A 57,671-nucleotide genomic window follows, 5' to 3' on the forward strand; every position below is an offset into this window, starting at 1 on the left:
GACCCCCACCACCCCCCCCCCCCACAACCCCCCCACAACCACCCCCCCCCACCACAAAACCCCAACCAAACCCACCAACGCCCACAACCCCACCCCCCAAAACCACCCCACCCCGAAAACCCCCCACACACCACACCCACCGCCCGCCCGATACGCACCATCATCGTCGACACCGACCCCGCAGACCGCGACTACCGAGCCGTCGACCACGCCGCCGACCTGGCCCGCTCGAGCGGTGCCCGCCTCCTCATCACCTGCGTACACCACCCACTCGACCCCCACACCCTCACCAACGACCTCGACCACATCCACCCCGACGAATACCAACTGCGCGGCACCACCCCCACCGACACCATCCTGCGCACCGCCACAGACCACGCCCGCGCCCACGGCGCACCCCACATCGAAACCCACCTCCTCCCCGAACCAGCCCAACACTCACTCCTACAACTAGCCACCACCCAACACGCCGACCTCATCGTCGTCACCCAACCCACACCACACACATGGGCCGACCGCGCCACCAGCCACATCCTCGACACCCCCGCCATCAAACTCGCCCGCCACACCCCCTGCGACATCCTCATCATCCCCACCACCCGATAACGCACCCGCAACATCCACCACGGCAAACAACGCCAAAAACTTGACGCAAGACAAAATATGGATCCCATACCAGCGGGATCTACCCGATTCACAGCTGGTAATCAGCTTCGATGACCAACCGTCCTACAGGAAATTGCAGGTCATCCCCGTTCCCATGTTCACAGTGCCCCGCCGAAGGCGCGAACCTGCGACAGCCGTCATGCTCGCGCTTCAGCTCTGAGGATCGGTATGGCGTTCGAGACGGGCGGTGATGGCGTTGCGGTTCCGCCCGAATTCACGAATGAGTTCTTCGAGACTTGCCCCTTCGCTGGCACGCTGGGCAAGTCGGGCATCCTCTTCGTCGGTCCACCGCTTGTGTGAATTGGGGTGGACCCGGCGAAGTTCGTCGAACGTGTATTTCGGCATAGGCTTGGCCTGGTTTCGTGTCGAGGCTGGAGAAGGACCAAGGCCGCGGTGAAACATCCGCCACCTAACCGAGTTCGTGGTGTGCCCGAGCAGGCGACCGATGTCCTCGGGCGACTTCCCTTCAGCCACAAACGTATCCAGCTCCAGTTCCTCACGCTCGGTCCACACCTCCGGCAGGCGGCGTTTGGAGGGCCTGACACCAGTCGCGCCAGTGGGTCCTGACCCGTCCGGTGCCTCAGTCATCTGTTGCAGCTTCGAAAGGACGGCGCAGCAGTCCGCCAACGCACTGTGCGCACCGCTGGAAACGTGGAGTCGATACTCGCCGGCGGTTCGAGATTCGCCGAGCCATCGTGCATAGAGGGGCAGTACGTCCTCATACTTCCCATCATCCGTACCGAATGCCTCCCGCAGTCCGAGACGGGCAGCTTCAGCCGACAGGCGATCCCCGAACCGAGCGCTACTGTCCCAGAACACCACGCGCGATTCCGCGAGTAGTTCGACAAGACGGTCGCAGAGATCGCCGAACACGGCCACCTCCACACCGGCGACCATGTCCTCGGTGATACCGCACTCGGCCGACGTCCGAGAATCGATCGGTACACCATCGGGATACACGAGAGTGTCGAGAACAACTTCACCGTCCGTACGCACAGCGGCAACCTCAAGGATCCGCCCCTCTGCCCCAACACATTTCAAAGCCAAGACCACCGTCTGCGGATCATGCAGAATCTCAGCCGCCCACTGTGCCAGTGACTTCCGCCCACCATGGTCTGCAGGCACCATATCGTCGGCCGGAACGTCGGCGCTCTGCTCGTCCACAGCTGTCGCTGCGCTGGCGTCGAACAGAGGGACGAGTAGGTACGCGTCCGGCCTCCGGGGATCGTTAGGACGTTCGCCCCGCTGCCGAAGCTGTTGGCGGGTAAGCAATATCGGCGGAACTGCGCCGAGGTGATAGGTCGGTACGTCACCCATAGCACGGGTATACCGGAAAAGGCCGACACATCGAGCCGGGCCCGGGATGTTGCACGGGTGCCACGCGGAGCCAGCATGTCACCGGACCCCTCGTTGGCAGACGATCTCCCCCGCCCGTCCCGACCGGATAGCCCCACAGGGCGCGGCTGCGAAATTGCCGGTTCCAGCTCCATACCGACACCGGCCCACCCATCACAACGGCCACGATCGGCTCCATGCGACGAATTTTGCGGAGGACTGTCCAAATTCCGGACCGGCGCAGGAGTCCTAATACGTCCCATATCCACCCAAACACAGCGGTTCGATTTCCAGTTCGCATTCGCCGACCACACCGTTGACCGGCCGAATGACAGGGACGAAAAACCTTCTCGCACAAGGTGCTTGACCTAGCGAACACATGGAGCGTCAATAACCGACCGTACTAGTACGGTCCACGTCCCACCGCATCACAACGAAAGTAGGCAAACAATGCAAGGGATCAAACTCGATTCCGCCGGCACTCCTTGGGAGATGCTGCCGCTGCTATTGCCAATACCACGGGCGGCTGTTCTGCTCGGCATCAGCCGATCCGCCGCCTACCGGCTCGCCGAATCCCACGAGTTGCCGGTGAAGCGAATGGGCGGCCGCGTCTACGTCGTGACCGCGCGGCTGCGGGCACTCCTGGAAGACGAATCATCCGAGCAGGCCGCCGCATGAAACAGGGCCACGTCCGCAAACGCGGGAAAACCTGGTATTACCAGTTCCGGCTGCCGGAGAAGAAGCCCAACGGCAAACCCGACTACGACTCCAAAGGCGGGTTCGCCACCGAGAAGGAAGCCTGGGCCGCTTGCCGCGACGCCATGAAAGCGGTCGAGCAGAACAAGCACGTCAAACGCTCGAAAGTGACCGTCCGCACCTACCTTGTCGACCAGTGGCTGCCCGCGATCAAGATGACCGTCGACGCCACCACCTACGACAACTGGAAAGAACTGATCACCGCCTATGTCGTGCCCCGACTCGGCGATGGTGACCTGCAGAAGCTGACCGCACCGATGCTGGTGACCTTCTACACCGACCTGCTGACCAACGGACGCATCAAGCCCGACAACAACATTCGCATGTACGAGTACTGGGCGAAGACAACCCGCAACGGCCAGCGACCGACACCACGGGAAATCACCACCGCCTGCGGTGTCACCATCCACGCCGCCCGCGCGGCCGTCCGACGCTACAAGTCCGGACGGATACCGACACCGAAACCACCTGGGCTGCAACCCAAAACCGTCCGCAACATCCACATCGCCCTCCACCGGGCACTCGTCGACGCCGTCAACATCTGGAAATACCTCGTCGACAACCCCGCCGACCACGCGAAACCACCCCGCGTCGCCCAATCACGGCGGCCGGTCTGGACACCCGAACAAGCCACCCGGTTCATCAACAGCGTCCGCTTCGACCGGTTCTACGCCCTGTTCCGCCTCGAGCTGACCACCGGCCTACGTCGGGCAGAGATCTGCGGCGCCCACTGGCCCTCTCTCGATCTCGACGCCGGAGCGCTGTCGGTACACAAGGGACGTGTCGTCGTCGCCGGTCACGCACAAGACGCCGAGGTCAAAACCGAGGACTCCGCCCGCTGGATCGCCCTCGACACCGAAACAGTCCAAGCACTGCGGGCCTGGAAAGCGATCCAAGACGCCGAACGCGCGCTCTACGGCGACGACTACCGCGACACCGATTTCGTCTTCACCTACGAAGACGGCCGCCCCGCCCACCCCGACTCGATCCGGGAACGATTCAAACGCCTGGCCGCCCGCGCCGGACTACCCGAAATCCGCTTCTACGACCTACGCCACACCTACATCACCGGAGCCCTCATCGCCGGAATCAACCCCAAGGTCGTCAGCCAACGCGTGGGCCACACCGACGTGGCATTCACCATGAAAACCTACCAACACGTCCTGCCCGGCATGGACGAAGACGCCGCCACGATCGCGGCCGCGCACCTACTGGGCGGGACACCACGGACACCACAACACAGCTGACACTTAGTTTGGCTAATGATGCCAAACGTGATGCCAAACCGAACGAAAAACGGCCCCGGAACCATGGTTCCGGGGCCGTTTCCCCTAGTAGCGGGGACAGGATTTGAACCTGCGACCTCTGGGTTATGAGCCCAGCGAGCTACCGAGCTGCTCCACCCCGCGTCGGTGAACACAACATTACACACGAGTCGACAGGCGTAGCAAATCCTGTGGTCAGAGCGGTTTTCGAGAAGCGCAGACGCGATTTCGGCGCCGACCGCCGCGACCTCCATGAGCGGGTTCCACATCGCGGAATACGGTCGGCGACCCGGCCCTCACGGATCACGGGGGGACCATCGACCCGCCGAACAACGCGGGATCGCCACACGGATACGCCGAATCATTCGAACCGGCGACTCGATGCGGAAGCATCGCTTCACCCCGAATGACGGAGAACGTCTTGGGAAACGCGCGCGTTTCCAAAGAGCAGCCCGAAAAAACGTGACCCAGCCCACTATTTGCGCGTGATTCATCGCACATAACGACGACATAACGAACGACCGGAATGTCCGACCACTGCATAGCCAACCTGCATCAACGCTGGAATCCGGTTATTCGCTTCATGCAATTGCGTCTGTTATCAAGACGTGATCTGTCGAGATCTCTTCGTTATGGTCGAACGCGGCCCGGAGCGAACCCGTGATGGGCATCCAGACCCGAACCGTTGCACACCGGCAACCCTGCCCCGCGGTTCGGGGATCCCCGACCTCCTGGGGGCAGGGACGCGGCGGACCATCGCCGAGCCGGCGGGCGCAGGGAGGGACACCACCATGAACAAGAACCGGAAGATCAGCAGTCGCGCCCTCGGCTTCGCCGCCGTCGCCGGCGCCCTTGTTGCCGTCCCGTTCGCAGCTTCCACCACTGCTTCGGCTGCGCCCGCCCACGACTGGGACGGTGTCGCACAGTGCGAGAGCGGCGGCAACTGGAATATCAACACCGGCAACGGCTACTACGGCGGCCTGCAGTTCACGCAGTCCACCTGGAGCGCCAACGGTGGCAGCGGCTCGCCGCAGAACGCGAGCAAGGAAGAGCAGATCCGCGTCGCGGAGAACGTGCTGCAGACCCAGGGCTCCGGCGCCTGGCCGGTGTGCGGCCAGTACCTGCGCTACGCGCCCGCCGAGGAGACCCGGCCGGCCCCGCAGCCCGAGCCGACCGCTCCGGTCCAGCTGCCTAACGATCGCCAGGACCTGATCAACAAGGCCACCGACGCCGGCAAGCAGGCCGCGCAGCAGTTCGGTGTGGGCGAGCAGTTCCGGCAGATCCTCGACCAGAACAGCGGTCTGATCGACTCTCTCGGCCGCTGAGCCCGAGCGCGGTAGTACCGCGCACGCTTCTCATGCATTCGGCGCCGCCATCCGTGCGATGGCGGCGCCGAATGCCGTTTGTGGGGCAGGCCCGTCGTCGAGGCCGCCCGGCCAGGCACGGGCGCAGAACGCGAACGGCGCCCCGGGTGATCCCGGGGCGCCGTTGTCGTCGATCACCGGCCGGCCGTTAACCGCCGGCCTTGTTGTAATCGTCGATGGCCTTCTGGAGCCCTTCCAGCGCCTTGCCCAGCTGGCCGAGGTCACCCGACTTCTGGGCGTCCTCGACCCCCTTCAGGGCGTCGTTGAGCTCCTTCACCGCCGCGTCCTTCCCGGCCGACCCGGTGGTCGGCGGCGGCGCTGTCGTGGACGGCGGTGGCGTGTTCTGATTCGACGGCGGTGGTGAGGTACTGCCCTGCTGGCCGGGCGGGTTGATCGCCGCCTGCCCCGGCTGCTGGGTGGTCGCGGCGCCCAGCCCGTCTTGCACGTCGTTGAGCGCATCACCCAGCGTGGACTGGTAGCCGACCTTGTCCCCATAGGAGGCGAGCACCTTCACCAGCTGTGGGAAGGACGCCGTGGTCGGTCCACTGTTGCGTTCCAGGTACCACGGTTCGACGTAGAGGATGCCGCCTTCGCCGATCGGCAGGGTGAGCAGGTTGCCGTATTTGATCTTGTTGGTGTTACCACCGGTCAGCAATGTCCGATCGTTCGAGACGCGGGCATCGGTGGTCATCGACGTCTGGACCTGTTGCGGCCCCGGCGTCTGCGAATCCGTCGGCAACTTGAGCACCGTGAACTTGCCGTAGTTCTCCGGATCGGAGGCGACCTGGATGTACGCCGCGAGGAACTGGCGTTTGAAGCCGACCATCGCACTGGTCAGATTGAACTGCGGCCGACCGGTTTTCGGATCACCGATGAGCACGTAGTACGGCGGCTGATGGGCGTTGGTCGGGGTGTCGGAGGTCGGATCGTTGGGCACCGACCAGAACGCGTTGTTGGTGAAGAACTCGCGCGGATCGTTGACGTGGTAGCGCGCCAGCATCTCGCGTTGCACCTTGAACAGATCCTCCGGATACCGGAAGTGGGCACGCAGCTCCGGCGAGATCTCGCTCTGCGGCTTCACCGAGTTCGGGAACACCCCGCGCCACGCGTTGAGCACCGGATCGGTGGGATCCACGTCGTAGAGGTTGACCGTGCCGTCGTAGGCGTCGACCGTGGCCTTGACGGAGTTGCGGATGTAGCTGACTTCCTTGCGCGGCAGCGTGCGACCGGTGTTCTGATCGATGCTGTCCTCGGTGACTCCCTCCAGCGAGGTCCGCTGCGCGTACGGGAAGTTGTCGAGCGTGGTGTAGGCGTCGACGATCCAGAGGATGCGTCCGTTCACCACGGCTGGGTACATATCGCCGTCGGTGGTCAGCCACGGCGCCACCTGCTGTACGCGGCTGCGCGGATCACGGTTGTAGATGATCTTCGAATCCGAGCCGATGGCGCCGGAGAACAGGATGTTGCGTTCGGCGTACTTGGCGGCGAAGGCGAGCCGGTTGAACCAGTTGCCGATCGGGACACCGCCCTGGCCGGTGTAGGTGTACTGCTCGGTGCCGGTGTCGTATTCGCGCGGCGGCTGGTTGTTCCCGCCCACGATGGCGTAGTCGGCATCCGATTTCGAGATCATCTCGCCGTAGTAGATGCGCGGCTGATCGACCGGGATGGCCTGCCTGTCCTTCGGTGTGAACAGATCGCTGACCGTCGACTTGTCGCCGACGTTGAAGACCGGATATCCGTACCCGCCGCTGGAGCTGCTGGTGCCGGCGCCGGTGGCGGCCTGCTGCGTCTCCTTGGGCGGGGCCACGTTCACCCGGTTGGCCGGAGAGGCGACGAAGCCGTCACCGTGGGTGTAGACGGTGTGCTTGTTGATCCAGTCGGTCTGGTTACCCGACAGGTTCTGCGGCACCAGTTCGCGAGCCGCGACGATGTAGTCCTGCTTCTCGCCGTTGATGGTGTAGCGGTCGATGTCCAGCGGGTCCGGGAAGCCGTAGAAGTTCTGCAGCTGCTGGCGCTGGATGAAGGTCTGGGTCAGCAGATTCGGATCCAGCAGCCGGATGTTGCCGATGGTCTGCTGATCGGCCGGAATCGAACCCGGGTCCTTCGTCTGCGAACCCTTGTAGTCGACGTAGGAGACCTTGTCGTCGGTGAGCCCGTAGGCCTGCCGCGTCGCCGTGATGTTGCGTTCGATGTACGTCGCTTCCTTGGTCGCGGCGTTCGGGCGTACCTCGAACTGCTCGACCACCAGCGGCCACACCGCGCCGACCAGGATCGACGACAGCAACAGCAGGGCGGCCGCCATCGCGGGCACGCGCAAATCGCGCAGCACCACGCCGGCGAAGAACGCGACGGCGCAGATGATCGCGATCGACATCAGGATCAGCTTGGCCGGCAGGACGGCGTTGATATCGGTGTAGGAACCGCCGGTGAAGGTGGGTTCCTTGCGGGTGCTCGACAGCAGCGAATACCGGTCGAACCAGTAGGCGACCGCCTTCAGCACCACGAACGTGCCCGCGATCAGCGCCAGCTGGATGCGCGCCGGGCGGGTCAGCGTGCCCTCCCGCCCGGACAGCCGCAGCCCGCCGAAGATGTAGTGGGTGACGAGGTTGGCGAAGAACGCGATCACCACCGCCACGAACAGCCAGTTCAGCAGCAGCTTGTAGAACGGCAGATCGAAGGCGTAGAAACCGACGTCGATGTTGAACTGCGGATCCTTGATCCCGAACGAGCCGCCGTGCAGGAACAGCTGCACCGTGACCCAGCTCGACTGTGCGACCAACCCCGATAGTAGGCCGACCAGGACCGGGATGCCGATCCCGAACAGCCGCAACCGGCCCATCACGGTGGTGCGGTAGCGGGCGATCGGATCGCTGGGACCGGACACCGGGACGAAGACCGGGCGCGTTCGATAGGCGGCCAGCAACGCCAGCCAGACCAGGGCCCCGACCACGATCGCGACGATGAGGAACAACAGGAGCCGGGTGACGAGCACCGTGGTGAACACCTGGCGGAAGCCGACCTCGCCGAACCACAACCAGTTGGTGTACGCGTCGGTCAACCGGGGGCCGACCAGCAGTAACGCCGCAATCACGAGCGCGGTGATCAGCAATATCCGGCTGCGGCGAGACAGCGAAGGTAAGCCTGTCGGGGGGCGCATGCCCACGATGCCACTCTCCCAGGTCCGGCGGCGTACCGAAGCGATTGTCGCCGATACACCGCAGTCCGATGATGCGTATGGTCCCTGCGGACCGTCTCTCGCGCCCCACTCTACGTAAAACGGGTCGGCTTGGATCGGGATGGCTCCGGTATGCCGTGGCGGGGACGCGGGCGCTCGCGCTGGACGTACAGTGTCGGCCGTGACTGTGGACAATCCCTCCTCCGCCCTGTACCGCTGCATCCGGGACGTGGCCGAGTTCGCCGACACCGAGGGCTGGGATCAGCCGCCGCAGTTGTTCGCGCTGGTGCCGACCGCCGACCTGGTGGCCGCCGAGCCGACGCTCGAGGATCAGCTCGACGACGGGGCCGCGTTGACTCCCATCGCCCAGGAACCGCTTCCGGACGATCTGAGCGGCGATTCGATGGCGCTCGACGAATTCCTCGCCACCACCAGCTGGCCGCCCGCCGTCGAGGGGGTGGTGCTGGTGCAGCAGATCGTGGTGCTGCCGCCGACCGCCGAACGCACGCTCGACGAGGCCATCGCACCGCTGCTGGCCGACCGCGACGCCGCCGACGCCGCCGGCCGCGACGCCGCGCAGACGCATCCCGAACGCCGCGACGCCCGGCTCTACGCGGGCGTGCTCCGCGGCGGAGTCTCGTTGTGCCTGTTGCAGTTACGCCCCGAGGAGGACGAGGCCTTCCCCGAGCTGGATCTGCGCACCGCGCCGAACCTGGCCCCCAACCTGGTCGACGCGCTGCGCCACACGCTCGAGAACGAGCCGGATTAACCGCAGCTGGGGGCCGGGCGTCCGGCGTTGATGTCGTCCAGCGACTGCACCGCGGCGGTCAACGTGTCGACCTTCACGAGCTTCAGGCCCTCCGGGGTGCGCTGGCGGGCCTCGTTGCAATTGTCGGCGGGGACCAGGAAGGTCTCCGCGCCAGCGTCGCGGGCCGCGATCATCTTGTACTGGATACCGCCGATCGGGCCGACCTTGCCCTGCGGATCGATGGTCCCGGTGCCGGCGACGAAGCGTCCGCCGTTGAGTTCACCGGGGCTGAGCTTGTCGACCAGGGCCAGGCTGAACATCAGGCCGGCCGAGGGGCCGCCGATATCGGCGAGGTTGAAATCGACCTGCAGCGGACCGGCCGGCACCTGCTGCGGAGTGACGCCGAGGTAGGCCTTGTTCGAATCGTCCGGGCGCGCACCGAGTTTCACCTCGACCGTCTGTTCGGCGCCGCCGCGGCGGATCACCATCGGGATCGTCGTCCCCGGGGCGGCGCCCTGCACCGCGTCGATCACGTCCTTGGAGGTCGCGATCGGTTTCCCGTTCACGCTCACAAGTTCGTCGCCCTTCTGCAGCACCGCTTTGGCAGGGCCGTCGTCGGCCACCACGCGCACCTGAACCTTGGTCGGATACTTCAGAAAGTTCAGCGCCGCCAGTTCGGCGTTGTCCTCGGACTCCTTGAAATCGGCCTGGTTGGACTTGTCCACCTGGTCGCGGGGAACGCCGGGCGGGTAGACCTCGGCGCGCGGCACCAAGCCGTAGCGGCCGTCCACCCACAAGCCCATCGCCTCGAATATATTCAGCCCGTCGCGAACGGAGACCGTCGTCATGTTCAGGTGTCCCGAGGTCGGATCCACCGCGGCGCCCTGCACCGCGACGACCTGCTTGCCCTCCACCTCGCCGAGGGTATTGAAGGTGGGACCAGGGCCGAGAGCGACGAACGGCACCGTCACCGCACTGCCCACCACACCGAGGACGAGCACGGGCACCAGAGCCGCTATCAAGGTGATGATCCGACGATTCACCCGGCCCACAGTAGCGGCTCCACGATCACCATCCGCGTAGCCTTGGGGGCATGAGCGACGTGCCCTTCGGATTCTCGAACCGCGACGACGATCCCGACCGCGACAAGCGTGACGATCAGGCCGGTTCCGGAGCGAACAACCCCTTCGCCTTCGGCATGGGGTCTTCGGGCGCGGCCGGATTCGATCCCGCGGCCTTCGGGCAGATGCTGACCTCGCTCGGGCAGATGTTCTCCACCATGAGCCAGCCGGGCGGCCAGGCGAGTCCGGTCAACTACGACGTCGCCAAGCGGCTGGCTCGCCAGCAACTCGGATCGACGGTCGCGCCGATCACCGACGGTGCGCAGCGCGCCGTCAGCGATGCCGCGCATCTGGCCGAACTGTGGTTGGACGCGGCGACCACCCTGCCCGCCGGGGCCACCAGGACGGTCGCGTGGTCGCCCAACGATTGGATCGAGCAGACACTGCCGACCTGGAAGCGGCTGTGCGATCCGGTCGCCGAGCAGGTCTCGGGTATGTGGAGTTCGACACTGCCGGAGGAGGCCAAGCAGTTCGCCGGGCCGATGCTCGGCATGCTCGGGCAGATGGGTGGTCTGGCCTTCGGCTCGCAGCTGGGGCAGGCGCTGGGACAGCTCGCCCAGGAGGTGCTGACCTCCACCGATATCGGGCTGCCGCTGGGTCCGGCCGGAACCGCGGCGCTGTTGCCCAGCGCGATCAGCGAATTCAGCAAGGGCCTGGAACGTCCCGAAAGCGAGATCCTGGTCTATCTGGCCGCCCGCGAGGCCGCTCACCAGCGGCTGTTCGCCCATGTGCCGTGGCTGCGGCAGCAGGTGCTGGGCGCGGTCGAGGATTACGCGCGGGGCATCCGCATGGACTTCTCCGCGATCGAGGAGGCCGCGCAGAACATCGATCCGATGTCGCTGACCGATCCGTCGAAACTCGAGGAACTGCTGTCGCAGGGCACCTTCGAACCGCAGACCACCCCGGAGCAGAAGGCCGCGCTGGAGCGGCTGGAAACGCTGCTGGCACTGATCGAGGGCTGGGTTCAGGTCGTGGTGGCCGAGGCGGTCGGCGACCGGCTGCCCGGTGCGGGTGCGCTGGCCGAGACGCTGCGCCGCCGCCGCGCCACCGGCGGTCCGGCCGAGCAGACCTTCGCCACGCTGGTCGGCTTGGAGTTGCGTCCGCGCAAGCTGCGGGAGGCGGCCACGCTGTGGCAGCGGCTGACCACCGACGCGGGAATGTCGGCGCGCGACGCGGTGTGGGCGCATCCGGATCTGCTGCCCAGCTCCGAGGATCTCGACAAGCCGAGCGGCTTCATCGACGGTGTGATCGGCGGCGGCGCCGATGTTTTCGACGATCCGCTGGCGCAGCTGGCCGAGACCGAGGCCCGCGAACGCCGCGAAGGCGCTGCGGCGCAACAGGAGCGGCCGAACGAGAACGCGGCAGGCGACAAGAGCCCGGAAGGCACTGCCGCCCAGGACGATTCCGGTTCGGGCACGAATCCGCCGGACGCCGGTGACGAGCGCGGCGAGAACGAGGATCGCTGACCGGCGGCGTCACCGAGGCCGGTCGGCCCGGCCTCAGCCCAGTCGAGCTTCGGCGGTCGCGTAGCCGAACAGCTTGCGCCCCTTGGACAATGCGTCGACCACGACGGTCACCATCCGGCGGCGCGAACTGAGCCAGCCGACCTGTCCGCCGAACAGGATCGACGCCGGAGCATCGGAGTCGACGGGCAGATAGTGCATCTTGGGCGCGTACTGCACCCGCAGTTTCGTCAGCGCGGTCGGATCGCCGAGCCAGCGACCGAGATATCCCGCGACCAGGCCGAACGTCAGCATGCCGGGCACCGTTCCCGTCGTGGTGCCGCAACGGTGCGGATCGACGACACCGGCGTGCCGCACCACATCGTCGGCCGCGACCGTGACGGTGTCGGCGGGCAGATCCGCGCCCACCGCCAGCGGGCCGAGATCCACGAGAGGGCGCGGCAGCGACGGTTGGATCCGGTCGCGCTGCGGCGTGCGCAGGCGCCGTTGCGCCGAAACCGGTTCGAGATCGTGCGGCCGGCCGGACGTCCCCGTTCGCGCACAGGTTCCGGGCTGGGTGTGCACCAGCAGCGTAGAGGAGCCGCTGGTCACGACCTGGCCGTCGTCGTCGCGCAGCAGGGTGGTCACGGAGACCACGTCGTAGTCGCGGTAGTGGCGGAAGGATTCGAATCCGATTTCACAGCTGATGCGGTCGCCGGCCAGCAGTGGGCGCACGATTTCCAGCGTGCGGTCGGCGTGCACGACGCGCCCGTTGTGGAAGCCCGGCACGAGCGCCTCGAGCGTGCTTTCCTCGGCGCGCATCCATACCGTGGTGGCGAAGGTCGGCGGGGCCACCAGGGCATCGAATCCCCGAGCGGCGGCGGCACGTTCGTCGCAGTGGATGGGGTCGGTGGCGCCTATCGCCCGGGCGTACTCGCGAATCGCGTCCGCCGCGATCGGACGATCGCCGCGGGTCCGAAACCGATGTTCGCCGTGCAGCGATGCCACCGGTGGCACGTCGAGGGATGCGCTGACCATGTTGCTCCTTTAACCGACCCGAATCGACCCGATTGTCGGCCGCCGGTGGCCGGGCGTTAGCACTCTCGGCGCCGGTCTGGAAAATTCACGGCGAGTCGTCGGCGAGTTTTGTGAAACGGTGCGTTCGGAGCGGGGCCGCGACTCGAGTCGAAGCACCCTGTGGACAACGTCGAACCTGTGGATAACCAGGGGTTTTCCACCCGCTGCGAGCAGGGCCGGCGACAATACTGAGGCCCATGACGTTGTCACACGCACGTGGACCGATGTTGCATCCGCGGGTGGCGGTTCTGCGCCGGCCCTCGGGCGCGGTGCAATTGGGATGGGATCCCGAACGCGCGGTACTCCTGCACCCGCCCGCCGTCGAGACCGATGCGGTCGTCGCCTTCGTCCGGCTGCTCGACGGTCTGCACAGCCATCCTCAGCTTCTGTGGGAGGCCGGGCAACTCGGTCTCGGTGGCGTGGCCCTGGAGCTGTTACGCGATATCGACGCGGCCGGACTGCTGGTGTGGCCGCGGGCGCGCCGCACTCGCGTGCGGACCGTGCACGTACACGGCCGCGGGCCCCTGGCGGATTCGCTACACGACGGTATTCGGCGACTGGGCATCACTCCGACGCGTTCGAGCGAGTACCGCGGCGGTACTTCGGATTTCCTACCGTCCACCGATCTGGTGATACTCACAGATGCGCTGGTGCCGGTGCCGGAACTGGTCAGCATGCTGCTGGTGCGCCGGATCCCGCACCTGCAGGTTCGCATCCGCGACGGGCACGGTGTGATCGGGCCGCTGGTGCTGCCCGGCGGTACCAGCTGTCTGCGCTGCGCCGACCTGACCCGCACCGAATTCGACGCCGAATGGCCGCATCTGGCGGCGCAACTGCTCGGCCGGACCGGCTACGCCTCCCCCGCGACCATTGCCGCCACCGCCGCCCTGACGCTGCGCGAGATCGAATCGATCATCGAGGATGCCGCCGACGACCCGCCCCGAACCCTGGACACCACACTGGAATTCGATCCACACACTCGGCGCGTCGCCCGGCGCCGCTGGACCCCGCACGCGGACTGCGCCTGCCGCCGAATCGCAGCCACGGTAACCGAAGCGGCGGCCGACGATCGCGCGGCATCCGTCGCCGGAGGATCGGTATGAGCGCGACGAAGGTGGCCCGCGCCGCAGCTCGGGCGGTGACAGAGTCTCGCCTCAGGGCCGCCGTGGTCTCGATCGCGAGGTGGGCGGGTTCGGTCGGATCAGTGCTCGCTGGTGGCCGAGTCGTTGAAGGACCAGACGGCCGCGGGCCGGCCGGTGGCCTTGGTTCGCATTCGTTCCCCGGTGCGGGTGAGGCCGGGGATCGCGGCCAGGGTGCGGTTGAGGTTGCCGGGGTCGGGACGAGTGCCGGCCAGCGCCGTCGCAAGGGCAACCGCGCGCGTGGCCGGGAAGTGTTCGCCGATCAGGGGACGGGTGAAAGTGAGGTCCTTCCAGAGCATCTCGGCGAGCCGTTCCCGGGCGACCTCGACGATCATGTTGTGGTCGAAGGCCAGCGGCGGGACCGCATCGAACGAAACCCATCGAGCACCGGTGGGTGTTGCGGGGCCCCCGAGTACCGCCCACATCGCGATCGAGAGCGTCGGCCCGCGCGGATCGCGGTGCGGTTCGTCGAACGTGACCAGCTGACCGACGGCGAGAATCGCATCCTCGGGCACGCCCAGTTTGCTGTGTACCGCGCGGCGGGCCGCCGTCACGAGTCGCTCACCGCGGCCGAGCAGCACACCGGGCAGGGCGAGCTCGCCGGCGAACGGCTCCCACTGCCTCGGCGCCACCCCGAAGGTGACGGCCGGGTCGTCGGCGCCGAATCGCAGGGCGAGGACATCGAGCGATACGGCGGATTGCTGCTCCACGGCCAACCATCATGCCGCAGCCGCGACCCGGGCCACGCGATCGGCGCGATCGGGGCCGTGCCCGGTCAGCACCACCGGCGCGCCGAGCCGGCGTTCCAGGAATTCCGGAACGTCCGCCGGCAGCGGAACGAGATCCGGGGTGCTCTGCGCGAGGAGACCTGTCAGCCACCGCTGATGACCCAGATCCCGCCAGGCGCCACAATCGATCCGGTCCCGATATCCGTCCGGGGCGAAATATCCTGCGGCAGCGCGGAAGTCGTCACGACCGGCCACGAGATCCAGGTGGTTGACGGCGAGGGCGTCGACTCCCCCGCACGCCTCCACGGCATAGCGCAGCAGGACCGGATCCAGATGGCCGACGCGAAAGACGCCCTGATACGGACCGGTGGCATTGTGCGGCTCCGGGACCGCCAATGCCGTGTCCTCGGTCGGGAAGGGGCCCGCGCCGTGGCGAGTCTGGTACGCACGTGTCACTCCCACCACCGTGCCCGGTGCGCCGATGCGTGCCAGCATGGCGCGGGCACGGCGGGGCTCCACCGTCGACCAGGTGGTGTAGGGGTGCAGGCCCCGCCATTCGTCGAGCAGCACGCCCTGGGCACCCTCGAAGACCAGCCGGCCCGCGGCGGCGAAGACCGCGAGCTGCTCGCCCGGCACCAGTGCGACCGTCCGCGCGAATTCCGTATACACCTCGACGAGGGCGTCGATCGGCTCCCAGCCGTGCCGCCCGCGCGCCAGCAGCGGCGCGTAGTGCCGCTCCAGAGCGATCAGCTTGCGGCGCAGGACATCCGGGCTCCGGCAGTCCCGGACCCGAGGCGCATCGTGCTCGAGTGCGTAGCGCACGGTCTCCCCGATGCCCATACCGCAGGAACCGTGCCGTGCGGCACCGCGCGCATCCTCGCGGCAGCGGTTGGCGGCTCCGTGGATCGGAGTGGTCAGCAGTGCGCGCTCGTCGACGACGATCGATCCCAGCGGATCCGCGACCTCCAACGCGGCCAACGCTTCGGCCTCGGCCGCCAGGGCGATCGGATCCACCAGCACATGCCGCGACAGCACCGTCGGCACGCCCGACAGCGTGCCCGATCCGAACTGCCGGAAGGTGTGGCGCCGGCCGTCGGCGATCACGGTGTGCGCGGCCTGCGCGCCGCCGTTGAAGCGCACGACGGCCGCCACCTCCAAGCCGGCCTGTGGCGAGCACAGCCAATCCACGGTGGCGCCCTTCCCGGCGTCGCCGAATCCCAGATCGACCACGATCACATGCCGGTCGCCGAACATGATGTGTTCCCTTCGCTTGTCGGATCGGGCTCGCGATCAGAACCGGACGTCGTCGTCGCCCGGGGTCGCCGCCGGCAGTGCGCCCGCACCGCTGGAGCGGACGGGAGTACCGATCGGGGCCAGCGCCTTACCGACGACCTCGGCGGCGTCGGATCCGATATCCCGCAGATCGGCCAGGCCGGCACCCAGATCGACGCGGTCCTCGCCGATCCCGATGGTCAGCGCGATGAGTTCGCACACCGCCGCCGGATCGTCCAACCGCAGCACCCGCTCTCCGAGCACTCCCCGCCAGTGCTCGAGAATCTCCGGGTCGGTGTAGTAATGGGACTGATTCGGCAGGATGTAGTACACATGCCACCGATCGGCCAGCTCGCGGTAGATCGAGGGAACCGAAATGTCCTGTGGCACATCGTCGCCGATCACCCGGCGTACATGCGCCGCCGCGAGTCGCGACTTGTTCAGCTCGTCACCCACGATGAACAGATAGCCCTTGCGTCCGCGCCTGTCCCACGCGTCCGTCGCCGTGTGCCGGGCCATGAAATACGCTGCGAGTTCGTAACTTTCGGATTTCTGTCCGCCACCGCCCCCCTCGAGCAGAATCAGGCGCAGCTGTTCGTCCATCCGATTGTCGGACTCGAACTGCCCGATCTGCAGCGGCACCCGATCACAGTCCGCATCGCCGATTCCGCCGAACAGAATCTGCGGATCCTCCGCATATCCCTTGCGCTGCAACAGCCCGTGCAGGGTGGCCAGCTTCTCCTGCATGATGCGCGGGACCCGCCCCATCGACCCGGTGACGTCGAACAGCACCGCGATCGGCAGCGAGGCCCCGTGCTCGTCGGAATCGCGGGATTCGCGCACCCCGACGCCGAAGGGGTCGAGCAGCGGATGCGCGACCCATTCCGGATAGGGCTTGGCCCGCATGTCGGCGGTATAGCCGAAGTCGTCGAGTCCGCGGGCGGCGCGGAAGGTACGCGCGGCGTCGTAGGCACTGTCGTCCCACTGTCCGTATCCCATGGTGATCACTGTCCTTTCGGTAGTTCGAACGGCCGGAATCGGCGGGCGCCGTACAGCCGGTCGAGCAGGTCGTCGAATTCGTCGAGCAGGGTGCGAGCGTCGGGCCGCAGCCGGGGCGCGGATTGCAGGCAGCCCTCGGCGAAGGCGCGCATCGGTGCGGGCGCGCGGTCGCCGAGCATGGTGAGCAGCAGCCGGTGGGCCAAATACACATCGGTGCGGGGGCAGACCCCGCTGCCCGTTTCGGGCGGATAGTCGATCGAGGCCGGCGTGGCCGTCGGCACCCGCCCGGGCCGGGTCGCGAACGACCAGCCGACCAGCACCACCCCGTGCAGACGGGGATGGATGAGCACGTTCTCCGCGGATACCGCGGTGTGCACCCAGTGCGCGGTCGCGGCACCGGCGAGGCAGCGCAGCAGCCGGCGGTGCATCCAGGCGTAGTCGCGTGGGTCGAGTCCGCGCGGATACGCGGCGCGAACTCGAGCCAGCGTCACGAACCCGTCGGTCAGCGCGTCGAGCACGTTGATCGCGCGCACCTCGCCGGATTCGGTATCGGTGTGGTCGACGGTGTCGATCAGGCGCGGGTAGTACGGCGTCAGCCATTCGTGCTCGCCGGTGAGCGCGGCGATATCCGTCAGCGCGTTTCGCTCGTTCGCCAGCAGCGAATTCGCGGCCTGCCGCCGTGCGATCTTCACCACGGCGGCCGCCGAGTCGGTGCGGTACAGGTCCGCGACGGAACCGGCGGCGTGCAATGCGCCGAGGCGATACCGCCCCCGCATGCCACACATCTCGAAGGTCTGCTCGGCCGCCAGCCAGCTCCGATACAACTCGCCGAGGCGGACGAATGCCGCGGTGGCCCGCTCGGCGTCGGCCGCGGCCACCCGGTCCGGATGCAGCGCGGCGGCCAGCCGCAGATACGTCCGATGCGCGATGCGGCGAGCGGCGGAATCCGTTGTCGCCACGCCGAACAGGTCTTCCGGACGCCGCACCTTCCGGAGGGTCGCCGCGGCTGCTCGCAGTGTCGTCATAGTTTTAGTCTAACCGACTAAAACACTGCCCATAGAGATTCGCACCAACTTTTTGTATGACCAAAACAGGCGACGAACACCCGCCGACCACCACCGATAAGCCGTTTCCCAGGGATTCGCACACGCAGACCACGGCCCCGACCGGCCCGACTGTGACCGATGACACGTCTCGCTCCAGGGGTGGAGTTCACGCAATTCACATGGCACGCGACATGGTGGGTCAGCCATGATGGGGGTGTGTCTGAGATTGTGCGCCGTAGCTCATCCCGCAACGCCAAGTTGGCGAAGATTCCACTAGGTATCGCGGGACGGGCCGCTGTGGGGTTCGGCCGCAAACTCGCCGGCGGCGACAAGGGCGAGATCAATGCCGAGTTGAATCAGAAGGCCGCCGAGCAGATCTTCTCCGTTCTCGGCGAGCTCAAGGGCGGCGCAATGAAATTCGGCCAGGCGCTGTCGGTGATGGAGGCCGCCGTACCCGAGGAGTTCGGCGAGCACTATCGCGAGGCGCTGACCAAGCTGCAGGCCGCCGCGCCGCCGCTGCCGGCCGCCGCGGTGCACCGGGTGCTGGACCAGCAACTGGGCACGGCCTGGCGCAAGCGCTTCCGTTCCTTCGACGACGCCCCTACCGCCTCGGCCAGTATCGGACAGGTACACAAGGCCGAGTGGTCCGACGGCCGCACGGTGGCGGTGAAGGTCCAGTACCCCGGCGCCGACGAGGCGCTGCGCGCTGACCTCAAGACACTCAATCGGATGGCCGGCATGATCGCCGCCGTCGTCCCCGGCGCCGACGTCAAACCCATCCTCGCCGAGATCACCGAGCGCACCGAGGAAGAGCTCGACTACCGCACCGAGGCCGCCAACCAGCGCCGCTTCGCCAAAGCCTTCGACGGGCACCCGAGGTTCCTGGTACCCAAGGTGGTGGCCGGGGCACCGAAGGTGATCGTCACCGAGTGGCTCGACGGCACCCCGGTCTCCCAAATCATCAAGCGCGGCCACCAGGATCCGGCGGGCACGGTCGAGCTGCGCAACCGCGTCGCAACCCTGATGGGTGAATTCCACTTCTCCTCCCCCGCCCTGGCCGGCCTGCTGCACGCCGATCCGCACCCCGGCAATTTCATGATGCTCGACGACGGCCGGTTGGCGGTGCTCGATTTCGGCGCCTGCGCCCCGCTGCCCGACGGCTTCCCGCCCGTGCTGGGCCAGATGGTGGCGATGGCGGTCGAGGATCGGTTCGAGGAACTGACCGAGCTGATGTACAGCAACGGCTGGGTGATTCCCGGCCGCACCGTCACGCACGCCGAGATCGCCGACTATCTGCGCCCGTTCACCGATCCCATCCGCGAGGATTCGTTCCACTTCACCCGCAAGTGGATGCAGCGCGTGGCGGGCAAGGCGACCGACGTGAGCCGCCCGGAGATGAAAACGGGTATGTCGCTGCAACTTCCGGCCGAACACATCATGGTGTTCCGGGTGCTGATGGGTTCGATCGGCATCTGCGCGCAGCTCGACGCCGAGGTTCCGTTCATGAAGCTGATGCACGACTGGGTACCCGGCTACGCCGAATACCGAAGCGCCAGCTGATCGTTCACCTACCCCGAATATGGGACGAGCCCCGCATCCGACAAAGATGCGGGGCTCGTTCGTGCTCCCAGAGGTGGCCGAGGCGGATCCGCGCTCGGCCCGAACCGGCGCCGATCACGCCAGTGCGACCTTACGCGGGCGGCCGCGCGGCCGCTTGCGGGCGATCACGACGCCCTGTTCGAAGATCTCGCCGCCCCAGACACCCCAGGGCTCGGCGCGATCCAGGGCAGCCGCGAGGCACCCCTTGCGGATCGGGCAGGAAGCGCACAGTGCCTTGGCCTCTTCCAGCTGGGTCGGGCTTTCGGCGAACCACAGGTCCGGGTCACCGACTCGGCAGGGCAGGGTCAGCGCGACACCGCGGGTGCGGGCCGGCCTCGAGGCCTGGGTCGATCGGCATGTCGCGCGAGTAACGGTCGCGGTGGACACGTCTTGCTCCTTCAGCTCGTGCAGCGGTGGTTTCGTTGTCTTCCGCGAAACCGGTGCCGGTGGCTGGAGGCCGAAAAGAACTATGGCCACGGTTTCGCTTCGGGCGATCCGTGGCCAGGAGGCTGTGGTAGTGGGTTCTACCTGAACCGACTTCGGTGTCGGTTACTGATCACGGTCGCTGGGTGTGCGTTGCGGAGGCGGGCTGCCTGCAGATTCGCCGTCATACGATCGGCTTCGACTGCGAAGGCGTGGGCTGCGTCGGTGTGGAAACCGACGTGTGCCGGGTGCCAACCCCACTCGGACTTGTCTGCGGCAATTGCATATGCGGGCGCTTGCGGTCGAGCACCGATAATGCTTGCGACAGACAGACCGGTCCCCTGCAAGGCGAGGACCCCCCGGGAGGCGGACACGACAGAAACCACCGGTGCCACAACGCTTCTCGAAGCGAGAGTCACGATGTTGTTCATTTTGTCTACCTCCCTCCTACTCGTTATCCGACTGATCACTGTGCGCGCCGGAATGCCCTCCCAGCGCGTGATCACCACCCTACGGGTGCGATACACAACCGCACAACCTATTTTTCACCTGCGGTTTTGTCACTCGCGCAGCGCTCACCGAATTACCGGTTGCGCACCCGGGATCGCACGATCGCCAGCAGCTCCGGGCCGAACTGCTGCGACTTCTGCTGTCCGATACCCGGAATCGCGGCGAGCGCGTCCTCGTCCATCGGCACCTGTTCGGCGATCGCGGTCAGCGTTTTGACGCTCACCACCGCGAACGGTTTGATCTGCAACTCCTCGGCCCGCTGCCGTCGCCACTCCTGCAGCGCGCCGAGCAGTTCGGTATCCACCTCGGCCGGGCAGCCCGAGCAGCGGCCGAGCAGCGTGTCGGTCGAATTGAGCAGGGAACGCCCGCAGACCCGGCAGACCGGCAGCCGGCGGCCGCGACCACCCCGCGCACCGGCCTGCTGGGCGACCATCGACGCCGGAGAATCCTCCGGCACCAGCCCGGTGAGGAATCGGCTGCGCCGCCGGTTGCGGCGCCGGCCGTCGGCACGCGCCAGCGCCCACGACAACCGCAGATGTTCGCGCGCGCGGGTCACGCCCACGTAGAGCAACCGCCGTTCCTCCTCCAGCGCGGCCTCGTCGGTCACCGCGCCGCCCTCGCCCAGAACATGGGCGATGGGCAGGGTGCCGTCGGTGAGCCCGACCAGGAAGACCGCATCCCATTCCAGCCCCTTCGCCGCGTGCAGCGAGGCCAGCGTCACACCCTGCACGGTCGGTGGGTGGCGGGCCTCGGCGCGGGCGGCCAGTTCCCGCAGCAGTCCGGCGAATTCGAGGCCGGGATCGTGGGCGGCGAGCTCCTCGGTGAGCTGTACCAGCGCGACCAGCGACGACCAGCGCTCGCGGGCCTGCGCACCGGCCGGCTCCTCGGCCGTGAGCCCGAGCCGGGCCAGCACCGCGCGCACGAGCGTCACCACCTCGGGGCCACGCGCCGCGGGCAGGTCGTCGCGGGCTCCGGCCTGCCGCAGCGCCTGCACCGCCTGCCGGACCTCGGCCCGCTGGAAGAATCCCTCACCGCCGCGGACCTGGTACGGGATGCCCGCGTCGGTCAGCGCCTGCTCGTACACCTCGGACTGGGCGTTGATGCGATACAGCACGGCGATCTCGGCGGCCGGGACACCACGCCCGAGCAGACCGGCGATGCCCTTGGCGACGGCGGTGGCCTCGGCGACCTCGTCGTCGTATTCGGCGAACGACGGTTCCGGCCCGTCGGCGCGCTGGCCGACCAATTGCAGCCGGGTCCCCGCGATGCGTCCGCGCGCGGCGCCGATCACGCGATTGGCCAACGACACCACCTGCGGCGTGGATCGGTAGTCCCGTTCCAGCCGGACCACGGTGGCATCCGGGAACCGGCGAGAGAAATCGAGCAGATAGGCGGGACTGGCGCCGGTGAACGAGTAGATCGTCTGATTGGCGTCGCCGACCACGGTCAGATCGTCGCGATCGCCGAGCCACGCGTCGAGTACCCGCTGCTGCAGCGGGGTCACGTCCTGATATTCGTCGACGACGAAGCACCGGTAGCGGCCACGGAATTCCTCGGCCACGGCCGGGTAGTCCTCGAGCGCGGCGGCGGTGTGCAGCAGCAGATCGTCGAAATCGAGCAGCAGACCGTCCGCAGTGTTCTTCAACGTCTCGTAGCCGGTGTAGACGGCCGCGACCTTGTCCGCCTGATACGGGATGTCGCGGTGGTGGCGCTGGGCGGCGCCGGGGTAGTCCTCCGGCGCGATGAGCGAGGCCTTCGCCCATTCGATCTCGCCCGCCAGATCACGCACGTTCTCCGTCGCGGTCGGCAGGCCGACGCGCTGGGCGGCCTGGGCGACGACCGCGAATTTGGAGTCGATGAGTTTCCACGGCACGTCGCCGACGATCTGCGGCCAGAAATACTTCAGTTGCCGCAGCGCCGCGGCGTGGAAGGTACGCGCCTGGACGGTCTGCGCATCGCCACCCAGGCCGAGCGCACGCAACCGGGACCGCAGCTCACCGGCCGCCCGCGCCGTGAAGGTCACCGCCAGCACCTGGTCGGCACGCACATGCCCGGCCGAGACCAGATGGGCGATGCGGTGGGTGATGGTCCGGGTCTTGCCGGTGCCGGCGCCCGCGATCACATACACCGGCCCACGCGGCGCCCGCACCGCGGCTGCCTGCTCGGGATCGAGCCCGTCGAGCCGCAGGCTGGTCGATGAGGTCGGGACAGGCACGCGCTCCATCATGACAGGCACCACCGACATCCGTGCCGCCGCGACGACGCCCCCGGTTGCCCCGCCACGGGGGTCCCGCCGCGGCTCCCCCGGCCGGCGCGCCCGTCGCTCAACTCCGCGCGTCCCGCAGCGTCCGCAACGATGCGGCGAAGTCGGCGGTACGGGCGTGCAACGGCCCGAAGAACTCCCGGTCGCAGTCCTCCACCGCGACGATCGCGCGATTGACCAGTGCCACACCGGCTTTCGTCGGAACCAGGGATTTCGCGCGCCGATCGTGCGGATGATCCCGCCGCTCGATCAGGCCCTTCTGTTCCAGGGCGCGCAACACCTGGGAGGTCATCATCGGGTCGGTGGCGGCATGGGCGGCGAGATCGCGCTGCGTGATCGGGGTGCCGGCGTCCGACCCGCCGAACCAGGTCAGCGCGGCCAGCAGAACGAACTGCACGTGAGTGAGATCGAACGGGGCCAGCGCCGCGCGCACCGCTGCCTGCCACCGGTTGGTCACCTGCCACAACAACAGGCCGGGGCTTTCGTCGGCGCTGCCGAATTCGGTTCGCAGGGCACGATTTTCGTCACTCACCGAGCGGCCGCCGACATCTCGCCCGCGTCCTCGCCCAGCATGGCCCGGGAGATGACCTCGAAGTCGTGCGCGCTCAGTTCCACCACGCCGCGCCGGAGCACGATGCCCCAATGGGGGACGCTGGTGAGATCGAGGTCACCGCGCACGGAATCGATCGCGACATCGCGCGCGTCCGGGCGGTAGGTCACCGCGCGCCGCCACGGCCGGAAGCAGCCGCCCTGATCGTCGGCCTGCCACACGGGCCGATCGTCGATCGTGCCGATCGCGGTGAACGACTTCACCGCGTCCCCCTCGCGCATACCGGTTCTGGGCGAGTAGTAGACGAGCCCGTCACCCGGCCGCATCCGTTCGACCGCGGTTCGCTTGCCGTGATTGGCCTGCGCGATGCCGAGCGCCACCCCGCGACGCACGTGATCGCGGGAGACGACGGCCAGCCAGTACTTGCTCATGATGTCCTCCTCGAACGATTCAGCGGATGCCCGGAACGGCCCGGCGCGCCTCGGCCGTCTCGACCAGCGCCGCGAGGTCACGGTGGACGGAATCGGCCAGTCCGCCGCCCATCAACGCCGACCACAGCCGGCGCAGCGGGCCGGTCATCGAAATGGTCACCGACACCTCGGTGCCCGCGGCCGTCTCCGCCACGTGGTGCGCGAAGATCAGCCGGGCGCCGAACAACCGGGAGACGTCGACGAACTCCTCGCCGGTCAGCTTCTCGATCTCGAACGCGACCTTCGGGCCTCCCTTCGGCTTCAAGGTGCCCGTCGCCCCCTCGGCGAAGGGGCCGTCGAGCCGGACCCACTCGGTGTCGGCATTCCATTCCGGCCAGGTGGCCATATCGGCCCAGACCGCGAAGAAGTCGGCGGGTGCGGCGGTGGATACGGCGTGAGCTGCGGCAATCTGCGTCATGGGATTTAGTATGCGCGCTTACTATCTGTCTGGCAAGTCCCTCCGGCGGACATCACAGCCAGCCGTGGGAACACGGAAAACCGATTCGATGTTCAATCAGGCGTGACTGCTACTGACCTGACCATGTACTCGACGACCTGGTGCGGCTACTGCCGCCGCCTGAAGAAGCAACTCGACGAGGCGGGCATCACCTACACCGTCGTCGACATCGAACAGGATCCCGACGCGGCCGAGTTCGTCGGCAGCGTGAACGGCGGCAACCACGTGGTGCCGACCGTCAAGTACTCCGACGGGTCCACCGCGACCAACCCGAGCCTCGCCCAGGTGAAGAGCGCTCTCGCCGCGATCGGCTGACCGACGGCGAGCGCGGGCGAATCAGCCTGCCGCAGCCCAGGATTCGACGATGGTGCGGGCGATCGAGATGGAGCCCGGCAGCAGGAGCCGTTGCTGCTCGGCATTTCCGGTGTCGCCGGTGACCGAACCCCACGCGCCCGCGGCCAGTGCCGTGCGCACCTCGTCGCGGGTGAACCAGTGGGCCTCGGCGATCTCACCGTCGGAGAAGACCAGCGGTGCATCGGGATCGGCGACCGCGGCGAACCCCAGCATGAGCGAACGCGGCAGCGGCCACGGCTGACTGCCGAGGTAGCGGATGTCGCGCACCGCGACGCCGACCTCCTCGCGAATCTCGCGTTCGACGCAGCGTTCCAGCGACTCCCCCGCCTCCACGAAGCCGGCCAGCAGCGAGAACATCTTCTCCGGCCAGTTCTGCTGCCGGCCGAGCAGGACCCGGTCGCTACCGTCGTGCACCAGGCAGATGATGGCCGGATCGATACGCGGGAATTCCTCGTGTCCGGAGGCGTTGAAGCGCGACCAGCCGGCATTCGACACGGTGGTCGGGCTGCCGTCGACAGCGCTGTAGCGGGCGCGGTCGTGCCAGTTCAGCAGCGCCAGTGCGGTGGACAGAATGCCGAGAATCACGTCGTCGAGGTGCAGCGAGGTGCCCACCACCCGCAGGTCCATCAACTGACCCTCGAGCTCGTTGTCCCGAACCCCCCAGATGTGCGCGCCGTCGACCACACCGAGCAGGACCGCCTCGGGCACCGGCTCGGACGCATAGTCCAACGCCGCCTCCAGCACCAGCTGAGCACCGTCGATCCGAACCTGCCCCCGCCGGTTCATCCGCACCAGTTTGGCCTCGGCCCACCCTTGCTTCAACGCCTGCTCGTCCGAGCGCAACGTCTCCGCACGATCGAGGGCGGAACGAGACAGCAGTGGAAGACCATTCAGTTCGAATAACGACACGCTTCGAGGGTATCGCGGTGGTTGCGACCTGCGCGGAGCAGGCTTCCCCGGTCCGGGCTATTTGTGCACGCGGCGGATGTAGAGGAGTTTGTCGCCGGTTTCCAGGGCGTCCACCTCGGGCTCGTCGACCCGGATCAGCGTGCCCTCCCGGACCACGCCGAGCACGATATCCCGCAGATGCCGCGGCGAACCGCCGACCTCGTCGGATTCCACGTCGCGTTCGGCGATCGCGAACCCGGCCTCCGGGGTGAGCAGGTCCTCGATCATGTCGACGACGCTGGGCGTGGTGGTCGCGATACCGAGCAGCCGGCCCGCGGTCTCCGAGGAGACCACGACCGAATCCGCGCCCGATTGCCGCACCAGATGGGTGTTCTCGGCCTCCCGGATCGACGCGACGATCTTGGCCTTGGCATTGAGTTCCCGCGCGGTGAGCGTGACCAGCACCGCGGTGTCGTCCCGGTTCGCGGCGATGACCAGCGAGGCCGCGTGCTGAGCTCCGGCCAGCCGCAGCACATCCGATTGCGTCGCCGAGCCGTGCACCGTCACCAGGCCGGCATTGGCCGCGGCCTCCAAGACGGTCGCATCGGTGTCGACCACCACGATCTCGGCAGGTTGCACCCCGTCGCCGAGCATCGCGTCGACCGCGGTCCGGCCCTTCGTCCCGTATCCGACGACCACGGTGTGATTACGCACCTTCTGCCTCCATCGCTGAATTTTGAACGCCTGCCGGGACCGCTCGGTGAGGACCTGCAGGGTGGTGCCGACCAAGACGATCAGGAACAACACGCGCAGCGGGGTGATGACGATCGTGTTGATCAGGCGCGCCTGCTCCGTGATCGGGGTGATGTCGCCGTAGCCGGTCGTCGACAGTGAGACCGTCGAGTAGTAGGCGGCGTCGAGGAGAGTCAGTTCCTCGCCGCGGTTGTCGTGATAACCCGCGCGGCCGAAATAGACCACCAGCGTCGCCGCCACCAGCAGCAGCACCGCGAACGCGACCCGGCGGGTCAGCGAGACCCACGGGCTGGTCCGGATTTCGGGAATGCGGAGTATGCCGACCAGCGCGTAATCGGGACGATCCGTCAAACGGCCCAGACCTCGTGAGCTGTCACCGAACACGGTATCCCCCGGATATGTCGTTGCTCACCTGTGCCACAGATCGGCAGCGTACCGGCCGGAAGCCGGGTCGAGGGACTGGGCACGCGAGTAGGCAGGAGCGTAGCGTCACCACGGAGCGACCCCACTCGCGGCGGAGAGAGCGCGGAGCCGGGGCGGAGAAAGGAATACCGCATGAGTGACGCCGGTCGAGGCTCGCAGCGGCGAGCGGTGCTGATGAGCGCCGCCCTGTTCGGCATGGGCACGCTGCATTTCGTGGCGCCCAAGCCCTTCGATTCGATCGTGCCGCCGGCTCTGCCAGGGCGGGCGCGCACCTACACCTACGCGTCGGGTGTGGCCGAAATCGGCGTGGCGGCCGCCTTGGCCGCCCCGCGGACCCGGCGGCTCGGGGGCCGGCTCGCGGTGCTGTTGTTCCTCGCCGTCTTCCCGGCCAACATCCAGTTCGCCGCCGATTCGGTGCGAAATCCGAAGGCGGCCAAGGCGATCAAGTGGGTGTCGGTGCTGCGGCTGCCGTTCCAGGTGCCGATGATCACCCAGGCCCTGCGCATCAGCCGCGAAGCCGCCTGAGGCGCAACGGGTTTCACTCGGGCGGATAGTCGGGGGCGAAATCGGCTTCGGACACCAGGTCCGGGTCCGGCGGGGGTTCGGCACCCGGGTCGGCGCCGAACTCTTCGTCGGGCGGAAGGTCGGCGGCGGGTTCCTGGCCGTCCTGCGAGCCGGCGGGTGGCGCCCAGGCGGGCGCGACCTCGGCGATGAGTTCGGCCAGCTCGGCCGACCCCGGCAGTTCGGCGGGCGCGACCGTCCTGCCGCTGCGGACGTAATGGAATGCGGCACCGACCTTCTCCAGCACGAGCTCTTCGGCCTCCCCCGTCTGCGCGGCCATCATGCGAGCCCAGGCGACCCGGTAGACAGCCAGCTGCATCGCGACCGAGCGTTCCTCCGCGCGTGTCGGTTCCGCGCCGGTCTTCCAGTCGACGACCAGCCAGCGGCCGCCGGGTTCGCTGAACACCGCGTCCATCCGGCCGCGAATGAGCGTGCCGCCGATGCTGGTCTCGAATCCCACCTCGACATCGACGGGGTTGCGGTCGGCCCACGGCGACGCCAGGAACGCCTCCTGCAGCCGGATCAGATCGGCGTCACCCGCACCACTGTCGGCGGCGCCGGGCAGTTCGTCGAAATCGAGCAGCCCGACCGCGCCGAACCAGCGTTGCAACCACGCGTGAAATGCGGTGCCGCGCCGGGCGAGTGGGCTCGGCGGATACGGCAGCGGCCGCCGCAGCCGGGCCGCCAGCTTGGCCGGATCGGCCCGCATATCCACCAGCGCGGTGGCGGGCAGCTGCGCGGGCAACTCCACTTCGTGAATGCCCTCGGCCGTCGCGAAGTGCTCGGTGAGCAGGGCGTCCACATCGGCCGCCCAACCTTCGGGATCCGGGTCGGGCTCGGCGGGCGCCGCGTCTTCCTCCTCGCCCGCTCCGTTGCCGCCGTTAGTGCCGGAGGTCGCCGGGTCGTTGGTCAAGTCGGCGAAAAGGTCCAACTGGCGCGGAGTTTCGAGTGCGCCCGGGTCGTCCTGGGCCCGGCGGGAGGGAACCGAGGGGGCATCGTTCCGGGCGGGAGCGGTGTGGCCGTTCGACGTCTGCTTGCGATGATCACGAGGGTCGGGCTCGGGCGGAAGGTGCGCGAGCGCGGTACGGACCAGGGCCGCCCCCGCTTCGACCGCCTGCCGCCGCACGCCGAGCGGGTCGCGGGGCCAGTCGGCCACGGCGGGATTGTCGGTGAAGGGGTTGGGCGCGTCGGGGGGTGGCGGGTCGGCCCAGATATCGACGCGCACGGTGCCGTGTCCGGGTGACTCCGGATGGTCGGTCCACCGCTTCAGTTCGAGCAGGAAATCCGAGGGGCCCTTCGGCGTCGAGCCGGTCTCGGCCCAGTGGTGGGCCGAAACGAACAGCGCGCGTTCGGTTCTGGTGAGGGCCACGTAGAACAGGCGGCGTTCCTCGTCGAGGCGGCGGCGGGCCAGCGCCTCCTTGTGCTGTTTGATCGCCCGTTCCAGATCCGTGCGGTCGTACAGTTCGGTGAGATCGAGGACCGGAACGCCGTCGCGCACCGGCGCGGAATCCGTCGCGTCGCCGTCGCTGTCGCGTTGCCGGTCACCACGCAGGGAGGTGGGGAGTTCGGCGAGCGCGCCGAGCCAGGTCGCGGCGGCGTTTCCGGAGGGAAACAGGCTCCGCGATACGTGCGGTACGGCCACCACCTCCCATTCCAGCCCCTTCGCCGCGTGCACGGTGAGTACCTGGACGCGGTCGTGCGCCACCTCCACTTCGCCGGGCTCCAAACCGTTTTCGACCTCTTCGGCGGCGGCGAGAAAGCTCAGCAGGCCGGGCAGGGTGGCACGGTGGTCACCGGCGTAGCCCGCGACCACGTCGGCGAAGGCGTCCAGATGTTCACGCCCGGCGCCGGCGCCCGCGGCCGCGCGGCGGGTCTGGGTTTCCACCCCGACCCCGATCGTGCGTTCCACATCGGCGACCAGTTCGGGCAGCGACTGCCCGCTGCGCTCGCGCAGGGCTGCCAGCTCCCGCCCCAGGGCGACGATGCGCGCATAGCCGAGCTCCGAATACCGTTGCGCCGGACCGGGATCGGCGATGGCGTCCGCGATGCCCGCCTGTTCGGCGGGTTCGGGCGCCACGGCCCGCAACGCCTCCGACAACCCGGCCGCATCCGTGATGGCTTCCGCGCGACCCGGCGCCCCGACGATCGACAACTCCCGCGCCCGCGCCGACAACGCCTTCAGATCGCTCACACCCAGCCGCCAGCGCGCGCCGGTGAGGATGCGCATCGCGGCGCTGCCGGCCGCCGGATCGGCGATCAACCGCAGCGTGGCCACGATATCGGCCACTTCCGGAGTGGCGAGCAGACCACCCAGGCCGACGATCTCCACCGGCAGCCCCCGCGCGCGCAGCGCCTCGGCCAGCGGCGCCGCGTCGGCGTTGCGGCGTACCAGGACGGCGGAGGTCGGCGGTGGCCGTCCGGCGTCGGCACACCGCTCCCATTCCGCGGCGATCCGCTCGGCGACCCAGTTCCGTTCCTCGGCAACGGTTTCGGTGAGAGCCAGCGCGACGGTTCCGGCCGTGGCCTGCGGGCGGGGGCGCAGGGCGTCGACCCTGACCCCGCCCTCGGCGCCGCGCAGCGGTTCGGCGACCAGATTCGCCAGATCCAGCGCCTCCGGCGGATTGCGCCAGCTCGTCAGCAGCGGCAGTACCGGCGCGGCGACGTTCGGCGCGGCCGGGAAATCGGTGGTGAAGCGGGGCAGATTGGCCGCCGACGCACCGCGCCAGCCGTAGATGGACTGCATCGGATCACCGACCGCGGTCACCGCCGGGCGGTTGGCGAATTCCGTCGCCGGCACCTCGTCGCCGAGACCGACCGCGCCGCGATCCCCGAACAATGCCGCGAGCAGAATGCGCTGCGTGTGCCCGGTGTCCTGATATTCGTCCAACAGCACCAGGCGGAACCGCTCGCATTCCGCCGCCCCGACCTCGGCGTGGGTGGCGGCCAGCCGCGCGGCCAGCGACATCTGCGAGCCGAAATCCAGTGCGCCGCGGCGCCGCAACTCCTCGCCGAGCCGCGCGACCAGCGGCAGCAGCGCCACCCGATCCTGCTGTGCCTTGACGATCGCGCGCAGCTCCTGATTCGGGCCGCCGCGCTGTCGCGGGCCGGGCGGCAACGTCTCCACCAGCCGCTCCAGCTCCCGATGCGCTACCGCTAGCTGCTCGGGCGCCACCAGATGTTCGGCGAGCTGACCGGACAGCGCCAGCACCGCCTCGGTGACCGATACCGGCGTGCGCTCGGTATCGAGATCGCCGTCCCAGCCGGTGACCACGCGATGCGCGAGCTGCCACAACTGCGTTTCGGTGAGCAGGGTGGCCGAGGGCTCCACGGGCAGGAGCAGGCCGTGCTCGGACAGCAGCCGGCCGGCGTAGGAGTGATAGGTGCTGATCTCCGGTTCGGAGCCGACCAGTGTCGCGCGCAGACGACCGGTGCTGTCGATCTCGCGCAGCAGCGGCGATCCGGCCAGCCGCGCCAGACGGGTGCGAATACGAGTCGTCAACTGCTGCGCGGCTTTTCGGGTGAACGTCAGCCCCAGCACCGCGTCCGGGGCGACCAGCCGATTGGCGACCATCCAGACCACCCGCGCGGCCATCGTCTCGGTCTTGCCCGCGCCCGCACCGGCGACGACGAGCGTCGGGCCGAGCGGTGCTGCGATGACGGCGGACTGTTCGTCGGTGGGTGGCGGCAGGCCGAGTGCCTGCGCCAACTGCTCCGGCGTGATCGTCATCGATCCGTCACCTGGCGGCCGGTGTCCTGCACCGGGCAACTCCCGGCCACCTGGCAGTGCCGGCAGCCGTCGTTGCGCATGGCCAGGAAGCCGGGCCCGCGGGTGGCGGCCGCCGCATCGTGAATCGCCTTGCGCCACTGGGCGATACCGTCGGAATCCAGCGCGGTCTGCAACCGCTCGGTGGCCCCGTCGCGACTGGGTTTGGCGACGTAGACGAGGCGGGCGCCGCCCGGTTCGACACTGCCGCCGTCCACCTCGGCGGCGAATCCGCCCGCGCCCGCGGCCACCTGGTAGGTCGCGAGCTGGGCGTGATCCTGAGCGGCCTGTTTGGAGATCGGGGTCTTACCGGTCTTGACGTCGACGATGACGAAGCGCCCCAGCGCATCACGCTCCACCCGGTCTACCCGGCCGCGGATCCGCACCGGCACCTCGTCCGGATCGCGGGCCGGCAGCACACAGTCCACCGGCACCTCGACACCGACCTCGGCCAGCTCGGCGCGTGTGTTGCGCAACCAGGCGAGGAAGGTGTCGACCATGGATTCGGTGCGCCGCAACTCCAGCCGCGAGTGCCAGCTGTGCGGGCCGTCCTCGCCGGAAGCCGGGTCGACGGCCTTCCACGCCTTGACCAGCGCCGCCTTCACCTGATCCTCGGTCACCCGCCCGGCCAGCGCCTGGACCAGCGTGTGCACGAGATTGCCCTTGACGGCATGCGGGTTGTCCCCGTCGCTGCCACCGTGCCGCTCCAGTGCCCAGCGCAGCGGACAGGTCTGCAACAGCTCGACCGTCGACGGCGACAGGGCGACCGGGCCGTCACCGTCGTCCCACAGCGCCAGTTCCGAACTCGGGTCCGCGATGCCGTACCACTCGTCCGGATGCGCGCCGCGCACACCGGCCGCGGCCAGCCGGGCCAGCTGGGTGGCGGCCCGGTCCCGACGGGCGGGATCGGCGCCGTCGTCACAGACCACACCGCGCAGCTCGGCGATCAGGGCCTGCGCGACCAGTGCGCGCCCCGGATCGACCGGTGGCGGAATGCGTCCCGGCTCCCCCGGTTCGGCCTCCGGATCGAGTTCGGCCAGGAATCGGGAGGGCACCAGATCGCGGTCGCCGGTGACGGATTCGACCGCGGTCACCAGCAGGCTGTGCCTGGCCCGGCTGCACGCCAGCAGCAGCAGCCGGCGCTCCTCGGCGAGGATCGGCGCGGCCCGGCTGACCTGTTCGCCGGGATCGGCCACGCCCCCGACGAGGTCGACCAGTTCCTCGATGCCGAGCAGGGTCCCGCGCGGACGCAGGTTGGGCCAGATCCCCTCCTGCACCCCGGCGACGGCCACCACATCCCATTCCCGGCCGGCCGCGGCATGCGCGCTCACGATCGCCACCGCGTCACCGGGTTCGGTCAGCGGAGCCGAATCCTGGTTGATCTCCTGCTGTTCCAGATATTCGACGAACCCCTCGACCGAGGCGCCGGGCAGCCGGTCGACATAGGCGGCGGCGGCGTCGAACAACCCGACCGCGGCATCCAAGTCGCGATCGGCCTGGACCGCACCGGCCCCGCCGCGCTCGGACTGCGCCACCCAGCGCTTCTCCAGCCGCGACGCGGTCCACAACGCCCACAGCGCATCCTCGACCCCGGCCCCGCGGCGCAACGCCCGTCGCGCCCGGTCGACCGCCCGCAGCACCCGCACCAGCGGCGCCACCTCGACCTCGGTGAGCCGATCGAGCAGGGTGCGATCACCGACGCCGGTGATGAGGTCGCGCAGCACGACCGCCGAAGACCGGTCGAGTTCGGAGTAGGGGGCGAGGGCCTCCGGCGACTCCTCGACTGTCGACGAGCCGCGCGCCGGTGGTGCGGAATCGGCATCACCGGGCAGACTCGGCTCGGATTCGCCTGTCCGCGTATGAGATTCGACTCCCGGCTCGCCGGCGCCCAGCTCCGCGTCGTCGTGGCCCGCCGTGCCAGGCTCGGTCCGGGGATACCCGCGGTCGAGCAGCGCGCGGCGAACGCCTCGGCGCAGGCGGCGCAGACTGATCTGATCCGCGCCGCCGAGCGGGCCCAGCAACAGATCGAGCGCGTCGTCCTCGGAGAACATCTCCGGGCGCCCGCGTTCGACCACCAGCAGGGCGCGCAGCGATTGCAGCATCCACGCCGCGCCGCGCCGCCGGGCCAGCGGGGTATCCGGTTTCGGTTGCAGCACCGGCACTCCCGCCGCGGTGAGCGCGCGGCGCAGCGGGCCCAGCGACAGCGGCACCGAACGCACCACGACCGCCATCCGCGACCACGGCACCTCCGCGGTGAGGTGGGCTCGCCGCAGGTGATCGGCGATCAGCGCCGCCTCTTTGGCCGGGGTCGTGAGTACCCGCACCAACGCCTGCCCGTCGACGGACGGATCGCCGAGCAGATGCGGTCCACCGGTCCGCGCATCGAAGCGGTGCTCGGTTCGCCCCGGCATGCGGGCGGCGATCCGGGCGACCGCGTCATGGACCGCCGGCGCGCAGCGATGATCGTCGTGCAGGATGATCCGGCGTTCGGGCGGGGCGTCGGGTTCGGTGACGAAGCGGGTGTCCGCGCCCCGGAAACTGAACACCGCCTGATCCGGGTCGCCGGCCACGACGGTGGTCGCCGGGCCCGACCCGATCGCGCGAATCAGTTGTGCGGCAAGCGGATCCACATGCTGAGCGTCGTCGACCAAGAGGGTGCGGAGGCGTTCGCGCTCGGCGGCGAGCAGTTCGTCGTCCTCGATCAGCACGTCCAGTGCGGCGCCGACCAGTTCGGCGGCGTCCAGGGCGGGCGCACTGGCCTCGGGGGCTTGGACGCCGACCGACCAGCGCAACAGCATCGACTGTTCGTAGCGCTGCGCGAACGATCCGGCGGCCTCCCATTCCTCGCGTTCGTGCAGGCGCCCCAGCTCGATCAGATCCTCGGGTCCCAGGTCGCGCTCGGTGGCGCGCAACATCAGATCGCGCAGTTGCTCGGCGAAACCGTTGGTGCCGAGTGCGGCGTGCAGGCGCGGCGGCCACAGCACCTCACCGCCTGCCGACATGTCGGCGAGTTCGCCGCGCACCATCTCGCGCAGGACCACGTCCTGTTCGGCGCCGGTCAGCAGCCGCGGCGGCGGATTGCCCCGGGCGGCCGCGTGCGTACGCAGGATCGCGAAGGCATAGGAGTGCACCGTGCGCACCATCGGCTCGCGGCTGGCGCCCGGCACTCCGCCGAGTTCCGGCGCGAGGGCGGTCAACTGCCGGGTGAGGGCGTTGCGAACCCGCAGCGCGGCCTGTTTGGAATGGGTGAGCACCAGCACCGATTCCGGATCCGCACCCGCGACGATGCGATCGACGGCGAGATCGGTGAGCAGCGCGGTCTTCCCGGTGCCGGGACCACCCAGCACCTGCCAGGGCCGCCAGCCCGGGTCGGCACCCGACCCACCCGCGAACAGCGTTCGGACATCGGCACCCCATTCGCGTGGCCGGGGTGCGGTCTCACTGCGGCGCACCAGTCGCACCGAGCTATCCGATCGCATCACACGCGCTATTTCAACAGACACCCCCGACAGAATTGAATTCCGTGACAGCAAACGCACCCCGTACATCCGATGTGTCCGAGCTGTGATCGGCGCCACGCCCCTCCGGGCGGTTTTCACGAATTCTCAACCGTCTCCTTCTGCGACCAATAATGCCTGGTAGAAGGCTTGTGAGTGAGGCGGCACGGCTGTGTCTCGGGGCCGCTGCGAATATCGGACCGAAAATCTCACCGCCGCAGTCCTTCCCCGGCAGTTCACCGGCGCGGCCAGCCCCCGGCTATCCCCCTGGCCGATTCGCGCGAACATTCGCCTGCGCACGAACACTTTCCGGGCCTCGGGTGTGCACCGGTCGCACCGCTGTGTCGTCGGCGGCACAATGATCGGGTGTCCGACGCCCATATTCATCGATTCGGCCCCGCCGACGGTCCGCTCGTCCTCGCCCTGCACGGGTTGACCGGACACGGGCGGCGGTGGGGCGCGCTGGCCGACGGGCACCTGCCCGAGGTGCGCGTCGTCGCTCCCGACCTGCGTGGGCACGGGCGGGCGAGTTCGCTCCCGCCGTGGACCTTCGAGCAGATCGTCGACGACCTGGTTCCGCTGCTCACCGAACCGGCGGTCGTGGTGGCTCATTCGTTCGGGGCGGCGGTCGCGATCCATCTGTCCCGTCACCGCCCCGACCTGGTCCGCGCGCTGGTCTTGCTGGATCCCGCGATCGGCCTCGATCCGGTACTGCTGCACGACATCGCCGAAGCGGGATTGGCCCGGCCCGACTACGGCGACATCGCCGAGGCACGCCGCGACAAGCTCGAGACGGCCTGGGCCGATGTGGACCCCGGACTCCTCGAGGCCGAACTCGCCGAACACCTGGTCGGCACTCCCGAGGGCCGGGTGACGTGGCGGATGAGCCTGCCCGCCGTCACCTCCTATTGGGGCCAGCTGGCGCGCGAGCTGGTTCTGCCGCCGCCGCGGATTCCGACCGTGCTGGTCCGGGCCGGCAAATCCCCGTTCGTCACCCCCGCGACCGTCGCGGCGTTCGCCACGCTGCCGCATTTCACGCTGCACGAATTCGACTGCGATCACATGGTCGCGCAGGCCCGGCCCGCCGAGACCGCCGACGTCGTGCGGTCGGTGCTCTGATGCCGACCACCGACGCCGAGATCGAGCGGGTGCGGGAGCTGGTCGCGGCCATTCCGCCCGGACGAGTCGCCACCTACGGGGATATCGCGGCGGCCGCCGGGCTGTCGACCCCGCGGACCGTCGGCTGGATCATGCGCACCGACTCCGCCGATCTGCCCTGGCATCGGGTACTGCGCGCCGATGGCACTCCGGCGGCTCATCTGGTGCAGCGCCAGTTGCGCCGGCTGGCCGAGGAGGGCTGCCCGATCCGCGGCGATCGCGTCGACCTGGCCGCCGCCCGGCATCGATTCGGCGACTGACGACATCGCGAATCCGGCCGTCGACCTCGGTGTCGACCCACGGATATCCGAATTCGCCCATTACTCCTGTTCCGCGGTTACCGTGGAGGCATGACCACCCGTCTGGCGTGCGTGGTGTTCGATGCGATCCGGCCACGGAACGTGGCGCGGTTCTGGGCGGAGTTGCTCGACTGGCAGATCACCGTGGACCGTCCGCACGCGGTCGAGGTGGCTGCTTCCGACCCGGATTCCGCTGATGTGTCGTTGATGTTCCTGCCGGCGGCCGGACCCAAGTCCGCGAAGAACCGCATCCATCTCGATGTGGTGGGTCGTTCGCTGGATCATCAACGCGTGCAGGTGGATCGGGCGCTGGCACTGGGCGCGCGGCCGATCGACATCGGGCAGGGCGCGGTGCCCTGGACGGTGCTCGCGGATCCCGAGGGCAACGAATTCTGTGTGCTCGAACCGCGCGAGGAATACGTGGATACCGGCGCGGTTGCCGCGATCGTCGTCGACACTCCCCATCCCACCCGGCTGGCCCGGTTCTGGGAGACCGCGGCCGGCTGGCCGCTGACCCACGACGAATCCCGCATGTCCGGCATTCGCTCGGCCACCGGCCAGGGTCCGTGGCTGGAATTCCTGCGCACCCAGGTCGCGGCCCGCGAAAGCGATCGCGTCCACCTCGATGTCGTCACCTACTCCACCGGCGATCCCGCGGACGAGGTCGCCCGGCTCACCGCCGCCGGCGCGGTTCCCTGCCAGGGCGCCGCGGTGCATCCGCCGGCTCAGGCGATGCTGACCGATCCGGAGACGAACCGGTTCCGGTTGCTGCGTGCGCCCTGCGATTGACGTGCGGCGGCGGCAGACGACGGACGTGCGCCCGTCCGCGCCCTTCGCCGTCCGATGTGGGCGGATTACCATCGGTCCATGATCAACCTGCCGGGTGAGCCGCTGTGACGACTGTCGACGCGATCGTGCTGGCCGGTGGGCGGGCGACCCGGATGGGCGGGGTGGACAAGCCCGCGATCGCGGTCGGCGGGCGGGCGATGCTCACCGTGGCGCTGGACGCGGTCGCCGACTGCGTGCGCACGGTGGTGGTCGGCCCGCATCGGCCCGAACTGGCGCCCGAGATCCGGCAGGTGCAGGAGGTACCGGCCGGAGCGGGCCCGGTCGCGGCCGTCGCCTGCGCGGTGCGCGCTCTCGAGGAATGTGATTTCCCGGCCGATCTGGTCGTGGTCCTGGCCGCCGACCTGCCGTTCCTCACCGCCGCCGCGATCGGCGAATTGATCGGGCACGCAACGACTTCCGAGGCCGACGCGGTTTTCGCGACCGACGAATCCGGCCGACCGCAATATCTGGTCGGGGTGTGGCGGCGGGCGGCGCTGCTCTCGGCACTGCGGCAACTGGATTCGGTGACCAATCAGCCGATGAAGGCGCTGGTTCCGGTCGACACCCTGATGGTGCCGCTGTCCGGTATCGCCGATTGCGACACGCCCGAACAGGTGCGCGCGGCCCAGGCCGCCGCACCGGCGTTGCCGTTGGCGCAGGCACGCGACATCCTGCGCACCGGTATCACGCGGCTGCCGGTGCACGAGGCCCGGCCGCCTGCGGTGCGGGGTGCGGCGCTGGCGGCCCCGCTGCGTGCCGCCTCGGCGCTGCCCCGCTTCGATGTGTCGGCCATGGACGGCTACGCGGTGGCCGGCGCGGAACCGTGGCGGCTGCGTCACGACGTCGGCTTCGCCGGCGGTGAACGACCGGTGGGCCTGCTCGCCGGTGAGGCGGTCCGCATCGCCACCGGCGCCCATGTCCCGGAGGGTACCGACACCGTGGTGCGTGACGAATTCGTCCGGCTCGACGACGGGCTGCTGCGGCGACTGCCCGAGGCGCCGATCCGCGACGATGTGCGCCACCGCGGCGAGGACTGGCACACCGGCGATATCGTTGCCGCCGAGGGCACCCCGGTCGACGCGGCACTGATTTCCGTCGCGACCGCCGCCGAGGTAATCACCGCCCAGGTCCGCGGTCCGGTCCGCGCGCGAATCGTCATGACCGGCGACGAGATTCGCAGCGAAGGTCCGCTGCGCAGCGGCCAGACCCGCGATTCGGTCGGCCCCGTCTTCCCGGAGTTGTTGTCCTGGCACGGAATAGAATCGTCGGACCGGGTGCATCTGCGCGATACGCCCAACGGCTTCGACGATGTGCTCTCCGATACGACCGACGACCATCTTCTGGTCGTGGTCGGCGCGACCGGCGGCGGCGCGGCCGACCAGCTGCGCGGCGCACTGGATCGGGCCGGGGCGCGAATCCTGGTGCACCGCTTGCGGATGCGGCCGGGAGGATCGACCGTGGTCGCGCAGATGCCCGCGGGCCCTGTGGTTCTCGGTCTGCCGGGCAACCCGTACGCGGCGGTGGCGACGCTGTGGGCGCTCGCCCCGGCCATCGTCTCCGGTCTCACCGGGCGCACACCGGCGCGGGTGCGCACCGGAGTTCTCCTGAATGCGGGACAGGTTTCCGGCCCGGTGCCGCGGGTCCTGCCGGCGCGCGCGGCCGACGAGGGTGGCTGGGTCGCCGACGGACATGTCCGCACCGCCCACCTGGCCGGGCTGCTCGATCGTGACGCACTGGTCGTCGTCCCCGCCGACGCCACCGACGGCGAGCTGGTCGAATATCTGCCGCTGCCGGGCTGAGGGAGACGCGCGGCAACTACCGCGTCGATCCGGCCGGCACGCCGTGGCCCCGGGCTATGCCGGGTAGTCGGTGGCCGGCCCGAAGGTGCCGTCCCCGTTGCCGTCACGCAGTGTGATGTTGCCCGTGAGGGTGTTGCCGATGACCACGTCGAGTTTCCCGTCACCGTTGAAGTCGGCGAGTGCCGGAGTGGACAGCGGGACCAGACCACCGGACGGATAGACCGCTGCCGGCGGGTCGAACGTGCCGTCGCCGTGACCGTGCAGGACCGCGATGTTCGAGGTGCCGCCGTTGGCCACCACCAGGTCCGGTTTCCCGTCACCGTCGACGTCGGCGACGTCGAAGCACTGCGGCAGCAGCCCACCGGTCGGATACGCGACGGCCGGTGAGAACGTGCCGTCGCCCCGGTTCGACAGGACCGAGACGGTCCCGTTGACGAGGTTGGAGAACAAGATGTCGGGTTTGCCGTCCCCGTCGACATCGCGCGCCATCCCGTACCACGCGGTCGCCGCCCCCGAATCGAAAGTGACCGGCGCATCGAAGGTTCCGTCACCGTGGCCTCGATAGATCTGGATCGTGCTGTTGACGTAGTTGCCGCGGAGCAGGTCGAGGTTGCCGTCACCATCGAAATCGGCGACATCGGCCGAACCGGATCCGACGCCGCCGGCGGTGGATATCGTCACCGCGGGCTGAAAGGTGCCGTCGCCGCGGCCGCGCAGCAGCGACCACGACGGCGCCTGGTTCGAGGTCGCGATATCGAGGTTTCCGTCGTGATCGAAATCGGCGGCGACCAAGGCGCCCGGCGCGAAGTCGGTGGCGTAGTCGACCGCGGCGGCGAAGGTGCCGTCACCGTGGCCCAGCAGGATCGAGACGTCGCTCGAGGCGAAGTTCGTGACGGCCAGGTCCAGCGTGCCGTCATGGTCGAAGTCGGCGATGGCGACGTAGTCGGCTTGGCCGCCGGTGGCATAGTGCACGGCCGGCCGCAGGCCACCTCCGGGCTTACCCAGGAAGACCGAGACGCCGCCTCCGAGAAGGTAGTCACTGAAGACGACATCGGGCACGCCGTCACCGTTGATATCGGCGATCGCCGGTACCGCCGGCCCCATGAGATCGGGCGGCACCGGATCCGCTTGCGCCACGGTGCTTGCGACCACCGCGTGAGCGGCGAGTGCCAGCGGCGCGAGAACGCCGGCAACGGTGATAGAGCGCGACATCGCTTCTCCTGCTGTTGGATTCGGGGGCAGCCTATGGCCTTCCCGCCGGTGGCGGCATCGCTGCGGCTATCCCCATCCGGTAGCGGTAATCGCCGTCACTTTCGCGTGCGCGCCGCTATCCCTTCGACTCGATCCGACGCCTCGACAACGTGTTAACAAATGTAAAACGCCCGCGAAGCGCCGGTTTCCAAAGCATCACCGGGGACGTGGACAGCGGCTCTCCACCGGTGGGCCGGCGCCGTGAGAATCGGTATCGCCGCAGGTCGGACCCGAATCACCCGGTGCGACCGGCAATTGCCCAGTGACCGGGACGTTTCCCCCACCTCACAGCTCACCGGTGACCCGCGCGCGGTGTGAGCGGATCGTTTTGCCGCCCCCGCGAGCGTCCTTACTCTCGGTCTGGTCAGCCCGGTTCATTTGTCTCGATGGGGGCGTTGTGGTCATTTCGCACAAGAAGGGTTCGGCCCCCTCGTCAGAGTCGAACGGCGTACCCGCAGCCTCGCGCGGCGCATCTACCGCGTCGAACGGCGTCCCCGAGTCGGTGGCCGACGCGCTGCTGAAGGTCGGGCGCTACTTCCAGCGCGGGGAGGTGTCGGATGACCTCCGCACCGTGCACAAGGTCGGCGGGCGCGAGGCCGACGAGTTCTATCGCGACCGCTGGGCCCACGACAAGGTGGTCCGTTCCACCCACGGCGTCAACTGCACCGGCTCCTGCTCGTGGAAGATCTACGTCTCCGACGGCGTGATCACCTGGGAGTCGCAACAGACCGATTATCCGTCGGTCGGCGCCGACAAACCGGAATACGAACCCCGCGGCTGCCCGCGCGGCGCCTCGTTCTCCTGGTACACGTATTCCCCTGCGCGCGTGCGGTATCCGTATGTGCGCGGGGTGCTGCTCGAGATGTACCGCGAGGCGAAGGCCCGGTTGAAGGATCCCGTACTGGCCTGGGAATCCATCGTCGAGGACCCGGAGCGGGCGACGACGTACAAGGCCGCACGCGGCAAGGGCGGATTCGTGCGGGCGGAATGGTGGGAAGCCGCCGAAATCGCCGCCGCCGCACACGTTTACACGATCAAACAGTACGGGCCGGACCGGATCGCCGGCTTCTCGCCGATCCCCGCGATGTCGATGGTGTCGCACGCGGTCGGCGCTCGGTTCATCTCCCTGCTCGGCGGATCGATGCTGTCGTTCTACGACTGGTACGCCGATCTGCCCGTCGCCTCGCCGCAGGTGTTCGGCGACCAGACCGACGTCCCGGAGTCCGCGGACTGGTTCGATGCCGGCTATCTGATCATGTGGGGTTCGAACGTCCCGGTCACCCGGACCCCGGACGCGCACTACATGACCGAGGCCCGCTACCGCGGTCAGAAGGTGGTGGTGGTCTCCCCCGACTACGCCGACAACACCAAATTCGCCGACGAATGGGTGCCGGCTCGCCCGGGCACCGACGCCGCCCTGGCGATGGCGATGGGCCATGTGGTGCTGCGCGAATTCTTCGTCGACCGGTCCACCGCCCGGTTCGACGACTACATCAAGCGCTACACCGACCTCCCGTTCCTCATCACGCTGGACGAACGCGACGGCGGCTGGAACGGCGAGGGCGAATACCGCGGCCACACCTGGCTGCCCGGAAAATTCCTCACCGCCGCCGACCTCGCCGCGGCCGGCGTCGCGGGCTTCGACGTGGACAACGCCGAGCACAAAACCGTGCTCCTGGACGCCGACGGACATCCCGTCGTGCCCAACGGAACCCTCGGCGACCGATTCTCCGAATCCGGCGCCGGGCGTTGGAATCTGGACCTCGGCGGCGTCGATCCGCTGCTGACTCTGTACGGCCGCACCGACGATGCTGCGGCCGTACAGTTCCCCCGCTTCGACGGTGAGACCGGCGTCGTCACCCGCTCGGTGCCGACCACCGTCGTGGCCGGACGCCGCGTCACGACCGTCTTCGACCTCCTGCTCGCGCAGTACGGCGTCGGGCGCCCGGATCTGCCGGGCGACTGGCCCACCGGTTACGACGACCCGAGCGCGCCCTACACTCCCGCGTGGCAGGAGTCGATCACGGGAGTGCCTGCCGCACAAGCGATTCGCATCGCCCGCGAATTCGCCGACAACGCCGATCGCTCCGGCGGCCGGTCGATGATCCTGATGGGCGCGGGCACCAACCACTGGTTCCACTCCGATCAGATCTATCGCGCCTTCTTCACGCTCACGCTGCTCACCGGATGCCAGGGCGTCAACGGTGGCGGTTGGGCGCATTACGTGGGCCAGGAGAAGTGCCGCCCGGTCACCGGCTGGTCCACCCTGGCGTTCGGCCTGGACTGGCAGCGGCCGCCACGCCAGATGCAGGGCACGGTGTTCTGGTATCTGACCAACGACCAGTGGCGCTACGACCCCTTCACCTCCGAATCCTTCGCGTCCCCACTGAGTTCGGGCGCTTTCGCCGGGCGCACGGCCGCCGACAATATCGCCCTGGCGTCGCGGCTCGGCTGGATGCCGACGTATCCCACGTTCGATCGCAATCCGCTGGACCTGGTCGATGCCGCCGAGGCCGCGGGGCAGACGCCGCAGGACTATGTGGTCGGCAACCTGAAATCCGGTGATCTCGAGTTCGCCTGCGAGGATCCCGACGCACCGCGGAACTTCCCCCGTGTTCTCACCGTGTGGCGGGCCAATCTGCTCGGCTCCTCGGGCAAGGGCAACGAGTACTTCCACCGCCATCTTCTCGGCGCGGATTCCAACCTGCAGGCCGACGATTCGGCCGGGGTCCCACCGCAGGAGGTGCGCCGGCCGGACCAGGCGCCCACGGGCAAACTGGATCTGCTGGTCTCCCTGGATTTCCGGATGACGTCGACGACGCTGTTCTCCGATATCGTCTTCCCGGCCGCCACCTGGTACGAGAAACACGACCTGTCCTCGACGGATATGCATCCGTTCGTGCACGCCTTCTCCCCCGCGATCTCCCCGCCGTGGGAGGCGAAAACCGATTTCGAGGCGTTCCACCGCATCGCGCGCGGATTCTCCTGGCTGGCCGAGAAACATCTCGGCGTCCGCAAGGATCTGGTCGCCGTTCCGTTGCAGCACGATTCGGCCGACGCCCTGGCCCAGGCGCGCGGGCGGGTGCTGGACTGGAAAGCCGGTGAATGCGAACCGATTCCGGGAAAGACCATGCCGAAGCTGGTGGTGGTGGAACGCGACTACCCGAAGCTGGCGGAGAAGATGGCGGCGCTGGGCCCGCTGATCGAAACGCTCGGGGTCACCACCAAGGGCGTCACCACCGTTCCCGACGCCGAGGTCAAGTACCTGCGCGGAGTCAACGGCACCGTGGTCTCCGGCGCCGCGCAGGGCCGCCCGTCACTGGCCAAGGATGTGCACGCCGCGGAGGCCATTCTGGCGTTGTCCGGCACCACCAACGGCCGGTTGGCGGTGGAGGGTTTCCACGCGCTGGAGCGCCGCACCGGTACCCGGCTGGCGGATCTGGCGGCCGAGCACGAGGGCAAGCGGATCACCTTCGCCGATACGCAGGCGCGGCCGGTGCCGGTGATCACCTCACCGGAATGGTCCGGCTCCGAAACCGGTGGTCGGCGGTACTCCCCGTTCACCATCAATACCGAACGGCTCAAGCCCTGGCACACGCTCACCGGGCGTCAGCACTTCTACCTCGACCACGACTGGATGATCGAACTGGGCGAACAACTTCCGATCTTCCGGCCGCCGCTCGACATGTCGGCCCTGTTCCGCGAACCCGATGTGGGCGCGGTCGGCGAACGAGGGGTCACCGTGCGCTACCTCACCCCGCATTCGAAGTGGTCGATCCACTCCGCGTATCAGGACAACCTGCATATGCTCACCCTCTCCCGGGGCGGGCAGGCGATCTGGATGTCCGATCGCGACGCGGCGAAAATCGGTGTGGCCGACAATGATTGGATCGAGGCGGTCAACCGCAACGGGGTGGTGGTGGCCAGGGCGATCGTCAGCCACCGCATGCCCGAGGGCACCGTGTTCATGTACCACGCGCAGGATCGCGCGGTCGACGTGCCGCGCATAGAAGGCGGCCCGGAGCTTCGGGCCGGCCGGGGCAAACGCGGCGGCATCCACAACGCGCTCACCCGGATCATGATCAAGCCCACGCATCTGATCGGCGGGTACGCCCAGCAGTCGTTCGCCCTGAACTACCACGGGCCCACCGGAAATCAGCGTGACGAGGTCACCACGATCCGGAGACGCTCACAGGAAGTGGAGTACTGATATGCGTGTCATGGCACAGCTGGCCATGGTGATGAACCTGGACAAATGCATCGGCTGTCACACCTGCAGCGTCACCTGCAAACAGGCCTGGACCAACCGGGGCGGCACCGAGTACGTCTGGTTCAACAACGTGGAAACTCGTCCGGGACAGGGATATCCGCGGCAGTACCAGGATCAGGAGAAGTGGAAGGGCGGCTGGACGCTGGACCGCCGCGGCCGCCTCACCCTGAAGTCCGGTTCGCGCATGAAGCGGCTGCTCAACATCTTCGCCAATCCGGATCTGCCGACGGTGTCGGACTACTACGACCCGTGGAGCTACGACTACGACAATCTGCTGTCCGCACCGGCCATGGACACCACGCCGGTGGCGCGGCCGAAATCGCTGATCACCGGTGAGGATACGAAGGTCACCTGGGGCGCGAACTGGGACGACGACCTCGGCTCCGGACCGGATCAGGTCGGCCGTGATCCGTTGCTGGCGCGGCTGTCGGAACAGGTCAAACTCGAATTCGAGCAGACCTTCATGTTCTATCTGCCGCGCATCTGCGAGCACTGCCTCAACCCGTCCTGCGGCGCCTCCTGTCCCTCGGGTGCGATCTACAAGCGCGCCGAGGACGGCATCGTGCTGGTCGACCAGGACAAATGCCGCGGCTGGCGGCAGTGCGTCACCGGCTGCCCGTACAAGAAGATCTATTTCAACCACAAGACCGGCAAGGCCGAGAAATGCACGTTCTGCTATCCGCGCGTGGAGGTCGGTATTCCGACCGTCTGCTCGGAGACGTGTGTGGGGCGACTGCGCTACATCGGCGTGATGCTCTACGACGCCGACGCGGTCCTCGAGGCGGCGTCGGTCACCGATCCGGAGCAGTTGTACCCGTCGCAGCTGGGCGTCTTCCTCAACCCGCACGATCCGCGCGTGATCACCGAGGCCGAACGCGCTGGGATCTCTCCGGAATGGATTGCGGCGGCGCAGGATTCGCCGGTGTACAAACTGATCGTCGACTACAAGATCGCGCTGCCGCTGCATCCGGAATACCGGACCATGCCGATGGTCTGGTACGTGCCGCCGCTGTCGCCCGTCGTGGATGTGCTGGCGGAGACCGGGCACGACGGTGAGGATGCCGGAAATCTGTTCGGCGCCATCGATTCACTGCGGATCCCGGTGGAATATCTCGCCGAGCTGTTCACCGCCGGGGATATCGGACCGGTGCGCGCGGCGCTGCAGCGGCTGGCCGGGATGCGGTCGTTCATGCGCTCGATCAACCTCGGCCAGGAACCCGAACCGGCGATCCCGGGCGCCGTGGGCCTGGAGCCCGAAGAGATCGAGGCGATGTACCGGCTGCTGGCCATCGCCAAATACGAACACCGGTACGTGATTCCGTCGGGCGCGACATCCCGGGCGCACGAATTGGATTCGCTGGCGACGGGGTGCAGCCTGGAGGGTGACGGCGGGCCCGGGATGACGGCGTTCGATGTGACGTCGGAGAAGTTCGCTCTCGTCGACGCCAATACCGCTGCACCGGAGCGGAAGTCGTCGCGCATCAATCTGCTGAACTGGGACGGTGGGTCGACCGAGGGACTGCTGCCCGAACGCGACGGCAGTGACAACGGCAACGGCAACGGCAACGGCGATGGCAACGGCGCCGCGCACACGAGTCCGGAAGCGAACGGGAACGCGGGCGATTCCGGACCCGGAGTAGCCGACGACACGCTGCCCGAGCCGACCGGAGCGACCCGATGAGGCCGTTTCGCCGCCCCCTGCCGAGCCCGGCCGGCCGCTCGACCGGCACCGCGCCCGCCGAGATCCATCGCCGCACGCTGCGCAGCTACGCATGTCCGGGCGGGCGACCCAACCGACGAGGGATGTGACCGTGGGACTACTGACTCTCCGACGCCGGCCCGCACCCGTGGTCGACATGTCCGAACGCGATCGCCGGCTGGTCTGGCGTATCGCCGCTCTGGTGCTGGACTACCCCGGTCCGGACACGCTGGCGATACTCGACGATCTGTCCGAGGCGGCAGCCGCCCTCCCGGAACCGGTGCGCACCGATCTCCTTCGGCCGCTCACCCATCTGTCCGGCACCGCACCGCTCACCCTGGCGCGCGATTATGTCGAAACGTTCGACCTGCGCCGGCGCGCCAGCCTGCATCTGACCTATTACGCCTACGGCGACACCCGCAAGCGCGGTATGGCGCTGCTCCGGTTCAAGCACGCCTACCGGCATGCCGGTGCGGAGTTGTCGGATCGCGAACTGCCCGATCATCTCCCGGTGCTGCTGGAGTTCGCGGCCACCGTCGACCCGATCGGCGGTGAACGCCTGCTCGGCGAACACGTCCCGGTACTGGAGATGCTGCGGCTGTCGCTCACCGACAGCGAATCGCCGTATGCCGGCGCCCTGGCCGCCGTTCTCGCGACCTTGCCTCCGCCCACCACGGCAGACCGCCGCCGGATCGCCGAACTGGCGGCGCAGGGACCGCCGGACGAGGACGTCGGGCTGGAGCCGTATTCGATGAACGGCGAGTCGATGCATCCCGCCATGAACCCCGACCTGTACTCCCCGCCCGCAGCCGGAACCCCGGCCACCGCAGGGCTTTTCGCCGGATCCGGAGACCGACGATGACATCCACCGTCTGGGCGACCCTGCCCTACATCGCCTTCACCTCGTTCGTGCTGGGCCACCTTTGGCGCTATCGCAACGACCAATTCGGCTGGACCACAAGGTCTTCGCAGATCTACGAATCCCGGCTGCTGCGGCTGGGCAGTCCGCTGTTCCACTTCGGCATGCTCGGTGTGATCGGCGGACACGTTCTGGGCGTGCTGATTCCGGAGTCCTGGACCGATGCCGTGGGCATCTCCGAGCACCTCTATCACCTGGTCGCCGTCGCCGCGGGTACGGTGGCCGGCGTCGCGGTGATCGCCGGCATCGCGATCCTCGCCTATCGTCGCGTGCGTGTCCCGGCCGTCCGCCAGGCCACCACCACCAACGACACGTTCATGTACGTATTGCTCGCGGCCGCGCTGATCACCGGGCTGCTCAATACCGTCGGCAGCAATCTGCTGTGGGGCACCTACAACTATCGCGAAACCGTATCTCCATGGTTCCGAAGCCTTTTCACGGCGCATCCGCAGCCGGATCTGATGGTCGGCACGCCCTGGACCTTTCAGGCGCACGGGCTCATCGTGCTGACGCTCATCGCCGTCTGGCCCTATACCCGGCTGGTCCACATGTTCAGCGCACCCGTCGGCTATCTGATCCGCCCGTACGTGGTGTACCGCAGCAAACCCGCCGATGTGGCGAACAAGAAGAAGTATGCGAGCGCCTGGCAGAGCCCGGTCCTGCCGCCCTCGCGCTGACGAGGAGCCTTGACCTGGAGAGCACTCCACGGTCTAGCGTCGCCGGTATGAGCGATTCGGGCAGGCCCGCGCCGAGTTTCGGCATCAAGACGACACCCGCGCACGTCGCCTATGCGGAGATCCTGCGAGTGTGGCTGGAGGCCGACGGCATACCCGAGATCGAGCACGCCTGGTTGTACGACCATCTGCTGCCACGGGCGGCGGTCGGGCTGCCGGGTCACGACGGTGGCGCTCCGGAAGGACGTCGGTCGGCGGGGCCGGTCCTCGAGGGCTGGACGCTGCTGGCGGCGCTGGCAGCGCAGACGCGCCGACTCCGGCTCGGATTGCTGGTGTCCAACAACCGGATTCGCCACCCCGCGCTCTCGGCGAAGATGGCGGCCACCGTCGACGTGATCTCGGGCGGCCGGCTGGATTTCGGAATCGGCGTCGGCGGGTTCCCGCGCAACGATCCCCGCTTCGAGACGATGGTGGCGCCCGAATACGAGGCGTACGGAATTCCGGTCGGCACCTGGCGCGAGGCGGTGCGCAGATTGGACGAGGCCTGTGTCCTGATCCGGCGATTGTGGACCGAGGACGTCTTCGATTTCCCCGGCGACCATTTTCCTCTCACCGGCGCGCAATGCGATCCGAAACCCGTCCAGCGGCCGCATCCACCGATTCTGCTCGCCGGTGCGGGCGCATCGACGCTGCCGATCGTCGCCGCCCACGCCGATCTCTGGAATGTGATCGGCCCACCGCTCACCACCGTCGACGCGCTCCGCGAGCGCAGCCGGGCACTGGACGAACACTGCGCGGCGATCGGCCGCGACCCCACCCACATCACACGCTCGGCGCAGCTACCCATCTCCTACGACGCCCCCGGCCGGGTACGCGAGACGCTGCTCGAACTGATCGACGCCGGTTTCACCCACCTGGTACTGAACCCGCCCGCCCCCTATGCGGACGGAGTGGCACATTGGATCGCCGACGACATCATCCGCCCCACGCTGAACGCCCTCGCCCACTGAGCCGGGCAGGCAGGAATGCCGGTGGCGCTGACCGCGTTGTCTTCCATTTCGAGGGCCGAGTTGTCGAATCGGAAGGAAACGTGCCGCATGTCACAGGATTTGATCGATGGGCCGGGGATCCACCTGGACGAATTGTTTTCCGAATTTCGCGCGGGGTCGCTGACCCTGCGGAACCGATTCGCGATGGCTCCGATGACGCGGGCGAAATCGCCCGACGGCATTCCGAATGCGGAGAATATCGAGTATTACCGCGAGCATGCGGCCGGAGGTGTCGGTCTGATCGTCACCGAGGGGACCTATGTGCGGGGACCGGCGGCTGGGCCGATCGCGAAGGTGCCGCGGTTCTACGGTGACGAGAGTGCCGCCGGCTGGCGTGCGGTGGTCGAGGCGGTGCACGCCGAAGGGGCGTCGATTGTCCCGCAGCTGTGGCATACCGGTGTGGATCGCGGGAACGAGCCCCGCTTCGAGCCGGACACGCCCACCGTGAGTCCTTCCGGTGTCGACTTCACCGGAGCGCCGGTGGGGCGGGCGTTGACGACCGCGGACCTGGACACCCTCGTCGACTCGTACGTGGAATCGGCGCTGCTGGCCCGGGAGCTGGGATTCGACGGCATCGAACTGCACGGCGCACACGGTTATCTGCTGGATCAATTCTTCTGGGCCGCAACCAATCACCGCGAGGACGAATACGGCGGCACCATCCGCCGGCGCGCCGCGTTCCCCGCCCGGGTGGTCGCCGCCGTCCGCGCGGCCGTCGGCCCGGATTTCCCGATCATCTACCGCTTCTCGCAGTGGAAGGGCGTCGACTACAGCGCGCGCATCGCCGAGAGCCCGTCGGACCTCGAAGAATTGCTGACTCCGCTCGTGGAAGCCGGGGTCGACATCTTCCACACCTCGCTGCGGCGGCATTGGCTGCCCGAATTCACCGACCACGCCGACGATCTCAGCCTGGCCGGCTGGACCAAGAAGATCACCGGCCTGCCGGTGATCACCGTCGGTTCGGTCGGCGTGGACAGCGTCTTCCGCGGCGACAGCATCGACGAGACCCAGGCGCAGCGCTTCGCTCTGCTGCGCGAGCAGTTCGAGCGCGGCGAATTCGATGTCGTCGCACTGGGCAGAGCGCTGCTCGCCGACCCGGAATGGGTGAACAAGATGCGCGGCGGGCGACTCGCGGAGATCACACCGTTCCGCTGACCCGGATCGGTGGAGCCGTGGACGCTCGCGTATGGGAGCGAGCGTCACGACCATGGGAACGCTCACCGCTTCCCGGTGTACTGAGTGCATGACAGCGACCACCGTCACCGCCACCTCGACCACCTCCGGCTTCGCGACCGGTTCCCTGATCGGCGCGACCGTCACCACCGGCCTGCTGGCCGGCGTCTTCTACGCCTACGCCAGCTCGGTGATGCTCGCGCTGCGTCAGCTCGACGACCGCACCTTCGTGGACGTGATGAACCGGATCAACACCGTCATCGTCAATCCGGTCTTCATGCTGAGCTTCCTCGGATCGGTCGCCTTCACCGGCCTCGCCGCCGTCCTGTACTGGCGCACCGACCAGCGCACCGTGCTGTGGTGGGTTCTCCTCGCCCTGGCGCTCAACGTGATCAGTTTCCTCATCACCTCGGGCGGCAACGTGCCGCTGAACAACCAGCTCGCCGACACCTCGTCCGGCGATTTCGCCGCCCTGCGCCACCAGTTCGAAGGCCCCTGGATCACCCTCAACATCCTGCGCGCCCTCGCCAACACCGCAGCCCTCGGCGTCCTCGCCTGGGCCCTGCGCACCACGAACAAGGGGTGAGGGCCTTGGTGACCTGCGATAATGCGGCCGGAAAAATCTTTCGGAAAATTTCGGCTGCCGTGTCGATCCATAGTGGGTGCCGTTCGACCTAGGGGTGAGAGGGTCCGGAGGGGATCCGCCAGACGAAGGAGACACACCATGAAGTACATGCTGATCATGCGCGCCACGGACGAGGCCTACGCAAGCATGGGCGAGGTCGATTTCGACACCGTGCTGGAGACGATGGGCAAGTTCAACGACGAGTTGATCCGGGCGGGCGTGCTGCTCGCGGCGGAGGGGCTCGACCCCGCGGACAGTGTGGTGGTCGATTACGACGCGGAGACCCCGGTCGTCACCGACGGTCCCTACGGCGAGACCAAGGAACTGTTCGGCGGGTTCTATCTTCTCAACGTCGCCTCGAAGGAGGAGGCGATCGAGTGGGCGAAGCGGATGCCGGTCATCGTCAAGGGGTGCAAGACCGAGATCCGGCGGGTGCCCACGATCGACGAATTCCCGCAGGACAACGTGTGGATCCAGAAGGAGCGGGCGTGGCGCGAGGCCACCGGGCAGCTCTGAGCGGAACCTGCGGATGACGGCCGATCCCACCGGACGCGAGGCGGTCGCCGCGGTGTGGCGGATCGAATCCGCGCGCATCGTCGGCGCCCTCGCCCGCTACACCGGCGATTTCGCCCTCGCCGAGGATCTGGGGCAGGAGGCACTGGCCGAGGCGCTGGTCACCTGGCCGCGGGAGGGGACACCGCGCAATCCGGCCGGCTGGCTGCTCACCGTGGGGCGGCGGCGCGCGATCGACACCTTCCGCCGCCGCTCCGCCCTCGACGATCGCTACGCCGCCCTCGCCCACGATCTGGGTGAGGGCGGTGCGCTGACCGGCGGGCCCGGTTCGGATCCGATGCGTGCGGCAGCCGAACCGCTGTGGGATCCCGATCGCATCGACGACGACGTGCTGGCCCTGATCTTCACGGCGTGCCATCCGGTGCTCTCCCGCGAGGCGCGGGTGGCCCTGACGCTGCGGGTGGTCGGCGGTCTCACCAGCGACGAGATCGCCAGAGCGTTCCTCGTTCCGGCCGCGACGGTTCAGGCGCGGATCACCCGGGCGAAGAAAACGCTTGCCGCCGAAAACATTCCGTTCGCCGTGCCGGAGGCGAGTGAGCGCGCCGCCCGCCTGAGCTCGGTGCTCAGCGGGATCTACCTGATCTTCACCGAAGGTTCGTCGGCGAGCTCGGGCACCGAACTGATCCGCTTCGATCTGGCCGGGGAAGCACAGCGGCTGGCGCGGGTGCTGTCCCACCTGATGCCGGACGAGCCGGAGGTGTACGGACTGCTGGCTCTGCTCGAGCTGACCGCGGCCCGCTTCCCCGCGCGGACGGGCCCGGACGGTGAGCCGGTGCTGCTGGAGGATCAGGACCGGCGGCGCTGGGACCGTGCGGCGATCCGGCGTGGCCGCGCCGCCCTCACCCGCGCCGGACAGGCCGGCCGCGGACTGGGCTACTACGGCGTGCAGGCCGCGATCGCCGAATGCCACGCCGTCGCCGGCTCGGTCGCCGACACCGACTGGGACCGGGTGGTGAGCCTCTACGAAGCGCTGGGCCGCCTCGCCCCGTCACCGGTGGTCGAGCTGAACCGGGCGGTCGCGGTCGCGATGGCGAAGGGCCCCGACCCCGGACTCGCGATCGTGGACGGTCTGCGCGCCGAGGGCGCACTGCCGAATTCCCAACTGCTGCCCACGGTTCGGGGTGAGTTGCTCGCCCGCCTCGGCCGCACGAGTGAAGCCCGCGAGGAATGGGAGCTGGCGGTGCGCCTGTGCGGCAACGACCGCGAGCGTGCGGTATTGCACCGCAAGCTCGACGACCTCGGCTGAGGCCGACACGAGCCCGACAGCCCCGTCACGCGGCGGTGAGAAAGCGTCCCGTGCGCTGCGAACCCAGCACCGGCGCGGCCGTACCGTTGCCGAAAACGTAACGGCCGCCGACGAATACGGCATTCACCGTGTCGTCGTTGCGGTTGACCATGCGCGACAGATTGCCGAAGTACGGCATCGTCTGTTCGGTGTAGCGTTCGAGTCCCCCGTCCAGCCGGGTCGGGTCGATCACCACCGCATCGGCGCGGTCCCCGACGCGCAGATGTCCCGCGTCGAGCCCGTACCAATCGGCCAGTTCCCCGGTGAGCCGGTGCACCGCATGTTCCACCGACATGAACGGGCGGCCCGCCAGCTCGGCCTCGCGCACCCGGCGCAGCAGCCGCAGCCCGAAGTTGTAGAAGGCCATATTGCGCAGATGCGCGCCGGCGTCGGAGAAGCCGAGCTGCATCCCGGGGTCGGCGGCGAAGCGATCCAGCACGCCCGGCCGATGATTGGAGATCGTGGTGCGCCAGCGCACCTTCGGCCCGTACTCCACCACCAGATCGAGAAACGCGTCGACCGGATGCACTCCCCCACGTTCCACGCCGACCTGACCGAAGGTCTTGCCGACGACCGAGCTGTCCGGGCATTCCACGATCTCGGCGTCGAAGAAGTCGCGATGCCAGACCCGCGGGCCGAACTTGCGGTCGTAATCCTTGCGGAACTGGCGGCGGTAACTCTCGCTCTGCAGCATCCGGTGGCGCTCGTCCAGCTGATTCGACAGGTGCAATGCCGCTGCGCCGGAACCGAATTCCTCGAACACCACCAGATCGATACCGTCGGCGTACACCTCGAACGGCACCGGCAGATGCTGGAAGCGGAAGTCCCCGCCGCATGCGTTGATCGCCCGCGCCAATGCCGGAAATACGTGCGCCACCATGGGAATCGCCTTGATGTCGGCCGCCGAGAGCAGACTCACCTTGAGATGCGGCTGCCCGATTCCCAGACTCGACAGCGCCATCGCCAGCAGGCTGTGCGGCCGCGCCACATCGGGACCGCCCTGCAGTGCCCGCCGGCGAGCCCGCAGGATCGAATTGAGCTGGTGCCGTTCGCGCATCGTCGCGTAGGTGGAGGGCAGGGTGCGGGAACGGCAGGTCTCGCCGTCAAGTTTGTCGAACATCAGCTGCTGCGAGGACATGCCGACGAAGCCGACGTCGAGAGCCTCGTCCAGATGCCGGCGCATGGCGCTCAACTCACCGGCGGTCGGCTTCACCTCGGTGCGGGTCGCGCGGTCCAGGCCCATCTCCGCCGCGCGGATATCCGAATGTCCCAGGAACGCGGCCACATTCGGCCCCAGCGGCGAGGCATCCAGGGCGGCGGCGTATTCGTGTGCGTTGCGCCAGGTCTTGACATCACCGACCGCGTCGATCACATGTCCGCGCGGGATGGCCTCCACTCGTCCGAAGAGGTCGCCGGCGGTTTCGGCGCCGACGTGCACGGTGGACAGTGAACAGGAGCCGAGCAGTACGGTCGTGACACCGTGGCGCACCGATTCCGACAGCGACGGATCCAGCAGGACCTCCACGTCGTAATGGGTGTGGATATCGAGCATCCCGGGGATCACCCATTTGCCGGTGGCGTCGACGACGGTGTCGCAACCGGATTCGTCCAGGGGTTCGGCCGAGACGGCGGCCACCCGGCCGTCGCGAATGCCGACGTCGCGCACCGCCGACGGCGCGCCCGTGCCGTCGAACCAGGTACCGCCCTTGATGATGCTGTCGTACATGACAGTTCCTCTTTCACCCACCCGCCCCGGCGGGGCGCGTCAGATCTCTATCTCGCGCCGGACAACCTTGCCGGTCGCATTGCGTGGCAACGGTTGTGCCGTGATCACCCAGCGGGCCGGCACCTTGAAATAGGCGAGCCGCTCGGCGGTGAAGGCCCGCAGCTCGTCCTCGGTCACAGCGGCCGGATCGGCGACGACCACGACCGCGGCCACCTCCTGGCCCAGATCGGCATGCGGCACACCGAGTATCGCCGATTCCAGCACCGCGGGATGCTCGTCGAGCACATTCTCGATTTCGGTCGGGTACACGTTCTCCCCGCCACGCAGGATGAGATCCGATCGCCGGCCCGACAGACGCAGCCGTCCCTCCTCCAGGACGCCGAAATCACCGGTGTGCAGCCATCTTTCGGCATCTATGGCGTTCGCGGTGGCGGCCGGATCGTTCCAGTAGCCGAGCATCACGTACGGGCTGCGCACACAGATTTCGCCCTCTTCGCCGTCGGGCAGCGTCCGGCCGTCCGGATCGCGAATCTCGATACTCACACCGATGATCGGCATCCCCACGGTGTCGGGGTGGGCGGCCAGCACCGGCGGTGTGGCCACCGTTGCCGCGGTACCACTTTCGGTCAGTCCATAGCTCGTGGTGAGCGCGACCTCGGCCATCGGCAGTTCCCGGCGCAGCCGTTGATGGAAGGCGGGCGAGGACGGGGCGGCATTGAGTGAGAACGCCACCAGACTCGACAGGTCGTAGCGGGACAGGTCGTGTTCGAGCATGCGGCTGACCATCGTCGGCACCGCACCCCAGTTGGTCACCCGTTCCCGCTCCATCAGCGACAACACCCGCTGCGGGTCGAAGCTGCCGGTGTTCATCACCACGGTCGCGCCCGTGGCCAGCCGCGGAATGATCAGATTGTGCAGGCTGGCGATATGAAACAGCGGTGAGGTCAGCAGGAATCGGCGGTCGCTGGGCCCCGGGTCGAGCTGTTGCCCGCGGAAGGCGGCGGCCATGGCATCGGTGAAGCGGTGGTAGTCGCAGACCGCCAGCAGGTTTCGCTGGGTGTGCACGACGCCCTTGGGCCGGCCGCTCGTGCCGCTGGTGTACAGGATGACCGCCGGGTCGTCCTCCGCGATCGACACCTCCGGCGCCGGGCCGGGATGACCGGAGATCAGCTGCGGCAGATCGGATTCCATGGTGAGTACCGGAACATCGGTCGCCACCTCGGCCAGCAGTGCGGCGCGTTTGGCATCGGCGACCACCACCGTCGGCTGGGTGTGCTCCAGACCGTAGGCGATTTCCCGCGGCGCCCACCACGCGTTGTAGCCGACCGGAATCGCGCCGAGTACCTGCGCCGCCCAGAAGGTCGTCACCCATTCGGGCGTGTTCGCGGCGAGAATCCCCACCCGATCACCCTTGCCGACACCGTGGCGATCGGCGAGCGCGCGCGCGAGAGCCGTTGCCGCGGCGCCGTGTTCGGCGAACGTGATCCGTCGGTCCGGGGTCACCAGATAGTCGTGGTCACCCCAGGCCGTACCCGCGTGGAACAGCTCGGCCATACTGCGCCGCCGATCGCGCATCACCGGAATCGGCGCGCCCAGAACCTCTTCGACCACCATCTCGAACGGCCCACCGGGACCGGTGAGGTCGGCGGTGATCCGGGCGGCGATGGCCTGCGGGTCGGCAGCTCGCGTCATAACCTTCACTTTCTGCTTACGGGATGAGCACGGCACGACCGCGGATCAGTCCCCGGTCGAGTCGTTCGAATGCGGCGGGGCCCTCGGCGAGGTCGAAACGTTCCACCGACACGTCGATGGCGCCGCGCTGCGCGAGTGCGACCGACGCGTACAGGTCACTTCTGGTGCCGCCGTAGGACTTTCGGACGGTGGCTCCCCACGGCAGGCCGGGCCCACCGGCGGGTCCGGCGTCGATACCCGGAATTCCGCCGTCGAGTCCCACCATCCGGTAGGCGCCGTTCGGCGCGACCGATTCGACGGCGAGTTTCGCGGTGGCGTCGTTGCCGACGAAGTCGAATACGGCCTCGGCGCCCCGGCCGTCGGTGCAGTCCAGAATGCGGGCGGCGGTCTTCTCGTCGGCCGTCAGGGTGAGATCGGCGCCGCATGCCGTGGCGAGTTCCAGTTTCTCCGGCGAGATGTCGACCGCGATGATGCGGCAGGCGGTGGTGGCCTTCAAGATCTGCACCGCCACATGTCCGAGCCCGCCGATGCCGATCGCGACGGCGGTGGCGCCGGGCCGCAACTGGTCGGCGGCTCCGCGGATGGCGTGATACGGCGTGAGTGCCGCATCGGCCAACGGCGCTGCCCTCGCGAAGTCCAGCTCGCCGATCGGCACGAACGAATTCGCCGGAATGCGAACGTATTCCGCCATGCCCCCGTCGGGTCCGAGGCCGGGGCACGGCGGCATCGCGGTGCGACCGGCCGCCAGGCAGACGTTCTCGTTACCGCTCACGCATTCCCGGCACACGCCACAGGACCAGCACAGGTAGACCAGCCCCCGCTCCCCCGCGCGACGCCCCTCGACCTCGGTGCCGACCGCCTCGATGGTTCCGGCGATCTCGTGCCCCATCGTCAGCGGATCCTCGCGCAACGGGAACGGCAAGCCGAGAACGAAGGAGTCCGAATGGCAGATTCCGGCCGCCGCGACCTTCAACAGCAGATCGGCGGGCCCGATCTCGGGGATCGGGACTTCGCGAAGCTCCAGCGTGCCGGGCCCGGTCAATTGCAATGCGCGCATCTTCTGTTCCTCACCGCGGCGTTCGGCGGCAGCGCCGGACGTGACGTGGCACACACGGTAGCACTCACTGGACACAGCGTCCAGTGAGTGTGCGGGCGTCTATCATCGACGTCATGCCTTCGGAATCGACCGCCCGGCGCGGGTCGCTGCGCGATGAGCAGAAGCGGGCGACGCGGATGCGCATCGTGGAGGAGGCGCGGCAGTTGTTCGTGCGCGAGGGCTATCTGGGGGTGCGTGTCGACGACATCGCGGCCGCGGTCGGCTGCAGCCGCGCCACGTTCTATCTGCACTTCACCGGGAAGACCGAGGTATTGCGGGCGATCGCCGAACAGGGCACGCTCGCCAGCGTCCAATTCTTCTACCGGGATCTGGATCGGGTCCTGGCCACCGGCTCCCGCGCGGAGTTCACCACGTGGATGCTCCGGGCCATCGAATGGTTCTTCGACAACAAGGATCTGCTCCCCGCGTGGGACGAGGCGACCGCGCTCGAACCGGAGTTCCGCGACCTCGCGCGCGAGGGCATCATGCAGCTCGCCGACGGGATGCCGGCCTATCTGGCGCGCTGGCCCGAGGCCCGCCGCGACGAAGCGCGCCTGCGCATCGAGCTCCTGGTGGCGCAGCTGGAACGCTTCTTCACCCGGTGGGCGATGCAGGGCACGATCGAGGTCACCGCGGCCGCGGCCGCCGAAGTCCTCACCGATATCTGGTTCCCCGCCCTGCAGGCACCCGAATAGCGCTGGCGGACAACGTCTTCCGGCTATTTCGGCGGTAACGTCCGGGCATATCCGAGCCCACGGTCCAGCCAGGTGTGCAGCACCTCGTCGTCGTCGAGATACTCCGGCGCCACCCGCAGCCAGTTCCGCATCTCCCGTCCGCCCATCACCATCGGCGCGACCGCGGAGCCGTCGATGAGGTCCTCGGCCTGCGCGGGATCGACCCGGACCAGCAGT

The 57,671-nt window shown here is 68.3% G+C and carries 46 protein-coding genes and 1 tRNA gene (1 of these 47 running past the window's edge); 24 read left to right on the forward strand and 23 right to left on the reverse strand.

Annotated features, from left to right (window positions below; translation table 11 throughout):
* On the forward strand, positions 1–606 hold a 606-nt coding region (locus A5789_RS35870), incomplete at its 5' end, for a universal stress protein (RefSeq protein WP_231956658.1).
* Between the two features lie 210 nt (positions 607–816).
* On the opposite strand, the gene A5789_RS22595 is transcribed toward A5789_RS35870, so the two are convergent.
* Entirely contained in the window at positions 817–1,983 is a 1,167-nt protein-coding gene (locus A5789_RS22595; protein WP_155525958.1) for a 3'-5' exonuclease, read from the reverse strand.
* Positions 1,984–2,451: 468 nt separating this feature from the next.
* On the opposite strand from A5789_RS22595, the gene A5789_RS22600 reads away from it, so the two are divergent.
* On the forward strand, positions 2,452–2,679 hold the full coding sequence (locus A5789_RS22600) for a helix-turn-helix domain-containing protein (protein WP_064901942.1): 228 nt from the start codon (positions 2,452–2,454) through the stop codon (positions 2,677–2,679).
* A complete protein-coding gene (locus A5789_RS22605) occupies positions 2,676–4,004 on the forward strand; it encodes a tyrosine-type recombinase/integrase (protein ID WP_082940883.1) in 1,329 nt (442 codons plus the stop codon). The genes A5789_RS22600 and A5789_RS22605 overlap by 4 nt, the downstream gene beginning before the upstream one ends.
* 88 nt (positions 4,005–4,092) lie before the next feature.
* Here the strand turns inward: A5789_RS22605 and A5789_RS22610 are convergent.
* A tRNA-Met gene (locus tag A5789_RS22610) sits at positions 4,093–4,166 on the reverse strand.
* Between the two features lie 647 nt (positions 4,167–4,813).
* Between A5789_RS22610 and A5789_RS22615 the strand changes: the two genes are divergently transcribed.
* Positions 4,814–5,347, forward strand: a complete 534-nt coding sequence (locus A5789_RS22615; protein WP_064906559.1) for a transglycosylase family protein — start codon at positions 4,814–4,816, stop codon at positions 5,345–5,347.
* Positions 5,348–5,534: 187 nt separating this feature from the next.
* Here the strand turns inward: A5789_RS22615 and A5789_RS22620 are convergent, their stop codons facing one another.
* Entirely contained in the window at positions 5,535–8,549 is a 3,015-nt protein-coding gene (locus tag A5789_RS22620) for a UPF0182 family protein (protein WP_082856692.1), read from the reverse strand.
* A 133-nt stretch (positions 8,550–8,682) separates the two neighbouring features.
* Here A5789_RS22620 and A5789_RS22625 point away from each other — a divergent pair, with 133 nt between their 5' ends.
* Entirely contained in the window at positions 8,683–9,330 is a 648-nt protein-coding gene (locus tag A5789_RS22625) for a PPA1309 family protein (RefSeq protein ID WP_369828815.1), read from the forward strand.
* On the opposite strand, the gene A5789_RS22630 is transcribed toward A5789_RS22625, so the two are convergent.
* A complete protein-coding gene (locus A5789_RS22630) occupies positions 9,327–10,352 on the reverse strand; it encodes a PDZ domain-containing protein (protein ID WP_181064132.1) in 1,026 nt (341 codons plus the stop codon). The genes A5789_RS22625 and A5789_RS22630 overlap by 4 nt on opposite strands.
* Before the next feature lie 50 nt (positions 10,353–10,402).
* Here A5789_RS22630 and A5789_RS22635 point away from each other — a divergent pair, with 50 nt between their 5' ends.
* The gene (locus A5789_RS22635; protein WP_082856691.1) at positions 10,403–11,896 is read left to right on the forward strand and encodes a zinc-dependent metalloprotease; all 1,494 of its coding nucleotides are present in this window, start codon (positions 10,403–10,405) and stop codon (positions 11,894–11,896) included.
* Positions 11,897–11,929: 33 nt separating this feature from the next.
* On the opposite strand, the gene A5789_RS22640 is transcribed toward A5789_RS22635, so the two are convergent.
* Positions 11,930–12,910, reverse strand: coding sequence for a MaoC family dehydratase N-terminal domain-containing protein (locus tag A5789_RS22640; RefSeq protein WP_064904097.1), 981 nt, complete (start codon positions 12,908–12,910; stop codon positions 11,930–11,932).
* A 236-nt stretch (positions 12,911–13,146) separates the two neighbouring features.
* On the opposite strand from A5789_RS22640, the gene A5789_RS22645 reads away from it, so the two are divergent.
* Complete coding sequence (locus tag A5789_RS22645) at positions 13,147–14,052, forward strand: TOMM precursor leader peptide-binding protein (RefSeq protein WP_064904099.1); 906 nt, start codon at positions 13,147–13,149, stop codon at positions 14,050–14,052.
* 98 nt (positions 14,053–14,150) lie between these two features.
* Here the strand turns inward: A5789_RS22645 and A5789_RS22650 are convergent, their stop codons facing one another.
* Genes A5789_RS22650 through A5789_RS22665 form a run of 4 tightly spaced genes read right to left on the reverse strand, consistent with a single transcriptional unit; the run spans position 14,151 to position 18,112 of the window.
* Positions 14,151–14,798, reverse strand: coding sequence for an NUDIX hydrolase (locus A5789_RS22650; protein ID WP_064904137.1), 648 nt, complete (start codon positions 14,796–14,798; stop codon positions 14,151–14,153).
* A gap of 9 nt (positions 14,799–14,807) precedes the next feature.
* A complete protein-coding gene (locus A5789_RS22655) occupies positions 14,808–16,070 on the reverse strand; it encodes an adenylosuccinate synthetase (protein WP_064904100.1) in 1,263 nt (420 codons plus the stop codon).
* Positions 16,071–16,106: 36 nt separating this feature from the next.
* Positions 16,107–17,087 carry a hypothetical protein gene (locus A5789_RS22660; RefSeq protein ID WP_064904139.1) on the reverse strand — a complete coding sequence of 327 codons (981 nt, stop codon included), beginning with the start codon at positions 17,085–17,087 and terminating at the stop codon, positions 16,107–16,109.
* Positions 17,088–17,092: 5 nt separating this feature from the next.
* Positions 17,093–18,112 carry a hypothetical protein gene (locus A5789_RS22665; RefSeq protein ID WP_064923625.1) on the reverse strand — a complete coding sequence of 340 codons (1,020 nt, stop codon included), beginning with the start codon at positions 18,110–18,112 and terminating at the stop codon, positions 17,093–17,095.
* Positions 18,113–18,349: 237 nt separating this feature from the next.
* Between A5789_RS22665 and A5789_RS22670 the strand changes: the two genes are divergently transcribed.
* Positions 18,350–19,693 carry an AarF/ABC1/UbiB kinase family protein gene (locus A5789_RS22670; RefSeq protein ID WP_064904141.1) on the forward strand — a complete coding sequence of 448 codons (1,344 nt, stop codon included), beginning with the start codon at positions 18,350–18,352 and terminating at the stop codon, positions 19,691–19,693.
* A 114-nt stretch (positions 19,694–19,807) separates the two neighbouring features.
* Here A5789_RS22670 and A5789_RS22675 read toward each other — a convergent pair whose 3' ends face one another.
* From A5789_RS22675 to A5789_RS22695, 5 genes are all read right to left on the reverse strand, one after another.
* A complete protein-coding gene (locus tag A5789_RS22675; protein WP_081879546.1) occupies positions 19,808–20,119 on the reverse strand; it encodes a WhiB family transcriptional regulator in 312 nt (103 codons plus the stop codon).
* Positions 20,120–20,738: 619 nt separating this feature from the next.
* Positions 20,739–22,889, reverse strand: a complete 2,151-nt coding sequence (locus A5789_RS22680) for an ATP-dependent DNA helicase UvrD2 (protein WP_227463198.1) — start codon at positions 22,887–22,889, stop codon at positions 20,739–20,741.
* Between the two features lie 100 nt (positions 22,890–22,989).
* Positions 22,990–23,460: a MarR family winged helix-turn-helix transcriptional regulator gene (locus A5789_RS22685; protein ID WP_063010329.1), complete on the reverse strand. Its 471-nt coding sequence runs from the start codon at positions 23,458–23,460 to the stop codon at positions 22,990–22,992.
* A complete protein-coding gene (locus A5789_RS22690; protein ID WP_064904104.1) occupies positions 23,457–23,909 on the reverse strand; it encodes an EVE domain-containing protein in 453 nt (150 codons plus the stop codon). The genes A5789_RS22685 and A5789_RS22690 overlap by 4 nt, the downstream gene beginning before the upstream one ends.
* 19 nt (positions 23,910–23,928) lie before the next feature.
* Entirely contained in the window at positions 23,929–24,366 is a 438-nt protein-coding gene (locus A5789_RS22695; RefSeq protein WP_064904105.1) for a hypothetical protein, read from the reverse strand.
* Between the two features lie 102 nt (positions 24,367–24,468).
* Between A5789_RS22695 and A5789_RS22700 the strand changes: the two genes are divergently transcribed.
* A complete protein-coding gene (locus tag A5789_RS22700; protein ID WP_281207748.1) occupies positions 24,469–24,720 on the forward strand; it encodes a mycoredoxin in 252 nt (83 codons plus the stop codon).
* Positions 24,721–24,741: 21 nt separating this feature from the next.
* Here the strand turns inward: A5789_RS22700 and nudC are convergent, their stop codons facing one another.
* Together nudC and A5789_RS22710 are read right to left on the reverse strand one after the other, a co-directional pair.
* Entirely contained in the window at positions 24,742–25,668 is a 927-nt protein-coding gene (gene nudC, locus A5789_RS22705; protein WP_064904107.1) for an NAD(+) diphosphatase, read from the reverse strand.
* Positions 25,669–25,725: 57 nt separating this feature from the next.
* Positions 25,726–26,784: a TrkA family potassium uptake protein gene (locus A5789_RS22710; RefSeq protein ID WP_063010321.1), complete on the reverse strand. Its 1,059-nt coding sequence runs from the start codon at positions 26,782–26,784 to the stop codon at positions 25,726–25,728.
* A 171-nt stretch (positions 26,785–26,955) separates the two neighbouring features.
* Here A5789_RS22710 and A5789_RS22715 point away from each other — a divergent pair, with 171 nt between their 5' ends.
* Positions 26,956–27,348: a hypothetical protein gene (locus A5789_RS22715; protein ID WP_063010319.1), complete on the forward strand. Its 393-nt coding sequence runs from the start codon at positions 26,956–26,958 to the stop codon at positions 27,346–27,348.
* 13 nt (positions 27,349–27,361) lie between these two features.
* On the opposite strand, the gene A5789_RS22720 is transcribed toward A5789_RS22715, so the two are convergent.
* Positions 27,362–31,111 carry an ATP-dependent DNA helicase gene (locus A5789_RS22720; protein WP_082940887.1) on the reverse strand — a complete coding sequence of 1,250 codons (3,750 nt, stop codon included), beginning with the start codon at positions 31,109–31,111 and terminating at the stop codon, positions 27,362–27,364.
* Positions 31,108–34,626 (reverse strand): ATP-dependent DNA helicase, encoded by a 3,519-nt coding sequence (locus tag A5789_RS22725; protein WP_064904109.1) that lies wholly within the window; start codon positions 34,624–34,626, stop codon positions 31,108–31,110. Before A5789_RS22725 ends, A5789_RS22720 begins: the two co-directional genes overlap by 4 nt.
* Before the next feature lie 384 nt (positions 34,627–35,010).
* Between A5789_RS22725 and A5789_RS22730 the strand changes: the two genes are divergently transcribed.
* From A5789_RS22730 to A5789_RS22745, 4 genes are all read left to right on the forward strand, one after another.
* Entirely contained in the window at positions 35,011–35,763 is a 753-nt protein-coding gene (locus A5789_RS22730) for an alpha/beta fold hydrolase (RefSeq protein WP_063010315.1), read from the forward strand.
* Positions 35,763–36,062, forward strand: coding sequence for an MGMT family protein (locus A5789_RS22735; RefSeq protein ID WP_030515956.1), 300 nt, complete (start codon positions 35,763–35,765; stop codon positions 36,060–36,062). The genes A5789_RS22730 and A5789_RS22735 overlap by 1 nt, the downstream gene beginning before the upstream one ends.
* 90 nt (positions 36,063–36,152) lie before the next feature.
* The gene (locus tag A5789_RS22740) at positions 36,153–36,890 is read left to right on the forward strand and encodes a VOC family protein (protein ID WP_063010313.1); all 738 of its coding nucleotides are present in this window, start codon (positions 36,153–36,155) and stop codon (positions 36,888–36,890) included.
* A gap of 104 nt (positions 36,891–36,994) precedes the next feature.
* Complete coding sequence (locus A5789_RS22745) at positions 36,995–38,728, forward strand: NTP transferase domain-containing protein (RefSeq protein ID WP_082856687.1); 1,734 nt, start codon at positions 36,995–36,997, stop codon at positions 38,726–38,728.
* 54 nt (positions 38,729–38,782) lie between these two features.
* Here the strand turns inward: A5789_RS22745 and A5789_RS22750 are convergent, their stop codons facing one another.
* The gene (locus tag A5789_RS22750; protein WP_064904111.1) at positions 38,783–39,940 is read right to left on the reverse strand and encodes a VCBS repeat-containing protein; all 1,158 of its coding nucleotides are present in this window, start codon (positions 39,938–39,940) and stop codon (positions 38,783–38,785) included.
* Positions 39,941–40,481: 541 nt separating this feature from the next.
* Between A5789_RS22750 and A5789_RS22755 the strand changes: the two genes are divergently transcribed.
* The 9 genes from A5789_RS22755 to A5789_RS22795 all read left to right on the forward strand — a co-directional run bounded on the left by A5789_RS22755 (position 40,482) and on the right by A5789_RS22795 (position 52,207).
* Positions 40,482–44,189, forward strand: coding sequence for a nitrate reductase subunit alpha (locus tag A5789_RS22755; protein WP_064904113.1), 3,708 nt, complete (start codon positions 40,482–40,484; stop codon positions 44,187–44,189).
* A gap of 10 nt (positions 44,190–44,199) precedes the next feature.
* Positions 44,200–45,930 carry a nitrate reductase subunit beta gene (gene narH, locus A5789_RS22760; protein WP_197516694.1) on the forward strand — a complete coding sequence of 577 codons (1,731 nt, stop codon included), beginning with the start codon at positions 44,200–44,202 and terminating at the stop codon, positions 45,928–45,930.
* A 130-nt stretch (positions 45,931–46,060) separates the two neighbouring features.
* Positions 46,061–46,810 (forward strand): nitrate reductase molybdenum cofactor assembly chaperone, encoded by a 750-nt coding sequence (narJ, locus tag A5789_RS22765; RefSeq protein ID WP_082940891.1) that lies wholly within the window; start codon positions 46,061–46,063, stop codon positions 46,808–46,810.
* A complete protein-coding gene (gene narI, locus A5789_RS22770) occupies positions 46,807–47,544 on the forward strand; it encodes a respiratory nitrate reductase subunit gamma (RefSeq protein ID WP_063010307.1) in 738 nt (245 codons plus the stop codon). Before narJ ends, narI begins: the two co-directional genes overlap by 4 nt.
* Before the next feature lie 47 nt (positions 47,545–47,591).
* Positions 47,592–48,551 carry an LLM class flavin-dependent oxidoreductase gene (locus A5789_RS22775; protein WP_064904117.1) on the forward strand — a complete coding sequence of 320 codons (960 nt, stop codon included), beginning with the start codon at positions 47,592–47,594 and terminating at the stop codon, positions 48,549–48,551.
* 87 nt (positions 48,552–48,638) lie between these two features.
* Positions 48,639–49,745 carry an NADH:flavin oxidoreductase gene (locus A5789_RS22780; protein ID WP_063010303.1) on the forward strand — a complete coding sequence of 369 codons (1,107 nt, stop codon included), beginning with the start codon at positions 48,639–48,641 and terminating at the stop codon, positions 49,743–49,745.
* An 88-nt stretch (positions 49,746–49,833) separates the two neighbouring features.
* A complete protein-coding gene (locus tag A5789_RS22785) occupies positions 49,834–50,349 on the forward strand; it encodes a DUF1772 domain-containing protein (protein WP_064904119.1) in 516 nt (171 codons plus the stop codon).
* A gap of 138 nt (positions 50,350–50,487) precedes the next feature.
* On the forward strand, positions 50,488–50,904 hold the full coding sequence (locus tag A5789_RS22790) for a YciI family protein (protein ID WP_030515967.1): 417 nt from the start codon (positions 50,488–50,490) through the stop codon (positions 50,902–50,904).
* Positions 50,905–50,917: 13 nt separating this feature from the next.
* Positions 50,918–52,207, forward strand: coding sequence for an RNA polymerase sigma factor (locus tag A5789_RS22795; protein ID WP_064904121.1), 1,290 nt, complete (start codon positions 50,918–50,920; stop codon positions 52,205–52,207).
* 25 nt (positions 52,208–52,232) lie between these two features.
* On the opposite strand, the gene A5789_RS22800 is transcribed toward A5789_RS22795, so the two are convergent.
* Genes A5789_RS22800 through A5789_RS22810 form a run of 3 tightly spaced genes read right to left on the reverse strand, consistent with a single transcriptional unit; the run spans position 52,233 to position 56,721 of the window.
* The gene (locus A5789_RS22800) at positions 52,233–53,972 is read right to left on the reverse strand and encodes an amidohydrolase family protein (RefSeq protein WP_064904122.1); all 1,740 of its coding nucleotides are present in this window, start codon (positions 53,970–53,972) and stop codon (positions 52,233–52,235) included.
* Between the two features lie 39 nt (positions 53,973–54,011).
* Positions 54,012–55,664, reverse strand: coding sequence for a class I adenylate-forming enzyme family protein (locus tag A5789_RS22805; protein WP_064904123.1), 1,653 nt, complete (start codon positions 55,662–55,664; stop codon positions 54,012–54,014).
* Positions 55,665–55,680: 16 nt separating this feature from the next.
* Positions 55,681–56,721: an NAD(P)-dependent alcohol dehydrogenase gene (locus tag A5789_RS22810; RefSeq protein ID WP_063010468.1), complete on the reverse strand. Its 1,041-nt coding sequence runs from the start codon at positions 56,719–56,721 to the stop codon at positions 55,681–55,683.
* Positions 56,722–56,834: 113 nt separating this feature from the next.
* Between A5789_RS22810 and A5789_RS22815 the strand changes: the two genes are divergently transcribed.
* The gene (locus A5789_RS22815) at positions 56,835–57,455 is read left to right on the forward strand and encodes a TetR/AcrR family transcriptional regulator (protein ID WP_063010293.1); all 621 of its coding nucleotides are present in this window, start codon (positions 56,835–56,837) and stop codon (positions 57,453–57,455) included.
* Between the two features lie 23 nt (positions 57,456–57,478).
* Here A5789_RS22815 and A5789_RS22820 read toward each other — a convergent pair whose 3' ends face one another.
* Positions 57,479–57,671, reverse strand: partial view of a TfoX/Sxy family protein gene (locus A5789_RS22820; RefSeq protein ID WP_063010291.1) — the 3' portion only. The gene runs 143 nt beyond the window's last position; only the last 193 of its 336 coding nucleotides appear in the window; the start codon falls outside the window, past its right edge; the stop codon is at positions 57,479–57,481.

The sequence above is a fragment of the Nocardia sp. 852002-51101_SCH5132738 genome (genome assembly GCF_001665695.1).
Classification (GTDB): domain Bacteria; phylum Actinomycetota; class Actinomycetes; order Mycobacteriales; family Mycobacteriaceae; genus Nocardia; species Nocardia nova.

Excerpts from the sequence above, each read along its gene's own strand:
- A5789_RS22625 (WP_369828815.1), top strand. The coding sequence starts at position 8,683 with ATGGCTCCGGTATGCCGTGGCGGGGACGCGGGCGCTCGCGCTGGACGT.
- A5789_RS22680 (WP_227463198.1), bottom strand. The coding sequence starts at position 22,889 with ATGGAGCGCGTGCCTGTCCCGACCTCATCGACCAGCCTGCGGCTCGAC.
- A5789_RS22655 (WP_064904100.1), bottom strand. The coding sequence starts at position 16,070 with ATGTTCGGCGACCGGCATGTGATCGTGGTCGATCTGGGATTCGGCGAC.
- A5789_RS22695 (WP_064904105.1), bottom strand. The coding sequence starts at position 24,366 with ATGACGCAGATTGCCGCAGCTCACGCCGTATCCACCGCCGCACCCGCC.
- A5789_RS22635 (WP_082856691.1), top strand. The coding sequence starts at position 10,403 with ATGAGCGACGTGCCCTTCGGATTCTCGAACCGCGACGACGATCCCGAC.
- A5789_RS22780 (WP_063010303.1), top strand. The coding sequence starts at position 48,639 with ATGTCACAGGATTTGATCGATGGGCCGGGGATCCACCTGGACGAATTG.
- A5789_RS22795 (WP_064904121.1), top strand. The coding sequence starts at position 50,918 with ATGACGGCCGATCCCACCGGACGCGAGGCGGTCGCCGCGGTGTGGCGG.
- A5789_RS22645 (WP_064904099.1), top strand. The coding sequence starts at position 13,147 with ATGACGTTGTCACACGCACGTGGACCGATGTTGCATCCGCGGGTGGCG.
- A5789_RS22600 (WP_064901942.1), top strand. The coding sequence starts at position 2,452 with ATGCAAGGGATCAAACTCGATTCCGCCGGCACTCCTTGGGAGATGCTG.
- A5789_RS22690 (WP_064904104.1), bottom strand. The coding sequence starts at position 23,909 with ATGAGCAAGTACTGGCTGGCCGTCGTCTCCCGCGATCACGTGCGTCGC.
- A5789_RS22615 (WP_064906559.1), top strand. The coding sequence starts at position 4,814 with ATGAACAAGAACCGGAAGATCAGCAGTCGCGCCCTCGGCTTCGCCGCC.
- A5789_RS22605 (WP_082940883.1), top strand. The coding sequence starts at position 2,676 with ATGAAACAGGGCCACGTCCGCAAACGCGGGAAAACCTGGTATTACCAG.
- A5789_RS22775 (WP_064904117.1), top strand. The coding sequence starts at position 47,592 with ATGAGCGATTCGGGCAGGCCCGCGCCGAGTTTCGGCATCAAGACGACA.
- narH (WP_197516694.1), top strand. The coding sequence starts at position 44,200 with ATGGCACAGCTGGCCATGGTGATGAACCTGGACAAATGCATCGGCTGT.
- A5789_RS22815 (WP_063010293.1), top strand. The coding sequence starts at position 56,835 with ATGCCTTCGGAATCGACCGCCCGGCGCGGGTCGCTGCGCGATGAGCAG.
- A5789_RS22750 (WP_064904111.1), bottom strand. The coding sequence starts at position 39,940 with ATGTCGCGCTCTATCACCGTTGCCGGCGTTCTCGCGCCGCTGGCACTC.
- A5789_RS22800 (WP_064904122.1), bottom strand. The coding sequence starts at position 53,972 with ATGTACGACAGCATCATCAAGGGCGGTACCTGGTTCGACGGCACGGGC.
- A5789_RS22595 (WP_155525958.1), bottom strand. The coding sequence starts at position 1,983 with ATGGGTGACGTACCGACCTATCACCTCGGCGCAGTTCCGCCGATATTG.
- narI (WP_063010307.1), top strand. The coding sequence starts at position 46,807 with ATGACATCCACCGTCTGGGCGACCCTGCCCTACATCGCCTTCACCTCG.
- A5789_RS22790 (WP_030515967.1), top strand. The coding sequence starts at position 50,488 with ATGAAGTACATGCTGATCATGCGCGCCACGGACGAGGCCTACGCAAGC.
- A5789_RS22715 (WP_063010319.1), top strand. The coding sequence starts at position 26,956 with ATGAGTGACGCCGGTCGAGGCTCGCAGCGGCGAGCGGTGCTGATGAGC.
- A5789_RS22660 (WP_064904139.1), bottom strand. The coding sequence starts at position 17,087 with ATGGGATACGGACAGTGGGACGACAGTGCCTACGACGCCGCGCGTACC.
- A5789_RS22665 (WP_064923625.1), bottom strand. The coding sequence starts at position 18,112 with ATGACGACACTGCGAGCAGCCGCGGCGACCCTCCGGAAGGTGCGGCGT.
- A5789_RS22640 (WP_064904097.1), bottom strand. The coding sequence starts at position 12,910 with ATGGTCAGCGCATCCCTCGACGTGCCACCGGTGGCATCGCTGCACGGC.
- A5789_RS22805 (WP_064904123.1), bottom strand. The coding sequence starts at position 55,664 with ATGACGCGAGCTGCCGACCCGCAGGCCATCGCCGCCCGGATCACCGCC.
- A5789_RS22785 (WP_064904119.1), top strand. The coding sequence starts at position 49,834 with ATGACAGCGACCACCGTCACCGCCACCTCGACCACCTCCGGCTTCGCG.
- A5789_RS22725 (WP_064904109.1), bottom strand. The coding sequence starts at position 34,626 with ATGCGATCGGATAGCTCGGTGCGACTGGTGCGCCGCAGTGAGACCGCA.
- A5789_RS22735 (WP_030515956.1), top strand. The coding sequence starts at position 35,763 with ATGCCGACCACCGACGCCGAGATCGAGCGGGTGCGGGAGCTGGTCGCG.
- A5789_RS22810 (WP_063010468.1), bottom strand. The coding sequence starts at position 56,721 with ATGCGCGCATTGCAATTGACCGGGCCCGGCACGCTGGAGCTTCGCGAA.
- A5789_RS22720 (WP_082940887.1), bottom strand. The coding sequence starts at position 31,111 with ATGACGATCACGCCGGAGCAGTTGGCGCAGGCACTCGGCCTGCCGCCA.
- A5789_RS22740 (WP_063010313.1), top strand. The coding sequence starts at position 36,153 with ATGACCACCCGTCTGGCGTGCGTGGTGTTCGATGCGATCCGGCCACGG.